Source organism: Xanthomonas sp. NCPPB 3583, from assembly GCF_041475715.2.
Lineage (GTDB): Bacteria > Pseudomonadota > Gammaproteobacteria > Xanthomonadales > Xanthomonadaceae > Xanthomonas > Xanthomonas euvesicatoria.
Genome location: NZ_CM191263.1, coordinates 1365877 through 1423547 on the forward strand (window position 1 = coordinate 1365877; position 57671 = coordinate 1423547).

Below are 57671 nucleotides of genomic sequence, written 5' to 3' on the forward strand. Positions count from 1 at the left end.
GAATTCGCCCTGGTCGATGGCACCCGCTTCGTGCTGCTGGTGGAAAATGCGCACGGTTATCCGCAATTGTGCGCGCTGATCACCACCGCGCGGCGCGCGGCCAGCAAGGGCGCTTATCGCGTGGGGCGGGCCGAGGTGCAAGCGCAGTTTCGCGATGTGGCGCCGGGCGTGTTTGCACTGTGGCTGCCCGGTGCGCAGCCGCAGGCAGAGCAGGGTGCCTGGTTGCAACAGGTCTTCGGCGAGCGGGCGTTTCTGGCAGTGGAATTGCATCGCGAACAGGACGATGTCGCACGCCTGCAGGTCCTGCAAGCGCTGGCGCAGCAGTTGGGCATGACCGCGTTGGCCAGCGGCGATGTACATATGGCGCAGCGTCGCGAGCGCATCGTGCAAGACACCTTGACCGCCATCCGTCACACGCTGCCGCTGGCCGAATGCGGCGCACACCTGTTCCGCAATGGCGAGCGCCATCTGCGCACCCGGCGCGCGTTGGGCAATATCTACCCGGATGGGTTGTTGCAGGCCACGGTGGAGCTGGCGCAACGCTGCACCTTCGACATTTCCAAGCTCCAATACACCTATCCCAGAGAATTGGTGCCGCAGGGGCATACGCCTGCCAGTTATCTGCGTCAGCTCACTGAAGCCGGGATGCGGGAGCGCTGGCCGGATGGGGTGCCGAAGAAAATACGCGACGACATCGAGAACGAATTGGCGTTGATCGCCGAACTGGAATACGAGGCTTTTTTTCTCACGGTACAGGATGTGGTGCGGTTTGCGCGTTCCAAAGACATCCTGTGCCAGGGGCGTGGATCTTCAGCAAATTCGGCAGTCTGCTATGCACTGGGCATCACCTCGGTTGATCCGAGCAAGACGCGATTGTTGATCTCGCGCTTCTTGTCCAAGGCGCGTAACGAGCCGCCGGACATCGACGTGGATTTCGAGCACGAACGCCGCGAGGAGGTGTTGCAATACGTCTACGCCAAATACGGGCGCGAACGCGCAGCGCTGGCGGCGACGGTGATCTGCTATCGCGGCAAGAGCGCGGTGCGCGACGTGGCCAAGGCCTTCGGTCTGCCACCGGACCAGATTGCCTTGCTGGCCAATTGCTATGGCTGGGGCAATGGCGAAACACCGATGGAACAGCGCATCGAAGAAGCCGGCTTCGATCTGGCCAACCCGCTGATCAACAAGATCCTGCTCGTGACAGACCACCTGCGCGATCACCCACGGCATCTGTCGCAGCACGTGGGCGGATTCGTCATCTCCGACGAGCCGTTGTCGTTGCTGGTACCGGTGGAAAATGCCGCGATGGCCGACCGCACCATCATCCAGTGGGACAAGGACGATCTGGAAACCATGAAGCTGCTCAAGGTCGATTGCCTGGCCCTGGGCATGCTGACCTGCATTCGCAAGACGCTGGACCTGGTGCGTGGCCACCGTCATCGCGACTACACTTTGGCGACCTTGCCGGATGAGGATGCGGCGACCTACAAGATGATCCAGCGCGCCGATACGGTCGGCGTGTTCCAGATCGAGTCGCGTGCGCAGATGGCCATGCTGCCAAGGCTCAAACCGGCAGAGTTCTACGACCTGGTCATCGAAGTGGCGATCGTGCGCCCTGGCCCGATCCAGGGCGACATGGTGCATCCGTACCTGCAACGTCGCAAGGACAAGAGCCTGATCAACTATCCCTCCGAAGGCGTAGAGCAAATTCTCGGGCCGACATTGGGGATTCCGCTGTTCCAGGAGCAGGTCATGGAGTTGGTGATCCACGCCGGCTACGACCCTGACGAGGCCGACAAGCTACGCCGTTCGATGGCGGCCTGGCGCCGCGGTGGCGACATGGAATCGCATCGCGTGCGCATTCGCGCATTGATGGAAGGCAAAGGCTACGCCTCCAGCTTCATCGACCAGATTTTCGAACAGATCAAGGGTTTCGGTTCCTACGGTTTTCCGCAGAGCCATGCCGCCTCGTTCGCCAAGCTCGTCTACGCCAGCTGCTGGCTCAAACGCCACGAGCCGGCCGCCTTCGCCTGCGGGCTGCTCAACGCGCAGCCGATGGGTTTCTATTCGGCCAGCCAGATCGTGCAGGATGCGCGCCGCGGCAGCCCCGAGCGCGAGCGTGTGGAGGTGCTGCCGGTGGATGTATTGCACAGCGACTGGGACAACACCCTGGTCGGCGGCCGGCCGTGGCGCAGCGCTGCCGATCCCGGCGAACAACCGGCGATCCGGCTGGGCATGCGGCAGGTCGCCGGACTGTCGCAAGTGGTGGCGCAGCGCATCGTTGCCGCACGCACGCAGCGGGCGTTCGCCGATATCGGCGATCTGTGCCTGCGCGCCGCACTCGACGAAAAAGCACGCCTGGCATTGGCAGAAGCCGGCGCTTTGCACGGCATGGTGGGCAACCGCAACGCCGCGCGCTGGGCAATGGCCGGCGTGGAGGCGCGCCGCCCCCTGTTGCCGGGCAGCCCGGAGGAGCGCCCGGTGGCGTTCGAGGCGCCGCGCGCCGGCGAAGAAATCCTTGCCGATTACCGCTCGGTCGGCCTGAGTCTGCGCCAGCACCCGATGGCGCTGCTGCGCCCGCAGATGCGCCAGCGGCGCATCCTGGGCCTGCGCGAATTGCAGGGCCGCCGCCATGGCAGCGGCGTGCATGTGGCCGGCCTGGTTACCCAGCGCCAGCGCCCGGCCACCGCCAAGGGCACCATCTTCGTCACCCTGGAAGACGAGCAGGGCATGATCAACGTCATCGTCTGGTCGCACCTTGCGCTGCGTCGCCGCCGTGCGCTACTGGAATCGCGCCTGCTCGCCGTGCGCGGTCGCTGGGAACGCGTGGACGGCGTAGAGCATCTCATCGCCGGCGACCTGTACGACCTCAGCAACCTGCTCGGCGACATGCAGCTGCCCTCGCGCGATTTCCATTGACGCTTTTTAGGTGCATGGATTGCTGCTAGATTTCGCCATCGGTTTGCCTACAACACGGAGTCGTACATGCGGAAATGGATCATTCCTGCGGCCTTGGTGCTGCTGATGGCGGCCGGCACTGCCACGGCCCAGGTGGATGTCGGCGCCTATATCAAGAAGGACAAGTTCGCCGACATCAAGCTATCGCCCAGCGGCGCGTATTTCGCCGCGACCGTGCCGATGGAAGACAAGACCGCCCTTGCGATCATGCGGCGTTCGGACAACAGCATCGGCGCCACCTTCGTGCTGGAAAAAAACACCTACGTGAGCGATTTCGCCTGGGTCAGCGACACCCGCGTGTTGATCTCCATTGCACAGAAGTACGGCTTGCTCGACAAGCCGCTGCCGACCGGCGAGCTGTATGCCATCAATGCCGATGGCACCGGAGCCGAGTTGCTGGTGGGTTACCGCGCACGCGGCACCGGCCTTGGCACCAACATCAAGGTCAAGAAGACCGAAGCGGTGGCCGCATTCCTGACCGACCCCTTGCCCGACGACGACCGCAGCGTGATCGTGGCGATCTGGCCGATGTCGGGGCAGGATCCTTATACGCGCGCAGAAAAGCTCGACGTCACCACCGGCCGCCGCCTCCCGCTTGCGCGTGCGCCGATTCAGCGCGCCAGCTTCACCACCGACCATCATGGGCAGGTGCGCTTCGCGCAGGGGGCGGGCTCGGACAACGTCAGCAAGCTGTATTACCGCAAGGGCGCGGGCGACGAATGGGCGCTGATCAATGACGAGCAGGTCAGTGGCCATGTCGAAACACCGCTGGGTTTTTCGCAAGACGAGCGCATTGCGTACTTGCGCGTGCAAAGTGCCGACGGCCCCGATGCGATCGTCGGCTGGGACATCCAGGCCAATCGCCGTGAGCAGGTATTGCGCGACGCGGTGGCCGACCCCCTGGAGATCATCTACCGCAACGGCACCACCATCCCGGTCGGCGCCATTTTCATGGCCGACCGCCCCCGCACCCGCTTTTTCGACGAGCATGGGGCACAGGCGCGGATGTATCACAGCCTGGAGGCGGCCTTTGCCGGCAATGCGGTGCGCGTGACCTCCAGCACCAAAGACGGTCGCTACGTGATGCTTGAAGCCTATTCGGGCAGCAACCCTGGCGATTTCTACGTGTTCGATACGCAACAGAACAAAGCCCAGCATGTGATCAGTCGGCGCGACTGGTTCGACCCCGAGCGCACGGCCACCGTGCAGCCGATTGCACTGCAGGCACGTGACGGGGTGCCACTGCATGGGTATCTCACGCTGCCGCGCAGCGGGGGCGACAAACATCTGCCAATGGTGGTGATGCCCCATGGCGGTCCCTTCGAGATCTTCGACAGCTGGCAGTTCGACGACGATGCGCAACTGCTGGCGCAAGCGGGTTATGCGGTGCTGCAGATCAATTTCCGCGGCTCTGGCAATTATGGGCGCCACTTCCAGCACGCCGGCGCGCGTCAGTGGGGCGGCACCATGCAGGACGATGTGACCGATGCAACGCGTTGGGCGATTGACCAGGGGTATGCGGACGCACGCAAGATCTGCATCTTTGGCGCCAGTTACGGTGCGTACGCAGCCCTGATGGGTGCGGCCAAGGAATCGGGCCTGTATGCGTGCGCGGCCGGGTATGTGGGCGTCTACGACTTGCCGATGATGTTCACCAGCGGCGATATCCAGAAGCGCGGTTCCGGCGAGAACTATCTCAAGCAATGGTTGGGCGATCCGGCCACCCTGGCCGCGCGTTCGCCGGTCAGTCTGGCCAGGCAGATCAAGGTGCCGGTGTTTCTGGCCGCAGGGGGCGAAGACGAGCGCGCGCCCATCCAGCACAGCAAGCGAATGGAAGCAGCGTTGCGCCAGGCCGGCACCCCAGTGGAAACGCTGTACTTCGACACAGAAGGCCACGGCTTCTACACCGAGCCCCATCGACGCGCGTTCTACACCCAGCTGTTGGCGTTTTTATCCAAATCGCTGGGTGGCGCCAAGGCCGACTGAGGGTCACCGAGACGGTCGCCTCGTCGAACTGTCCAGTTCGCTTGCCTCTTCTGTCAGTCGGGCCACGCGGTGAGGCAGTGCGCTGTACAGACCCAGCCAGAAGCCTGAGTGAATCATCCTGCCGTCGGTCATTGGCAGTGAACCGGTCCGTGCTACACCATGCAGGTCCGCGCAGCCGCGCTGGCTTGTCTTTCACCCACGAGGCGATCATGAAGTTGGAGGCGTTGTTCGACCAGTTGCACACCTTGCCCACCGTGCCCAAGGTGGCGCAAGACCTGATCCGTCAATTCGACGATCCGCAGACCGATATCGATACGCTGGCGCATAGTATCGAGCGCGATCCGGTGATTGCCGCCAAAGTGTTGCGGCTGGCCAATTCGGCGCGCTTCCATGGCCTGCGCGATTCCACCAGCGTGGAAGACGCGGCCATGCGGCTGGGCTTCAATACCCTGCGCACCCTGGTGCTGGCGTCGGCGATGACGGGCGCGTTCCGGGCTGGCCCGGGCTTCGACCTCAAGGCCTTCTGGCGGCACAGTTTCGAAGTGGCCGGCATCTGCCGCCTGCTGGCGCGCCAGCAGGGGTTGGACCCGGAGACGGCCTTCACCTGCGGGATGATGCACAACATCGGCGAGCTCTTGATCCAGTCCGGTGCGCCGGAATACGCCAGCCGCATCAATCACGAAACCTCCTCTGCCGGTCATGCGGCCGAAGAAACCCTGCAACTGGGCTTCGGCTACCCGGAAGTCGGGGCCGAGCTGGCACGGCGCTGGCAGCTGCCCGTGGTGATCCAGCACGCCATCGCGTACCAGGTCCGGCCCGCCGCGGCCCCGGACGGGGCACGCATGCCATTGCTGGTGGCCCAGGCGGTACTGGTCTGCGATGCGCTGCATGCACATGGCGGCGCCACCGCGGCGGCATTGGAAGCGATACGCAGCCCGCTGATGGACGGCGTGGATCTGGACGCGTTGTTCGCCGCGCTGCCGGAGGTCATCGAGGCCGATCGCGCCTTTGCCGAGTTGCTGCACTAACCCTCGGCAGGATGCGCTGCTACGTCATTCCCGGCGTAGCGGCGCACGCGCACTCTTCTGCGCCTGGCGTCGCACGCGCGGTGTCGGGCTGTTGCCGTGCAGTGATCGCCGCGCCGGGCGCAGATCCCGGCAGGCGCATTAGCGCAATAACATCCACCCGGCAGCAGCTGACGCCAATTGCACGGCGCGGCGTACCTGTATCGACGCTGGGGTGAGCGTGGTTCGAAACGTGCCCGCGTCCTCAACAGCCAACGCGCCGGATACCGCCGCGATCGGACAGATTGCAACCCAGCCGGCAGCGCGTGCGTCGGGTTGCCCCTGCGACGTCCACCCGCCATCGCACGCACACTGTCACGCCGCGCCGCAGCTGGACTCGCGTGGACGCAGGCGCTAGCGTGGTGCGGATTTTTTGCCTACAGGGGAATGCCCAATGAGCCACGACGCGCAGCCGCGCCAGCTCACCTTCCGTGCCGTCGCGCTGGCCATCGTGCTGGCGGTCGTGCTTTCGGCCGCCAATGCCTACCTCGGCCTGTTCGCCGGCCTGACCATCGCCACCGCCATCCCGGCGGCCGTCGTGTCGATGGGTGTGCTGCGCCTGCTGGGCGGTGGCACCATTCTGGAGAACAACATCGTCCAGACCGGTGCGTCGGCCGGCTCGTCGATCGCGGCCGGGGTGATCTTCACCATCCCCGCGCTGGTGATCATGGGCTACTGGCCGGACTTCAAGTACTGGTGGGTGCTCGGCATCGCCGGCATGGGCGGCCTGCTTGGCGTGTTGTTCTCGGTGCCGTTGCGTCGCTCGATGATCGTCGAAGACCCGCTGCCGTTCCCCGAAGGCAAGGCGGCGGCCGAAGTGCTCAAGGCCGGCGAAAATCCCGGCCCGGGCCTGAAGATCCTGGCCGTCTCCGGCGCCATCGGAGCGCTGGTCAAGCTGGCTGCGGCCAGCGGCCTGCGCGTGATTCCCGACACCTGGGCGCAGGCCACCTACCTGGGCAGCAGCCGGCTGGTGGGCTATATCGGCACCAACCTGTCGCCGGCGCTGCTGGGCGTGGGCTACATCGTCGGGTTGAACGTGGGCATCGTGGTGCTGTCCGGCTCGATCCTGTCCTGGCACATCGCCATCCCGCTGTACCAGCAGTTCTTCATGGGCTCGGACCCGGCCCTGGCGCAGAGCCTGGTCGATGCGTCGGCTGCCGATGCAGCGTTCGGCATCTGGGGCGCGAAGATTCGCTACCTGGGTGTCGGCGCGATGTTGATCGGTGGCGTGTGGACCTTGTTCTCGCTGCGGAAATCGCTGTTTTCCGGCGTCAAGAGCGGCTTTGCCGCTGCGCGCAAGAGTGGCGGCGGCGTGGTTGCAGAGACCGAGCGCGATCTGCCGATGAAGTGGATGCTGGTGGCGCTGGTGTTGTGCACGCTGCCGCTGCTGGGCCTGTATCAGGCCATCGTGCAGCAGTGGCATGTGTCGATCCCGATGACCATCATCATGATCGTGGCCGGCTTCCTGTTCGTGTCCGTTTCGGGCTATCTGGCCGGTTTGATCGGCTCTTCCAACAACCCGGTGTCGGGCATCACCATCTCCACCATCCTGTTCGCCTCGGCGGTGCTGGTGTTGCTGCTCGGCAAGAGCGGCCTGGTGCCTGTGGGTATCGGCGCTGCACCGCTGGGCGCAGTGGCCGCGATCATGATCGGTGCGGTGGTGTGCTGCGCGGCGGCGGTGGGCGGGGACAACCTGCAAGATCTCAAGGCCGGTTATCTGGTCGGTGCCACACCGTGGAAACAGCAGCTGATGCTGGGTATTGGCGCGTTCTCGTGCGCATTGATCATGGCGCCGGTGCTGAACCTGCTGGCTCAAGCCTACGGCATCGGCCCAGCAACGCCACATCATCCCAACTCGCTGGGCGCGCCGCAGGCGACGCTGATGGCCTCGGTCGCCAAGGGCCTGTTCGGCGGCCAGCTGCCGTGGAGCATGATCGCGATCGGTGCCGGCGTGGGCGCGGCCATCATCGCGCTGGACGAATGGTTGAAGGCCACCGGCAAGCGCTTCCGTGTACCGGTGCTGGCCGCGGCCATCGGCATCTATCTGCCGCTGGAACTGATGGTGCCGATCTTCCTCGGCGGCCTGATCGCGCATCTGGTGGAGCGCTTCCACAACATCCGTGCCGACGACGAAGACGGCCGTGACCGCGTGCATCGCCCGGGCGTGCTGTTTGCCGCTGGCCTGATCACCGGCGAGGCGTTGATGGGCATCGCCATTGCGGTGCCGATCGTGCTGTCCAGCCGCGCCGACGTGCTGGCATTGCCGGCCGCGCTGCAGCTCAACCAGTGGGTCGGCCTGGCGATTCTGGCCCTGGTCGGCTGGCTGCTGTATCGCGTTGGCAAGCGCGGCGAACAGGCCGCCTGAGTGTGATGCCAGATGGCGCATGCGCCCCGCATGCGCCATCTGCAAGCGGCGCCTGGTTGTGCGCGCAGCTTGATCCAGCACAGCTGTGAGGGAACGGCAAACAGCTGTCTGGGCCGCCGGGCTTTACCTGGCGAAGACATGCCAGCGCTGCAATGGCGCCAGGTCCTGCGCACGATGGAGCTCGATTCGCCGTTTCGATTGCATCGCTGCCACTGCGTCCTGCACACCGCATGCGAACCGTGCAGCACTGCCGCATGCGGGCATCGCGGCCTGCACAGCCACCCGCTAACCCGCCATCAGATTCAATGTCTTTGCGCCGGCTTTACGCCCTGCGCAACTGCCGTGCATAGCGACTTTATGCCGCTGCTGCTTATCGTGCCGTCTCCCGCACAACGGTGCGCCACGAGTGCTGCATGCTGGACTGATCTGATCCCAACCACCCGGTAGACCGTGGTGCGCTCATGCGCTGTGCATGACGCCGCAACGCCAGGCAAGTGTCTGGCAGTGCAGGCCCGCGCACTTCCCTGCAGTGGGCGTGTGCATCGCATCGCGACCGCACCGACGCCTCCCCGAAAAAACCGCAGTTGCGGCACCGTTGACCAAGCGCAGCGCCGCCATACCGCGCGTCGTAACGCACCATTTCCCACTCTTCAACGCGGCACGGTCATGCGATTCGTGCTGCGCTTTGCCCTGGAATCACCGCAATGCCCACCATCACCTCGCGCTCGTCTTCCCGCAAGACACTGCTCGCCGTCATCGTTACGGCAGCGCTGAGCAGCCTCGCAGTTCAGGCGCAGGCGCAAGACGCCACCGACGCGGCGCTCTGCACCGATCGGCCGACCAAGGCCAATGCCACCTGCACCGTGCCGGCTGGCGACTGGCAGCTGGAAACCGACATCGGCAATTACACGCGCGACAGCCAGCCCGGCACACGCACCGAAACGGCGTACTTCACCAATCCCACGCTCAAGTACGGCGTCAGCGACCGCATCGATCTGCAGCTCAACTGGGCGCCGCAACTGCAGGTCAAGACCACCGACCGCGCCACCGGCGCGCGCAGCAGCCTGAGCGGCGGCGGCGATCTCTATCTGCGCATGAAGGCGCGTGTGTACGAGAGCGACACCGCCAGCGTGGCGCTGCTGCCATTCGTCAAGGCACCCACCGCGCGTACCGGCCTGGGCAACGACACCTGGGAAGGCGGCCTGGCGCTGCCGGTCAACTTCGTGCTGCCCAGCAGCTTCTCGCTGACGTTCGGTCCGGAACTGGATTGGTTGGCCGACAGCGATGGCAGCGGCAAGCATGTGGCCATCGTCAACGTGATCAATCTGGCGCGCCCACTGACACCAAAGTTGTCGATGGCGGTGGAGGTGTGGTCCTCCATCAACCGCGATCCGGCGCAGACCGTGGAGCAGTACTCGGCCGATATCGCGGCGTCGTATCTGCTCAATCCGCTCCTGCAGCTGGACGTAGGCGCCAATTTCGGCCTCAACGACCGCACGCCCGACACCCAGGTCTACGTCGGCTTGTCGCACCGCTTCTAAGAGCAGCGAACAAAACGACTGCGCAGCCGCCAGGCGGGCGCGGCCGGTGCCCGGAATCGGCATGTACCACGCGTCCATGCCGGTTTTGAGTGCACCGTCCGCACCCACCTGACGACTGCTCGCTACGTTGTAAGCCGCTCTAAAGCGCCCAGCCGCCCGTGTCGCGTGCAGCGGCATGGGCGGCGCATGCGTGCGCGGCGCACCACGTCGCGCCGCAGGACCTCTCTGCCTTTGCGCGTGCGCCGCAGCAACGCCTACCATCGACGTTTTGCCGTTGCCGGAGATCTCGATGAAGCTGCGTCACGCCGTACTGCCCCTGTGTTTGCTGGCTGCCCTGCCAAGCCTTGCCGCTGCGCGCGGTTTCGATGTGCGCGACATGGTGGCGCTGGACCGGGTGTCCTCGCCTACGCTCAGCCCGGATGGCAGCGTGGTGCTGTTCGCCAAGCGCCAGGCCAAGACCGCCAATGGCAAGCCGGCCACCAGCCTGTGGGTGCGCAATCTGCGCACGCGCGATCTGGCGCCGCCCAAGCGGCTCACCCCGGAAGGATGGAACGTCAACAGCCCGGCGTTGTCGCCGGACGGCAAGACGGTGTACTTCCTCAGCAGCAAATCCGGTAGCCAGCAGCTCTACGCGCAGCCGATGGCCGGCGGCACGCCGCAGCAACTCACCGCATTTGCGGTGGACGTGGACAGCTACAAGCTCTCGCCGGACGGCAAGCGCATCGCCTTCAGCGCGGGCGTGTTCCAGGACTGCGGCTCGGACCTGGGCTGCACCAAGAAGAAGCTGGGCGAGCTCAAGAACAACAAGGCCAGCGGCGTGGTGTACGACCAGTTGTTCGTCCGTCATTGGGACACCTGGAACGATGGCCGCCGCAACACCCTGTTCGTGGCCGAGTTGCCTGCGGCCGGTGCCAAGGCAGTGGTCGGGGCATCGGCGATCAGCGCCACGTTGGCCGGCGACGCGCCGTCCAAGCCGTTCGGCGGCAACGACGATTACACCTGGTCGCCCGATGGCGCCAGCGTGGTGGCCAGCGTGCGCATTCCGCAGCCGCATGGCCCGGAGGCGAGCAAGAATGCCAAGGCCAGCGGCAAGCCCACCGGCAACGACGAGCCGTGGCAGACCAACTTCGATCTGTACCGCCTGGATGCGACCGGCAAGTCCGCGCCGGTCAACCTGACCGCGGCCAACCCGGCCTGGGATGCCGGCCCGGTGTTCAGCACCGACGGCAAGACGCTGTACTACCGCGCCATGAAGCGCCCGGGCTTCGAGGCCGACCGCTTCGGCCTGATGGCGATGGATGTGGCCAGCGGCAAGACGCGCGAGATCGCGCCGAAGTGGGACCGCTCGGCGGGCGAGATCGTGTTGAGCGAAGACGGTGCCAGCCTCTACACCAGTGCCGACGAACTCGGCGAGCACCCACTGTTCAAGATCGATATCGCCAGCGGCGAGGCAACCAAGCTGGTGGGCGAGGGCAGCGTGCACGCCCCCACGCTGGCCGGCAATACGCTGGCCTTTACCCGCAACTCGCTCAAGAGCGGTGACCAGATCTTCGTCAGCGACACGCAAGGCCAGGGACTGCGCGCGATCAGCCAGAGCGCGGGCGAATTGTTGCCGGACGTGCAGTTCGGCGACTACGAGCAGTTCCAGTTCAAGGGCTGGAACAACGACACCGTGCACGGCTACGTGGTCAAGCCGTACAACTACCAGCAGGGCAAGACTTACCCGGTGGCGTTCCTGATCCACGGCGGCCCGCAGGGCAGCTTCGGCAATGGCTGGAGCAACCGCTGGAATCCGCAGACCTACGCCGGCCAGGGCTACGCGGTGGTGATGATCGATTTCCACGGCTCCACCGGCTACGGCCAGGAATTCACCGACGCCATCAGCCAGCATTGGGGCGACCGCCCGCTGGAAGATCTGCAAAAAGGCTGGGCCGCCGCGCAGAAGCAATACGGCTTCCTCAACGGCGACAAGGCCTGCGCATTGGGCGCCAGCTACGGCGGCTACATGGTCTATTGGATGGCAGGCAACTGGAATCAACCATGGAAGTGCCTGGTCGACCACGACGGCGTCTTCGACAACCGCACCATGGGCTATGCCACCGAGGAACTATGGTTCAGCGAGTGGGAAAATGGCGGCACGCCGTGGCAGAACCCGGCCGGCTACGAGAAGTTCAACCCGGTGCTGCACGTAGACAAGTGGAAGGTGCCGATGCTGGTGATCCACGGCCAGCAGGATTTCCGCATTCCGGTCGAACAGGGCCTGGCTGCCTTCACCGCGCTGCAGCGCAAGGGCATCGATTCCAAGTTCCTGTATTTCCCGGACGAGAACCACTGGGTACTCAAGCCGGACAACAGCATCCTGTGGCATGACACCGTCAATGGCTGGTTGAAGCAGCATATCGGCCAGTGACGGACGACCGACACGCCGCCAGGCGCGGCGTGTCGGTTGCTTGAGCGAATGCTTTCCCTGGGCGATGGGCGTTGTCGAAGTCAGCGTTTTGGCAACCGCATCCTGCCCGTTGCGCCTGGAGTGCTCGCGCACCGCCAGAGCAAGCAGCGGTTATTCCACCTCGCATCTGCCGCGCGTGCACCGCAGTCTTGCCGGCAGTCCATGCCCACCTGACACCTGCGCAGTGCTAGCCGCGTTTGGCCAGCTGGCCTTCCACGATGTCCAGAATTTCCGACACCGCAATCCCGAACGAGCCGGCACGCCCGGCGTCGAACGCGGCCTTCCACTCGGCATACCCGGGCAGATACGCCTGATTGGGCGTGCTGTCGCCGACATGTTCGGCAGCGCTGCGCTCCAGCGTCTGTGCAATCACCGGAATGTGCGGCAGCGTGTCAAGCGTTCCGTTGGGCATTCCCGCATGACGGACCTGGACGTCGCTGATGGTCACGTGCAGGATCTGGCCTCCCTGCGGATGCGTATCGATCTGGTTGATCAGCAGTAGCGGCGTTTCGGCGGCACTGCGCCCGCGGCAGCGCCATAGCTGGCCGACTGCATAGGTTGAAGACGTCGTGGTTGAAGCGTTGGCAATGACCATCGGGAACTCCGCGCGCAAACCGCAATGATGCAGCTTGCTTGCGACGATGGCGACCGGATCGGCGGTGGACGCGCTGATACCGATGAGTCCGCCGGCGGCAATCGTCGATCCGGAGCGTCTGGCCGTTCCACTGACATTCCGCGCGCTGGATGAGTACGCTTGACGTGAACCGCTTGCAACGCCGCTGTGCAGATCACGGGCCAATGCATCCCAAATGCAATTGCCGCAGCGCATCACAGGCATGTCAAACTAGCGCATCTTCCTCTTCCCAGTTCCCTGCCAGGACCGCAAGGACCGTTTGCATGCGCACGTCGTTCCGCCCCGCATTGTGGGTAATCGCTCTGATCTGCAGTCCCGCCCTGGGCGCCGCGTCGCGGCCTGCCGTTGCGCCCGCGCGCGCCCCGGTGGCGGTTGCGTCTTCCGAGCAAGGCGGCGATACGAGCGTGCCATTGCCGGCCGTGCTGAAATCCGGCATGGGGTATCGCGCGTTTGCGCAGGCGGTGATGGAGCAAGGCTGGCAATTGGTGGATCCCCTTGCGGCCGATAGCTGCATGGCCGCGGGCGACTGCGAGATCGAGTTCATCGCGCCCGGCGGCAGCGCGCGGCTGCGCGTGCAGGTGGGCTCACAGGCCGGTGCGGCGGTAGTGCAGAGCTGGCGTGCGCGACAGGTGCCGCTGGATCGCATCGGTAACCCGACCGCTGCGGCGGGAGATGCCAAGCCTGCACCGGCGGCAGTGGACGCAGGCAACACCTCGCGCTGAGTCCTCCGGCCGCAGGCCGATCGCGCATGCGGCGTATCATGGCGCGGCAGGGGCGAATCGTTTCAATCGCGCGCCTGGTTTGATGCGCCTTTCCCGGTCTCGAGCACCTTGCCCTGCATGAACCCTCTCGCATGAAGAGCATCGATCCTGCCGATCTTGAAGCGTTGTTCGATGCCGTGCCGGACGTGTTGTTCTTCGTCAAGGATCGCGAGGGCCGCTACACCCACGTCAACCAGACCATGCTGCGGCGGCTGGGGCTGAAATCGCGCAAGGACCTGATCGGCAAGCGTGTTGCCGAGGTCTATCCCAGTGGCCTGGGCGCCAATTACGCCAATCAGGACGAGCAGGTGCTGGCCGGCGAGGTGATCGACAACCTGCTGGAGCTCCACCTGTTCGCTAACCGTGAGCCTGGCTGGTGCCTGACCTGCAAGCGTCCGTTGCTGGTGAATGGCAAGGTGCAGGGCATCATCGGCATCTCGCGCGATCTGGGCCCGCAGGACGGGCACGAATCGCAGTACGAAAAGCTGCGACTTGCGCTGGCGTATCTCAACGCCAATTACGCGCAGAACGTCCGCATGCAGGCGCTGGTGGAGATCACCGGGTTTTCCATGTCCAAGCTGCAGCGCTCGTTCCGCAAGGTATTCCAGCTCACGCCGCAGCAAGTGTTGGCCAAGCTGCGTCTGCAGATGGCGATGCATCTGCTGCACGGAAACAAGAGCCTTACCGAAATCGGCCACGCTTGCGGCTTCAGCGACCAAAGCGCGTTCGCGCGGCAATTCAAGCAAGCGGTGGGCATGACGCCGCGCGAATATCGTGCGTTGGCGAATGCGCAGCAGTTTTCAGCCGAAACAGTGTAGAGGGCGGGGCGATCTCAACGTGCATGCGCAAGACGTGCGTTGAGCCTGAAAATTCTCTCGAACTGCCTGCTGAGGTTTCCGAACTAGGGCTTGCCATGGATAGGCGTCCACCGGATCTGCAACATTGCGTCGTTTCTTGATTCCTGAGCGTTGTGCCGATGATTCAAAGGCATCGGACATGATGACGGGTCTTGAGAGGTGCCCAAGTTATTGGGAGATGCCTTGACCGCCTCGTCTGGTCATTGAACAACTGCATGCGCAGCCGGCTCGTCTTCGTCTCAGTCACCACGCATTCGCGCCGCATGCAAACCGCGCCGCATTCGGTGGTTTACTAAGGCAGCGATGTCACGCACATCGACATGATGTGGGTCGCGCTTCCTGCGTTGAAACGGCAACACGGTTTTCGCTGCACGTCATCGGCAATTGCATGATGAACAATGCCGGGTCGAGCCAGCAGTGAGTGAGGCAGGCGCTGCAGCATGCAACACGATGAGGCAGGCGGTTCGAGCGCCATGGCACAGGTCACGCGGTGACTGCGCCACGCAGTGGCAACACGCATCGCTGCCGGCTCGCAAGGCCTGGCGTACGGCGCCGCCACGTTCCACGCACATTCCGGGACGGGGAAAACTGGGCGCGGTGTGCGAGCAAATCGAATGGCGATATCGGAGGATGCACCGTGCCTAAAATTGAATCGACCAAGCAGGCCCCACCGGATCCCGCGCAATTGATTCAAACTGCACCGACACCATCGGGCTCGGGATCAGCCGCAAGTAGCTCTGCCGCCAGTGCGGCGCCCTCAGCGCAACTCGGCGGGCTTTCCATCAGGCCGCGACGGCTGGGCCGAGCCTCCAGAGCCAATCTTCCAGCGGCATCGTCCACCAACGCACAGGACGTCATGGCGGCGCTCTTTGCCGCGGCGCCAGTTCCGCAAGGGCCAGATCCTTTCGAAGTATTGAGCAAGGCCTCATCCAGGCTGAAACGCTTCAACGACCTGGCACAAAAACGTGACGCACCAGCGGATATCAGAGCGCTGGAAGCAAGACTCGAATCCGGAAAGTCTGCGATCGAATCCGCTCGACAAGCCTTGCAGGCGCTGGCCGAGCTGAATATCCAAAAACGCATGCCGGTCGACAATGTCGAAAAACACGAGAATTTCCTGGTGCTGCATTTCGCAGTAGCCGCCTCGCTTCACTACGGCGCATGCGAGAAGATGATCGATCAGAAAATGGCCACCGAATTTGGCCATGTGAATACCCAAAGGGTCGAGATGGTGGTGTTGTCCGCTGACGCCATGCGTCTGCAGCAACCGGGACCATGGCTTGCGTTACGCGGGCATCTTCTGAATGCGCTTGCAGCGATGGAGGAGGTTTGCCAGCGTATCAGGTCGCCGATGACGGGTCAGGGGCCACGCGACTCGCTCAAGGACCATCTCCCGGTCGTCAGGGCGATGATGGGATCGTGCCATGAACGGATGCAGACCGTCCGCGGAATGCTCGTCGAAATACATTCAAGGCGACTTGCCGATGAGGCCAGCGAGTGCGGCCTGCCCCAGGTGCTTGACGGACTGAGGGAGCTCGAAGAAATCGACAGCCTTCACCATGCTGAGGTGGGCGAAGCGCTCAAGCATGTGATCCAGGTCCATGTCGAACGCTTTTCCTCAACCGAGCATTCGCTCACCCGGGAGGGGCTGGCCCGGTGCAAAAAGGTACTCGTCGAATACGCCGAAATACGCGGCCGAGCCGGGATGCAGCTGTGTGTGGATGCCGCCGCGCTCATCGAAGCAGGTGAGCATGCCAGAGATCATCTATGGCCAACGATGCTCGATCTTGCACAGGCACTTGCCGACAAACGTCAGGCGATTGTTGACATGTGTGAGTTCGCCGTCCAGGACAGACAGCTGATTGGCGCAGCGGCGGTTTCGCCCGGGCAGGCACCGGCGTCGACAACATCAAGCGTGCCGACAACCACGACAGCAACAGGTAAATCGAGCCGGTCGCGCAAGGCACGCGTGCGCACGCCTGATGCTTCCAGCTCGGCGGCAGCGCCCGCGCGGCGGGCCATGGATGAGCGCAGCGCAGCGCAAAAGCAGGCCGACGAGATACTGAAAGGCGCGCGTCTGGAGTCGTTGCCGGTGGCAGAACTCGGCGGTGATTTCATCGCGCTCGCCAAGCGCCTCGGCAAGGACACCACCGACGTAGAGCGCCTGGTCGGCGACTCCAGATACGACGCGGCGACGGCCTTCGATTCTGCCAGGATCACCATGCAGGGCTGGTTCGGATCCAGTGAGCGTGTGCTGCAGCTCAAAGGCAAACTCCGTGCAGGAGACGCGCGCATCGAACACCTCGACACGCGGCTGCGTCTTCTCCAGAGCATCGAGCACGATTTCAAACGGCGCGAAGCCGATGCGCTCAAGACCGATCCGCAGCCACGGGCGCCGCATCTGGAGCGCCTGTTGGCGATGAATGGACTGGCACGCGTCACGGCGCCGCGCCGCCTTCGCTCGGAGGACGACATTGGCGACCGTGGCAGGCTATTTGAAGTGCGTATCGAGCACACGCCGCAGTCGAATGGAAACATCCCGCGGCCCTGGTTCGTCCACGTACATGCCAAAAGACCGGTCACCCCCGACGGGCTGCGCGCGCTCGACTATAAGGACTTGGCGGCCGTCCACCTGAAGACGGAGAGAGAAGTCAACCTGGGCGCACGCTGGGAGGAGATGATGCGCGCCCTCGGAAACACCGAGGCCAAGGTGCACCGGGCAACCATCGGCTCCAAGCTGCTTGGCCAGCTTTGGGCGCTTGGCTCTGGTGGACAGCAATAGCCACAACGGCCCAGGTGCCGTCGCATACCCAGACCATCAAGTCTCGGATCTGCCGAGAACAGGCGCATCTGGGCGTCCATGCGTGGCAATAGAATGGCAATGTCGGAGGATGCACCGTGCCGAGAGTTCGAGCGACCAATCAAGTCCCAGTGGATCCCGCGCAGTCCGCTCAACCGGCGGCGCCGCCACAGGATGCGTCAACCAACGCGAGCGTGCCTGACGAGGTAGCGGCGCTCTCCACGCAACTCAGCGGGCTTGCCATCAGAGCGCCGCGACCGGCCAGAGCTTCCAGGGCCAGTGCGCCTGCATCATCATCCGCTAACGCCAGGGGCGTCCGCGGATCGCTCTTCACCTCGGCGCCTGTCTCAGCAGGACCAGATCAACTCGAGGTATTGCACACGGCCTCGGCCAGGCTGCAACTGTTCAACCACCTGGTCACAAACGTGGCGCCAAGGGGGGGGGCAGACACAAGATCCCTTGAAGCAAGGCTCAAGTCCGGCGCATCGGCGATCGCATCCGCGCGACAAGGCTTGCAGGCGCTGAGCGAGCTCAAGATTCAACGCCGCATGTCATGCTCCGACATCGAAGCCCATGAGGATCGATTGATTTCGTCTCTCGGGCAAGCCGCAGCGATGAACTATCTGTCATGCGAAAAAATGATCGATCACAAATTGACCCAGGAATTGGGGTCTGTGCTTGCGGAAAGCAGCCAGTTTGCACGGTTTAATGTCCAGGCCATCCGTCTGCAGCAGCCGGAATCATGGCATGCGTTACGCACGCATCTTCTTGATGTCATTGCAGCATTGGAAGAGGTTTTCCGGCGTATCAAGTCGCCGATGACGAATCGGGCGCCGCCCGACGTGCTGAAGGCCCAGCTGCCGATCATCAGGATCACGATGGGATCTTGTCACACGCGGATGCAAACCGTTCGTGGAGTGCTGTACGAAATATATTCAAGAAGGCTTTCCGATCAAGCTAGTCGTTGCGGGTTGCGACAGGTGATGGATCGATTGAGCGCGCTCGAAGAAGTAGACAGATGCATGGAAGCCAAGGTCGGACAAGCGTTTACGGAGCTGACCAAGATCCATCTTGAACGCTTTCTCTCAACCGAGCACTCGCTGACGCCGCAGATGCTGGCCATGTACAAGCAAGTGCTTGTCGAATACGCCGAGCTGCGTGGCCGAGCGGCGACGCAGCTGTGTATGGATGCCGCCGCGCTCATCGAAGCAGGTGAGCATGCCAGAGATCATCTATGGCCGACGATGCTCGATCTTGCACAGGCACTTGCCGACCAACGTCAGGCGATTGTTGACATGTGTGAGTTCGCCGTCCAGGACAGGCAGCTGATTGGCGCGGCAGCGGCCTGGCCCGGGCAGGCACCAGCGTCGATCACGCCGAGCGTGCCGACAACCACGACGACAACAGGCAAATCGAGCCGGTCGCGCAAGGCACGCGTGCGCACGCCTGATGCTTCCAGCTCGGCGGCAGCGCCCGCGCGGCGGGCCATGGATGAGCGCAGCGCAGCGCAAAAGCAGGCCGACGAGATACTGAAAGGCGCGCGTCTGGAGTCGTTGCCGGTGGCAGAACTCGGCGGTGATTTCATCGCGCTCGCCAAGCGCCTCGGCAAGGACACCACCGACGTAGAGCGCCTGGTCGGCGACTCCAGATACGACGCGGCGACGGCCTTCGATTCTGCCAGGATCACCATGCAGGGCTGGTTCGGATCCAGTGAGCGTGTGCTGCAGCTCAAAGGCAAACTCCGTGCAGGAGACGCGCGCATCGAACACCTCGACACGCGGCTGCGTCTTCTCCAGAGCATCGAGCACGATTTCAAACGGCGCGAAGCCGATGCGCTCAAGACCGATCCGCAGCCACGGGCGCCGCATCTGGAGCGCCTGTTGGCGATGAATGGACTGGCACGCGTCACGGCGCCGCGCCGCCTTCGCTCGGAGGACGACATTGGCGATCGTGGCAGGCTATTTGAAGTGCGTATCGAGCACACGCCGCAGTCGAATGGAAACATCCCGCGGCCCTGGTTCGTCCACGTACATGCCAAAAGACCGGTCACCCCCGACGGGCTGCGCGCGCTCGACTATAAGGACTTGGCCGCCGTCCACCTGAAGACGGAGAGAGAAGTCAACCTGGGCGCACGCTGGGAGGAGATGATGCGCGCCCTCGGAAACACCGAGGCCAAGGTGCACCGGGCAACCATCGGCTCCAAGCTGCTTGGCCGGCTTTGGGTGGCTGGCGCTGGTGGGCAGCGCTAATTACGACGCGTCGCCTGTCCTCACCAAGGAAGAGATCCTCGAATACACGGCTCAAAGCTCCACGGATCGCTCAACGTGAGTGGCCAGTTGCAGCGGGCCAGGCAGGATCCTGAAAACGGTAAGCATCTGATAGAGGCAATTCGGCGGGCAGGGAGCTCGGTCTTTTTGCCCGCCAACGCCGTGCGGAATGAAGCCGGTGTCGAACGCCCGAGCCAGTGCACGCGCAGGCATTGGCGCGCGACCAGGCGTGGTTCGCCTGACCGTCGCCGTGGGCGGTACTGGTATCGCGCACGTGCAGCCCGTGGCGCGTACTGGTCGCAGTCGTCATGTCCGGGATTTTTGAATCACATTGCTGAGGAAGGAGGAATTGCGTGCCAACACCTGATTCACCAGCGCGGCATCCGGCATCCAACCCGCGCCAGACATGTCTTTCAATTGATCGCCCAGCGAGTGCAAGGAGGACGTGACGGAGTCCACATCGAGCGCGGCGTACCACTGCTTGACCATTTCCACTTCAGGCGTGGCTTGCCAGGCAAGCGCCTCGCGTATCGCCTCAATCACCATGGCATGTACGCCCTCCAGGCCTTTCGCATAACGGCTGCTCATCACGCTGGCATCAAGCAGCACTTGCAGCGCCCGTGCCGGGTTCTGGACGACGTCTCCCCAACCATACCGAAGCGGCTCTCGTGGATTTGCCGGGGTATCTTTCTCCCGGTCGTAGCGAAAGCCGGTTACGTCAATGCTGACGACCTTGTGGCGTGCATCTTCTCCGGGAATGACCAGCATATTGTCAGGGCCCAGATCAGACGCTTCGCCCAGGGTCAGCCTGGCCAGCAACGAGGCGAACAGCCCGTCCAGACCGCTGTGGCGCAAGGTATCGATCAACGCCTGTTTGCCCGAACGAAGATTGACCGGATCGTTGATCCGCGCAAGCAGCGCGTGGTCTGCGGCGAGTTCATCGGCCTGCGCACCGCTGCCGGCTGCGCTTTTCACACGGGCAGCGGCTTGCTTGGCCTGCGCAAGCGAAACGTCAGGCGGCAAGAACGCCTTGGTCAGGAATGTATCCAGCGGCTCTGCATCATGAATCAGTCGCGAGGCGATGAAGGCGTTGTCGGGCAGTGTCAGCAGCGATGAGTCCGGAATGTGTTGCCGCGGAAGATGGCGTGCCTGTAGCGCGTTGACCAAATCCTGTGCGGCAGCGACGTTGATGATGTCAAACAAGGCCGGGATGCCAAGCGGATTGCGTAGACGAGGATCTGCAGCAACCAGGCTTTCGTGAATCTCGCAGACATCGTCGATGTCCAACGCATCCGTCTTCGCTTTTTCCGTCAATCTCTTACCTTTTTCGGTATCGAGAAAGGCATGGAAGGCCAGTGTCAGCCATTGCTGCGTGGCCTGCTTGTCCATGCTGCCCTCAAGCAGCCTGGCTGCCGAGCCGACGATGTAGCCCAAGCGTTTGTTGGCCTCCGCGCCTTGCCCCTTCGCGCAACATTTCACTGCCTGACCCAGCAGGCTGCGCGAAATTCCGGTTTTGACAAGATGCTCCTGGCCACCGAGCATCCCGACCATGCCCACATCGCTGCCTCCCAATGTCGCCTTGGAGCGCGAGAAGACAACAGCGCTTTCGGACAGGCTTATCGGGTGGCGATGGCCGCCGATGTCGGCCCTGGTGGCTAGAAACGCGATAGGCCGAATGATCGAGAATAGAGGTCTATCCGGGCGATTTACGACGGGAGCCGAGGCAGGCGCGCCGATGCTCCTGCTGCCCGCGGCGTCCGGCATTACGCAATCGAGCGCGGTGGCTGTGCTGGTCCGCGCCGCGCTGCGGCGGGGCGTTAGTCCAGCTAATCGGGCATCAGTGCGGTGGTGCCGATCGTCGTCGGTCGCCGGGCTGCGTGGTAACGCCGCGTCATCGGCTGCAGGAAGCGGCAAGTTTGCTGTGCCAGAGGTCGGGGTGATCCGAGATTCCATACCGTGCTCCAGTGACTAGCGGCACATTCTGCAATGCGGCCAATCCCAAGCAACGCCAGTTGGCGTAATCGTCATCCGGGAAGCGAATAGCGACCGAGCGTCGTCATCGACGCGACCTACATGACCTTGGACGCGAGCGACAGGTAAACCTCGCTCGCGTCAGGGTGCTCCATCGCGGCCTGGTAACGGACATCGCGCAGTGCGCATGCTGGTTGCGCGATCGAAGCTTTGGCCAACGCGAAACAGCTAGCGCTTGCCGTGGAAATGCGCAGTAACCTGCCGCTACCGCGCAAACGCGCGGCAGCGGCAAAAGCCGAGGGGTTTGGGGCCGCCAGCGCGCGGACGTGGCGTGCCTCGGTTTCAAGCCCGGGTACCGGGTCTTCCCGCGGTTACGCCAGCATGCGCACCTTCGGCTCGCGTGCCCACTGGCGGGTTTTTGCTGCGGTAATGAATGCCTTGGTATCGGCGGCCGGAACGACGCCCGCATCCTTGCCGACGTTGCCGGCCTTCAGCAGCAATTGCGCGCCCTCGTCGAAGGCGATCGCCTTCAGGTGCGCCCAGGCAAAGCTCACAAAATCCAGCGCCGCCGATTCGCGTGTCAGCAGCTTGGCCGCTTCCGAGGACAGCAATACCGCCACCGCGTCGAACACCACCGAAGGCGTCCCAGCCAGCTGCCCATCGGCGGCCAACTGCTTGCCGTCGCTAAGCTTGGCGCCGCCGAGCTTGGGCGCAACGATCTTGACCGTCGCACCCGCAGCTTCGGCCGCCTTGCGTACGGCCTTGATCGCCGCGGCATCGGAGCCGTCGTGAATCAGGATGCCCACCGTGCGCCCTTTCAGGGTGTCCTTCATCTTGCCGATGACCTGCAAGGCAGGCGAGAGCGGCATGTCGATCGGCGCCACTGCAGCCGGCGGTGCTGGCGGCAGGGCGGTCATGCCCATGCCATCGGCCACACGTTGCGCCAGCTCCTGGTCGATGTGGCGCAGATGACCCACGATGGCCTCGCGTACGTGGGCGGTTTCCACCTTCGACAGTTCGAACACCAATGCCGAGGCGATATGCGCCTGTTCCGGTGCGGTCTGGCTGCGGAAGAACAGTCGCGCCTGGCTATAATGGTCGGCAAAGCTTTCTGCACGCACCCGGCCCTTGGTGCCTTCTTCGGCCGCAGTTGCATGGCTGGGGAAACCACGCAGCGCTTCACGCGGCGCATCGGCCTGCAGCGAACTGGGCTCATAGGCGACGCGGCCCTTGGGTACGCTCATCTGCATGTGACCGTCGCGCTGGTTGTTGGCGAACGGGCACTTGGGTGCGTTGATCGGAATCTGATGGAAGTTCGGCCCGCCCAGGCGGCTCAGCTGCGTATCCAGATACGAGAACAGGCGGCCTTGCAGCAGCGGGTCGTTGCTGAAGTCGATGCCGGGCACGATGTTGGCCGGGCAGTAGGCAACCTGCTCCGTTTCGGCAAAGAAGTTGTCCGGCCAGCGGTCGAGCACCATGCGGCCGACGATTTGCAACGGCACAAGCTCTTCGGGAATGACCTTGGTCGAATCCAGATGATCGAACGGGAACGTTGCTGCCTGGGCTTCGGTGAACAATTGCACGCCGAGTTCCCACTCGGGGAAATCGCCGTTCTGGATTGCTTCGAACAGGTCGCGGCGGTGGAAATCCTGATCGGCGCCGGCGATCTTGACCGCCTCGTCCCAGATCGTCGATTGCAGGCCCAGCTTGGGCCGCCAATGGAACTTGACGAAGGTGCTTTCGCCCTTGTCATTGAGGAATCGGAAACTGTGGATGCCGAAACCCTCGATCATGCGGAGCGAGCGCGGAATGGTGCGGTCGCTCATCGCCCACATCACCATGTGCATCGATTCGGGTGTCAGCGAAATGAAATCCCAGAACGTGTCATGCGCGCTGGCAGCCTGCGGGAAGCCCCGGTCCGGCTCCATCTTCACCGCATGAATCAGGTCCGGGAACTTCATCGCATCCTGGATGAAGAACACCGGGATGTTGTTGCCGACCAGATCCCAGTTGCCTTCCTTGGTGTAGAACTTCACCGCAAACCCGCGCACATCGCGCGGCGTATCCACCGAGCCGGCGCCGCCTGCGACAGTGGAAAAACGGGTGAATAACGGGGTCTTTTCGCCCACCTCGGTAAAGATCTTGGCGGTGGTGTACTGGCTCAACGACTTGGTGAGCTCGAAATAGCCGTGGGCGGCACTGCCGCGCGCATGCACGATGCGCTCGGGAATGCGTTCGTGATCGAAGTGGGTGATCTTTTCGCGCAGGATGAAATCTTCCAGCAACGTCGGGCCGCGCGGGGTGGCGCGGAGCGAATTCTGGTTGTCACCTACCGGAATGCCCTGGTTGGTGGTCAGCTGCGGGTGCGTGCCGCCTGCCTTCTGGTGCAATTCATCGCCAGTACCGCGCGACCCATCGACGGTGGTGCTGGCAGGGGCGAGGGCAGGGACCTGCGCGGATTTGCTGGGGGACTTGGCCATAGGAACTCCACTCTGGCGGGCTTGGGATGCGGGCTGAGCAATAAAGCCTGGGAGTGGCGCTGTTAATTGCATGTGTCTGCTTGCGAACGAAAACTCACATGTGCAGCAAACATTGCGCGACGTCGCAGTTGCATGTTGCAGCGATCACGAGCACGCACACGCGCAGCCGTGCAGATGCGCAGACAAGCGGGCGCGACTATCGGTGTTTTACAGCAGATCCAGCGGCTGTTTGCGGGTAGGCGGCGCGAAGGCGCGATCGATCTCGGCAAGATCGTCTGCGTGCAATTGCAGCGTGCAGGCCGCGGCATTGGCACGCACATGCGCCGGCGTTCCGGATTCGGGAATGGCGATGACATTGCCGCTGCGGATCGCCCACGCAAGCGCCACCGCGGTGGCTGCAACGCCACGACGCTCGCCGATGGCGTGCAAGACCGGATGATCCAGCAACGCGCGGCTGCCAAGCGGCGAATAGGCCATCACGGCCACCTCGTGCGCGGCGCACCACGGCAACAGGTCGAATTCGATACCGCGGCTGCCAGCGTGGTACAGCACCTGGTTGACCAGGCAACGCGAGCCGCCATCGATTGCCCAGAGCTCCTCCATGTCATCGACATCGAAGTTGGACACGCCCCAATCGCGGATCTTGCCGGCATCGCGTAGTGCTTCGAATGCATCCACCACTTCGGCCAGATCGCTGCCGCCACGCCAGTGCAGCAAATACAGATCCAAGGTGCGCACCCCCAGCCGTTGCAGGCTGGCTTCGCAGGCGCGTGCGATTCCGCGGGCGCTGGCATTGCCGGGCAACACCTTGGACACCACGTAGGGCGGCTGCGCACGGCCGATGGCCTGGCTGATCAGTTGCTCAGAGCGGCCATTGCCGTACATCTCGGCGGTGTCGATCAGCTGCATCCCCAATTGCTGACCGAGTTGCAGCGCCTGAATTTCCTGCTCGGGCGCATGCCGGCCCTGGCCCAGGTTCCAGGAGCCCAGACCTAATGCGGGCACGCGACGCCCGTTGCGCAGGCGCACCTGTGCGCAGGAAGGGGAAGACGATTCGGACATGATGGGTTCCTGTCGCGTTGGAATGAGGGTGGCGGTCGCATCACACCGATCGCCCTGTCACGGCGACGATGGCTGCACCGATGTTGTCGCAGTGTCTGCACGCGCATCCCAGAACGCACAACGATGACGCTGCACGAAGTCGGGCGTTGCGCCGATCCTGTGTGGCGACAGCGTCAGTGGCGTGTCGCCATCAAACAGCGGCCACCGCGGCCGCCCGCCACCGTTGGGATCGCCGGTGCGCGCGAACGCACCCCAATAATCCTGCACCGTGTTGGCAAACGCCTGCTGCGCCGGACTGAACTGCGCCCGGCCACTGAGTACCCACGGGCGCTGAAACAGATACACCAGTTCAGAGGCGTGGAACGCGCCCAATGCAGGCGAAAACGGCAGGCGTAACAGACCGTACGGCGCGTGCGGGTCGTCGAACTCGTAGGCGTACACCGGCGCATGCGTGCGCAATGCCCGCCCCAGCCGGCGTGTGGGGCAGGCGAAGCCGCCATCGGTCACGATGTCGGCGAACGCCTCCCAGCGCGATTGCGCAGCAACGGCTGCGTATTGCGTCAGCACCGGGGCTGGAGAGGCATGCATGCGTTGCACGCGCGCTTCATATCCGCCGCGCAGGTTGAGCTTGCCGATGTAGGACAGCAATTGCGCAAACAAACGCCCTTCATCGCGATTGGTGCCCATCAGTACCGGCACCTGCGCATGCCGACCGCTGGCGATTGCGGCGGCCGGCGGCAGCGGCAACGCCTGGCCGCCGGACATCGGCGCCCACGCATCGCTGCCGGTCAGGCCGCGCCGTTGTGGTACTGCATCGGCCAGCGTTTCGGCCGGCAGTGCGCGCAGGCATGCGGCAACATCGTGCGCGCGCGCGCAACCCAGGCGTTGCGCCATGCGGACGCCGCCACTTTCTGCCTCGCGCTGTGGCACGCTGGAATCGCTCGCCAGGCAACTGCCGCTTTGCAGGATGGCGCGTTGAAACAACCCCGCCGCGCCGGGCGAGGCGAGCTGATAACAGATGCTCCACGCACCGGCCGATTCGCCGAACACGGTGACGTTGTGCGCATCGCCGCCGAACGCGGCGATATTGCGTTGCACCCAGCGCAAGGCCGCTTGCTGGTCGAGCAATGCATAGGCGCCTTCGCCTTCGCCACGCAGGCCTGGATGCGCGAAGAAACCGAACACGCCCAGCCGATAGTTGGGTGCCACCACAATGACATCCTGGCGCGCAGCCAACGCGCTCAGGTCGTAGTCGACATTGCTGCCCAATTCCAGCGCACCGCCATAGATCCACACCATCACCGCGCGTGGATGCGCTGCTGCCGGGCCGGGCGGTGCGTAGACATTGAGCGTGAGGCAATCTTCGGACACATGCTTCTGCCCGAAGCGATAGCGCGGCAGGCAGGCCGGGCCGGCCTGGGTGGCATCGCGGACCTGCGTCCATGCGGCTGGCGGTTGCGGTGCGCGAAAGCGCAGTGCACCCACCGGCGGCGCCGCGAACGGCACCCCCAGGAATGCCCGACCCTGTGCACTGGCCACACCGCGCACCGGGCCGGCCGTTGTCTGCACCACTTCGGTACGCGCATCGGGCGCGTGCACCAGCGCCGGCACCTCGCCGGGACGGCGCGGTGCGCAGCCAATCAGCAGGCAGGCTGCCACCAGAACGGCACCAAGAAAGTTCAGTTCACGCATGCGCCAGGGTCTGCTGTGGGATGAAAGCGTCCGTCATCATCCTGGTGGCACGTGTAGGCCAGGAAAACGGCTGGCAGCGCGCTGGGGCGTGTATGGCATCCGGGCATTCACACGCAGCGCAATAAAAAACCCAGCCGTCTCACCGGCTGGGTTTTGTTGGCCATCGCGGGTGCGGCGATCAGGCCTCGACGTCTTCCTTGTATGCATCCACCGGGATGCAGGCGCACATCACGTTCTTGTCGCCGTAGACGTTGTCCACGCGCGCCACCGGCGGCCAGTACTTCTGCTGCTTGAGGCTGGGCAGCGGGAAGGCGGCCAGTTCGCGCGGGTAGGCATGCGTCCACTCGCTGGCCGACACCTGCGTTGCGGTATGTGGCGCGTGCTTGAGCGGGTTGTCCTCGCGGTCCAGGCGGCCGTCTTCGATGGCGCGGATCTCTTCGCGGATCTGGATCATCGCGTCGATGAAGCGGTCCAGTTCATGCTGCGATTCGCTTTCGGTCGGCTCCACCATCAGCGTGCCGGCGACCGGGAAGCTCAAGGTCGGCGCATGGAAGCCGAAGTCGATCAGCCGCTTGGCGATGTCCTCGGCGCCGATGCCGCTGGTCTTCTCCAGCGGGCGCACGTCGAGGATGCACTCGTGCGCCACCAGCCCGTTGCGGCCGGTATACAGCGTCTTGTAGTGCGGCGCCAGGCGCTTGGCGATGTAGTTGGCGTTGAGCAATGCCACTTGCGTGGCCTTGCGCAGACCGGCGCTGCCCATCATGGTCACGTACATCCAGCTGATCGGCAGGATCGAGGCCGAGCCGTAACTTGCTGCGCTCACCATACCGACATCGCCTTCGCCGCCCAGCGTCTTCGGCAAATACGGGGCCAGGTGGGACTTCACCGCACACGGGCCCACGCCCGGGCCGCCGCCGCCGTGCGGAATGCAGAAGGTTTTATGCAGGTTGAGGTGCGAGACGTCCGAGCCCCATTTACCGGGCTTGGCCACGCCGACCAGCGCGTTCATGTTGGCCCCGTCGGTGTAGACCTGACCGCCATGCGCATGCACCGCTTCGCAGATCGCCACCACATCTTCTTCGAACACGCCGTGGGTGGACGGGTAGGTGATCATCAGCGCCGCCAGGCGGTCGGAATACTTTTCCGCCTTGGCGCGGATGTCATCCACGTCCACATTGCCGTTGGCATCGCACTTGGTCACCACCACGGTCATGCCGCACATCTGCGCCGAGGCCGGATTGGTGCCATGCGCGGATTCGGGAATCAGGCAGATGTCGCGGTGCGCTTCGCCGCGCGAACGGTGATACGCGCGGATCGCCAGCAGGCCGGCGTATTCGCCCTGCGCGCCGGAATTGGGTTGCAGGCTGACCGCATCGTAGCCGGTGCACTCGACCAGCATCGCTTCCAGCTCGTCGATCAGCTGCGCATAGCCGGCCGATTGTTCTGCCGGAGCGAGCGGATGGATGGCGCCGAACTCCGGCCAGGTCACCGGAATCATTTCGGCGGTGGCGTTGAGCTTCATGGTGCAGCTGCCCAGCGGGATCATGGTGCGATCCATCGCCAGGTCCTTGTCGGCCAGCGAACGCATGTAGCGCAGCAGTTCGTGCTCGCTATGGTGGGTGTTGAATACCGGGTGGGTCAGGAACGGGGTGGTGCGCAGCAGGCCTTGCGGCAATGCGTCGGCGGTGGCGGCATCGAGCGCGTCCACATCCGCCTGCGCACCGAACAACGCAGCCAGTGCGACCACATCGGCGCGCGTGCTGGTTTCATCCAGGCTGATGCCCACCGCTTCGCTGTCGATCGCGCGCAGGTTGATGCCGGCCGCACGCGCACGCGCGTGGATGGCATTGGCATCGATCGCCTTGACGTGCAAGGTGTCGAAGAAGCGCTCGCCGACGGTAACGCCGGCGCTGCGCAGTGCCGCCGCCAGGATCGCGGCCAGGCGATGGGTGCGTCGCGCAATGCGGGTCAGGCCGTCGGGGCCGTGGTAGACCGCATACATCGACGCCATCACCGCCAGCAGCACCTGCGCGGTGCAGATGTTGGACGTGGCTTTTTCGCGGCGGATATGTTGCTCGCGGGTCTGCAAGGTCAGGCGATACGCCGGGTTGCCGGCGGCATCGATCGACACGCCGATCAAACGGCCCGGCATCGAGCGCTTGTAGGCATCGCGGCAGGCCATGAACGCGGCATGCGGGCCGCCGAAACCGAACGGCACGCCGAAGCGCTGCGAGTTGCCGACCACGATGTCGGCGCCCCATTCCCCCGGGGCGGCGATCAGCGTCAGTGCAAGCAGATCGGTGGCCACCGCGACCAGGCCGCCTTGCGCGTGCACGGCGTCTGCCAGTGCAGCGTGATCGCCGATATGACCGAAGCTGTCCGGGTACTGCAGCAGCACGCCGAAGCACTCGGCCTGCAGCGCTTCTTCCGGCGTGCCGACGCGCAGCACGATGTCCAGCGGCTCGGCGCGTGTGCGCAGCAGTTCCAGCGTCTGCGGATGCACTGCGTCATGCACGAAGAACGTGTTGGACCTGGACTTGGCCGAACGCTTGGCCAGCGTCATCGCCTCGGCCGCGGCGGTGGCTTCGTCCAGCAGCGAGGCGTTGGCGATCTGCATGCCGGTGAGGTCGGCGCACAGGGTCTGGAAGTTGATCAGCGCTTCCATGCGGCCTTGCGAAATTTCCGCCTGGTACGGCGTGTAGGCGGTGTACCAGGCCGGGTTTTCCAGGATGTTGCGCAGGATGACCTTCGGCGTGTGGGTACCGTAGTAGCCCTGGCCGATGAAGTTGCGGAACGCGGTGTTCTTGTCGGCGATGGCGCGGATCTTGGCCAGCGCTTCTTCTTCGGTGATCGCCTCGGGCAGCGCCAGCGGCGCCGGCGACTTGATGTTGCCCGGCACGATGGCATCGGTCAGCGCATCCAGGCAGGCGTGGCCGACCACGTCCAGCATCTGGGCGATTTCCGCGTCGTTGGGGCCGATATGGCGCTCGACGAACGCGCTGTGGTGTTCGAGGTCGCGCAGGGAAGACGGGGTCTGGGACATGGCGGGCATCCGGAGTAGGGGCAGACGAATGGTCGACCCGCATCACGGCCGGTATGACGCGCATGCGCGCACCACGACCCGCCGCAGCAGCGGTCTTCCTCGCGCCCCTCTGTCCTTTTGCCTGAGAGTTTAAAAACGCGGCCTGGCCCGCGGCCTGCCTGCGTTTCGTGCCCCTTCGGCGCCGGCATCGGCCGGTCTCTCCAGAGTTGTACTGCGGATGGTATCGGGCCTGAGCGATTACGGGCTGTTGCGCCTTCGGCAGCGGCAGTGCCGCTTCTCCCACCGTGTTGCCTGGCTAGTATAGCCAGCGCCCAGCCGCTTGGCGAAACGCTTTTCGGCGCCATGAAATGCCAAAGGCCGGGCGAGTCGCCTCGTCCGGCCTCCGGGGTTTGAGCGGCTGCTGTTCTCCGCTACCGGGTGGTCCGGCAACGGCAGCGCCCGCTCGCGACTGCCCGCGCAGGCGGATCAGTGGTGCCCGTTCTTGGGCGGCGGATCGTGCTTGGTATTGGCGCCCGGCGGGGGATAGTCCCCACCGCCGACATGCTTCCACAGACGCTGGTCCAGGGGCTCCAGCTGGCCCTTGGCCCCGGCGGGCCGCTGCAGCGCTTGCGCACCATTGGTTGGCGATTTTTTCGACAGATTCATGTTGACGTCCTCACGGGTTTTCCCTTCGTACGCAGCGTCACGCCGCCCGAAGGGACGACTGCGTGACCGCCTCGGCCATCTGCCCGTTGGCCGGTGAGGCGACAGTGGTCGCTGGACCGCAGAGCCGGGGACAGCACCATGCGATCCAGCGTGCGCGGGTGCCGTTGCGACCCAGGGCCGGCGCACGACGCTGTGTGCGCGGTAACGAACGTCGCATCCGCCAGGTCCGTGCCGGCACGTGCCGATGTGATGCCGGTCACGGCAAGCGCTCCCGACCGCCCGGTCGGATCGCTGGCATTCGCAAAGCGCAGCGCCTTTGCGCAGCGTGTCCGCGTGTGCAGTGGCACGCGATGCAGGCTTGGCTGGCGATGCGTCTGGCCGGCATGCCGCCGCCGACCAGCATCGGACAGGGGGAGGCGCGAGGTGAACTACCATTTCATTTCCGGGCTGCCGCGGGCGGGCTCGTCATTGCTGGCCGCGTTGCTGCGACAGAACCCGCATGTGCACGCCGATGTCACCTCGCCGGTGGCGCGACTGTACGCGGCGATGCTGATGGGCATGAGCGAGGAACATCCCTCCAACGTGCAGATCGACGACGCACAGCGGGTGCGGCTGCTGCGTTCGGTCTTCGACGCCTATTACCAGGATCGCCAGGGTCTGGGCACGGTGTTCGACACCAATCGCGCCTGGTGCAGCCGCCTGACAGGGCTGGCGACGCTGTTCCCGCACAGCCGTGTCATCTGTTGCGTTCGCGATGTTGGCTGGGTCGTCGATAGCTTCGAGCGCCTGGCGCAGACCCAGCCGCTGCGCTTGTCGGCGGTGTTCGGCTACGACCCGGAAGACTCGGTCTCGATGCGCGCGGACCTGCTGACCGCACCGCGCGGCGTGGTGGGCTATGCACTGGACGGGCTGCGCCAGGCGTTCTACGGCGAACATGCCGATCGACTGCTGCTGTTGCGCTACGAAACGCTGGCGCAGCGGCCGGCGCAGGCGATGGAGCAGGTCTACGCCTTCCTGCAACTGCCGGCGTTCGCGCACGACTATGCTGGTGTCCAGGCCGAGGCCGAACGCTTCGATGCCGCGTTGCAGATGCCGGGCCTGCATCGCGTCCGTCGCGGGGTGCAGTATGTCCCCCGGCGCAGCGTGTTGCCGCCGGCGCTGTTCGAGCGGTTGCAGGAGCTGGCCTTCTGGGAACGCGGGCCCTCGCATGGAGCCCTGCTGGTATGAGCAGGCGCGTGGCGTGGCAGCGCACGGCGACGCGGCGGCACTGCCGAGCAGGCGGCCAGCACGGGCCGGCGTCGGCGGCCGCCGGCGGATGACGACCCTGTTTCGACGCGAGGCGGTGGACTACCGGCAGCGCAGTCGGCTCGGGCCGGTGGTGCTGCGCCAGCATGGCGCGCTACGTTGGTGCGTAGGCCTGCTGATGACGACCGTGATCCTGCTGCTGGTCGGATTCTTCCGCCTGGGCTTCGCGCGCAGCGAGACCTTGTATGGCACGGTCGTCCCGGCGGGCGGACTGATCTCCGTCACCACACCGCAGTCGGGCGTGGTGGTGCAGGTCGGCGCCGTGCAGGGCCAGCGCGTCGCTGCGGGCCAGCTGCTGTTCGTGTTGTCGGCCGAACATCGCGACGATCGCGGGCGGCCGACCCAGCGCGCTGCTGTGGTGCTGGCCGAACAGCAGCGCCTGGCCGTCGAGGCGATGGCGCAGTTGCGTGCCCAGGGGCGCGTGCAGCAGCAGGCGGCTGCGCGGGCGCTGGCCGGCCTGCGCGACCGCTTGCAGCAGATCGACGCCGAGCTGGACTTGCTGCGCCATCGGCAGCAACTGACCCAATCGATCGAGCAACGTTACCGTACCGCGTTGACGCGCGGCCTGGTCAGCCAGCAATTCGTCGATGAGAAACAGGCCGACGTGCTCGACCAACGCGCGCATACCCTGGAGCTGCAGCGCGAGCGCATGGCCTTGGCCGATGCGCTTGCGCAGGCCAAGGCCGAGGTGCAGCAGTTACCGTCGAACTTGCGCCAACAATTGGCGATGGCCGGTGCCGGCCTGCAGGAGGACCGGCGTGCGGCGATCGAGCAGGCGGCCGCGTCGCGTTGGGAAGTGCGCGCGCCGCGTGCCGGGCGTGTGGCGCTGCGACCGCTGCAGCGCGGGCAGGCGGTCGCGCAGGGGCAACGCCTGGCCGATCTGCTGCCGACGTCGATGGCGACCGAGGTCGTGTTGTATGCGCCCTCCAGGGCCGCCGGGCTGATCGGCCCCGGCATGCCGGTGCAACTGCGCTTCGATGCCTTGCCCTACCAGCACTACGGTCAGTTCGCCGGGCAGGTGGTCGAGATCGCCGTCGCGCCCGAACCGCCGCGTGTCGACTCGGTCTCGGTAAGCGAGCCGTTGTACCGCGTGCGGGTGCACCTGGCCGGGGATGCCGCGCTGCGTGCAGGACGCACGGCGGTCCTGCGACCGGGTATGCGCGTGCAGGGCACGCTGGCATTGGAATGGCGGCGCTTCTCGCAGTGGGCATTCGAGCCGCTGTCCAGTTTGCACGGCACGCTGCGATGAGCCGCTGGTGGGCGCAGTTGCGCCGAGCGTCCGGCGTGCGTGGATTGCCGATGATCCTGCAGGGGCAAGTCGGCGAATGCGGATTGGCGGCCATGGCCATGATCGCCCACTATCACGGTTGCCACATCGGCCTGGCCGAACTGCGCCGCCGCTTCCTGCTATCGCGACAGGGCACCAACCTGGCCAATCTGGTCGCGATCGCGCAGGCGCTCGGTCTGCAGGCGCGCGCGTTGCGGCTGGAAATGGACGCGCTGCCGGAGTTGCAGCTGCCCTGCGTCGTGCATTGGGATCTCAATCATTTCGTCGTGCTCAAGCGGGTGGGCACCCGTCGTCTGCAGATCCACGATCCGGCCAGCGGGCCGCGGAGCCTGACGCCGGGCGAATTCTCCCGGCATTTCTCCGGGATCGCGCTGGAACTCAGCCCGGCCGCCGACTTCCGTCCGCAAGCTGCGGCGCCGGCAGTGGCGTTGTCCTCGTTGATCGGTCGTGTCCACGGGCTTGGACGGGCGGTCTGGCAGGTGCTTGCGTTGGCATTCGCGCTCGAGGTACTCAGCCTGGGAATGCCGTTCCAACTGCAGTGGATCGTCGATCAGGCGGTGCCGTCGGCCGACATCGGGTTGATCCATGTCCTTGGCGCCGGGTTCCTGTTGCTGGTGGTCCTGCAATCCTGCATCGCCCTGCTGCGCGGATGGCTGATCGCCAGCGTGTCGGCACAGCTGGGTTTTCAATGGATGGGGCAGGTGTTTGCGCACCTGCTCGCGCTCCCGTTGGCGTATTTCGAGAAGCGTCACCTCGGCGGAATCCAGTCGCGATTCGCCTCGATCGTGCAGGTGCAACGCACCTTGACGACCGGATTCACCCAGACCCTGGTCGATGGCGTGCTGGTGATCGGCACCCTCGGCCTGATGCTGGTCTACAGCGTCGGCCTCAGCGCGATCACGCTGCTGGCGGTAACGCTGTACGCGGCGACACGCTGGCTGTGGCTGCGGAGGATGCGCGAAGCTGCCGCCGAGCAGTTGTTGTGGGACGCGCGCCAGCACACCCACCTGCTGGAGAGCGTGCGCGGCATCCAGGGCGTGCGGCTGTTCGGGCGCCAGCAGGTGCGGCGCATGGACTGGACCCATCTGCTGGCCGAACAGACCAATGCACAACTGCGCCTGGCGCAGGGCGAGGTCTGGCAGTCGTCACTCAAGCGCCTGCTGTTCGGATGCGAGCGGGTGCTGGTGATCTGGCTCGCCGCGTTCGCGATCCTGCGCGCAGAGCTTTCGCTGGGCATGCTGTTGGCATTCATGGCCTATCGCGAGCAGTTCGCCATGCGCTTGTCAGAGCTGATCGATCGGCTGGTGGAGTTCCGCCTGTTGCGCGTCCATCTGGAGCGGGTGGCCGACATCGTCCACCAGCCGCGCGAGGAGGCCGCCGATCAGCGCATCGATGCGCCTGCCTGGAACGACACCACCATCGAACTGTGCGGCATCGGCTTCCGCTATGCCGACGATACCCCGGCCGTGCTCGAAGACGTCAGCGTGCGCATCGCCAGCGGGGAATGCGTGGCCATCACCGGCGCGTCAGGGTGCGGCAAGACCACCTTGGTCAAAGTGATCCTCGGGCTGCTGAAACCCAGCGCCGGACACGTAAAGATCGGCGGGCGCCCGCTGAGCGAGACGGCGCTGACGCCCTATCGCGCCATCGTCGGCACGGTGATGCAGGACGATCTGCTGTTCACTGGATCGGTCAGCGAAAACATCAGTTTCTTCGACCCGGAGCCGAATCAGGCGCAGGTCGAACGTTGCGCGCGCATCGCCGGCGTGCACCAGGAGGTGGAGCAGATGCCGCTAGGCTACGCCTCGTTGTTGAGCGAGGCGGGTACCGGGTTGTCGGGCGGGCAGCGGCAACGCGTCTTGCTGGCACGCGCGCTGTACAGGTCGCCACGCATCCTGGTGCTGGACGAGGCGACCAGCCATCTGGACGTCATGAACGAGCGGCGCGTCAATCGCGCCATCCAGGCAATGCAGGTCACCCGGATCATCGTGGCGCATCGGTGCGAAACCGTGGCCATGGCCGCGCGCGTCATTACCCTGCAGCAGGGCCGAGTGGTGAGCGATCAGCCGATCGCCGATTGGCAGCGGCTGCAGGAGCGCTCCGCCGCAGCCGACTGATCGCTGCCGTTGGCCGCTGGCGCCGAGCACTGCCGGCGCCGTCATTGGCGGGTGCGCAGCCGCTCGGCTGGGCAGGATGACGATGCCGTGCTAGGACGAAGCGGACGCGGCTGCGATTTATGTGCCTGCGTGCCGCGCATGCGCTCCATCGCTGGCCGCATGCGGTGGCAGTTGGCGTAAAGTGTCGGCTTCTTTGCCCCATGCCTGCCGCTGCGCTCGTTGGCCTGACCACCGCTGCCGGTGCCTGCGCGTGGGGAGTCCTCCGGGTACCGTTGCGCATGACTTCTGCTGTTCCCTCCACCCGTCGCATGGCGCTGCTGCTGGCCGGGCTGGCGATGTTCGGCCCGTTTTCGATCGACACCATCTTCCCGGCGTTCTCGCAGCTTGGCCGCAGCCTGGCGGTGGACCAGGTGGCGATCCAGCAGACCATCAGCGTCTATCTGCTGGCGTATGGCCTGATGAGCATCGCGCACGGGCCGTTGTCCGATGCCTGGGGCCGCAAGCGGGTGATCCTGGGCGGGCTGGCCTTGTTTGTCGCCGGCTCGATCGGCTGTGCGCTGTCGCAAGACTTGCCCACACTGCTGGCATTCCGCGCGCTGCAGGGCCTGTCGGCCGGCGTGGGCATGATCGTCGGGCGGGCGGTGATCCGCGACCTGTTCCATGGCCCGGACGCACAACGGCTGATGAGCCAGGTGTCGATGATCTTCGGGATTGCGCCGGCCATCGCGCCGATCATCGGCGGCTGGATCCTGCTCAGTGGCGCCGGCTGGCCGTTGATCTTCTGGTTCCTGGTGGTGTTCGGCCTGGTGCTGCTCATCGCAACCCTGACCTGGCTTCACGAGACCCACCCCGTGGAGGCGCGCACGCCGCTGCAGTTCAAACGCCTGTTGCAGGATTACGTGCGCATCGGCTTCAACCCGCGCTTCCAGCGCCTGGCCGCGGCCGGTTCGTTCAACTTCGCCGGCATCTTCCTGTACATCGCGTCGGCGCCGGTGTTGATCATGCAGCACCTGAAGCTGGGCGAAGGCGATTTCGCCTGGCTGTTCATTCCCACCATCGGCGGCATGACGCTGGGCTCGTTCCTGTCCGGGCGCATGGCCGGGCGCATGCAGCCGGTGCGGCAGATCCGCATCGGCTTCATCTGCTGCGGGGCGGCGGCGCTGGCCAATCTGGCCTACACCTTTGCGGTGGCGCAGATCGCGCTGCCGTGGGCGGTGCTGCCGATCTTCCTGGCCGGCGTGGGCATGGCGCTGATCTTCCCGATCCTGGCGCTGGCGGTGCTGGACATGTACCCGCAGCAGCGCGGCCTGGCCTCTTCGCTGCAGGCCTTCACGCAGTTGATGACCAATACGGTGGTGGCCGGGGTGCTGTCGCCGCTGCTGAGTGAGCATCCGCGGCATCTGGCGATCGGCATGACCGGCTTTTTCTTGCTGGGCTGGCTATTCTGGCGCTGGGAGCGCCGCAGCGGCCGCCGTCTACGGCACCGCCAGGCCACCGAGGCAGTGCCTCTGGAGCCGGCCGACCACCTCTGACCTCACAGGAGCCTGCATGTCCACCGATTCCAAGTTGCGCCGTGATGCCCGCAAGCGCGCCGCCGAGCGCCAGCGCAACCAGGCCGCCGCCAATCCCGCGCCGGTGTCCCCGATCGAACCGCATGCCGAACTCCGCGACCAGCAACGCACCCTGTTGGCCGGCATCGTCCGCCGCGACGGTGAATGGGTGCTGGGCATGGATGGCCGCATCGCCGGCGAAAGCACCAGCGCCGCCCAGGTGCTGGCGCTGATCATGCGCGCGGCCGAGTTGCACGAACGCCAGGGCACCCCCGTGCGGCTGACCTACTCGGACGCCCTCAAGGACGCCGCGCACGCCGAAGCCCGTGCCGACGGCATGGAGTTCGAGCAGTTCAAGACCAGGTTGAGCGAACGGTTGCAGGGCGGCACCAAGCTCAACTGATCCTGCTGGAACAAGCGCTGCTAGACGCACTGCCTGACACGTCTGCTGTCCACGACAGCGTTGGGTGTCAGTCAGGGCGTGTCACTGGACGCGCAACAGCGGGTGGACGATGCCGAAGTAGATGGTGCAGCAGCCTGCCGCAGGTCGCCAAAGCGATGAGCATGCTCATCGCGATCACGGTTTGATCAGTGGCAGGATGCCACCGCGCCATGCAGGCGGGAAACGCTGGCAGCTGCGCGCTGTGTTGCGAGCCGATCAATCCCGGCCACTGCCAGCAATAAGCAATCGTCAGGTGCCACGCCAGCGACAACAGCACCGCCAACGCTGCGATGCACCCACCTGCCGTCATACTGACCAGCAACCACCGCGTGCAACGCTGACCGATCATCGACGCAACACCTCGCTGTCAGAGAGCGCTGCGCCTGAGCAATCTGCCGAAGCGACGGTTGGCCGGTGGTCGACGCTTTCCTTTGCCATGCGTCATCAGCGCGCCGTCGCAGGCGCAGTCGTCGTGGTTGCCGGAGCGGCGGCCGTTGCCTGCCACCCGCACATCTGCCCTTGATTCTGCTGCTTGAGCCATTCGCTCATCGGCGCGAAGTATTCCAGCATCGGGCCGGCATCGAGTTTGTCGTTGCCGGTGAGTTCCTTGAGTGTGGTCTGCCAGGGTTGGCTGGAACCACGCTGCAGCATCGACCAGAACTTCTGCCCGGCGTCCTTGTTGCCGTAGAAGCTGCATTCGTACAGCGGCCCCTGATGGCCGGCAGCCTGGCACAGGCCTTTGTAGAATTGGAATTGCAGGATATGCGCCAGGAAATAGCGCGTGTACGGCGTGTTGCCCGGCACGTGGTACTTGGCGCCAGGGTCGAAGAATTCTTCGCCGCGCGTGCCGACCGGCGCCACGCCCTGGTACTTGGCTTTCAGTTCCCACCAGGCCTGGTTGTAATGCTCGGGCGTGATGGAGCCGTCGAACACGCCCCAGCGCCAGCGGTCGATCATCAAACCGAACGGCAGGAACGCCACCTTGCTCAGGGCCATGCGCATCTGCGAATTGATCAACGACTCGCGGCCGGTCTGTTGCTCGCCCACCATGCCGATCGACTGCAGGTACTTGGGCGTCATCGCCAGCACGATGGTGTCGCCGATCGCTTCGTGGAAGCCATCGTTGGCGCCGTTCTGAAACAGCGGCGGCAACGGGTTATAAGCCAGGTCGTAATAGATGTGGCCCAGCTCGTGGTAGATGGTGGTGAAGTCTTCTTCGGTCGGCTTGATGCACATCTTGGTGCGCACGTCCGCGCCGATGTTCTGGTTCGGCTCGCCGCCCATGTTCATGTCCCAGGCGCTGGCGTGGCACACCACATCGCGGTCCAGCGGCTTGATGAACTGCGAGCGCTGCCAATACGTGTCCGGCAGCTTGGGCATGCCCAGCGATGTGTAGAACTCCTGCGCGCGTTCGGTCATCTGCTTGGCGGTACGCAGCTGCGCCTCGCGTTCGGCGTTGAAGCGTGCGGCCGCGCCACCATCGCCGCCGGTGTTGCGCGCCAGCACTGCGCTGAGGTTGCCTTGGTACTGCTTTTCCAGCGCGGAGGTGATGTCCAGATCACCGGCGCCAGGGTAGGGCTGCAGCAGATCCCACAGGTTGCTCCAGTCCTGCTGCCACATATTGCCCATCAGGTGTGCCGGCAACAGGCCGCCGGCGACCTCGCCCTTGTCCTTGCCGTATTGCGTATCGAGTTTGCCGCGCGCATAGCACTGCAGCTGCGCATACAACGGTTTGACCTGTTCCCACAGACGGTCGGTTTCGCTGGCCAGTTGCGCCGGCGGCATGTCGTAGCCGCTGCGCCATAGCACCCCGACGTCGGCGAAACCCAGCCCGCGTGCGCCCTCGTTGGCCAGTTCGACGAAGCGTTGGTAGTCCTTGCGCATGGGCTGCGCAGTGCTGTGCCAGCCCTGCCAGGCGTCGAGTTGTTCGTTGTAGTCGCGGCTGCTGGCCAGCACTTGCTCCAACTCGCCGAGCTGGCGGCAGCGGCGCTGCTCGCCTTCGCCCACGCAGTAGCTGCCCGCGCCGTAATCGCCTTCCATCTTGGCGGCGATGCGGGTGAGTTCGGCCAGCTTGGCCGGGTCGCGCGGTGCGGGCAGGGCACTCATCAATTTCAGCAATTGCAGCGCACGCGCACTGTCGGCCGACATCGGTGTGCCGGCGTACTGCTTGGATTGTTCGATCCACCGGTCCAGCTGCGCCAGCGAGCGTTCGTTGGCCTTGGCCGCCAGCAACTGCGAATCGCCGTTGATGTAGGTCGACGACAGCCACTGCGCCGCAGTGATTTCCGGATAGGCCGCCTTGTATTCGGCGCTGATGCGCGCAACGAACTGGTCGGCGCTTTCGGCCAGCGCGGTCTTGCTCGCCACAGGTGTGTCCGGTGGTGCCGCATCCCGGCGGCAGGCCGACAAGCTCAGGGTGCCGGCAGCCACAGCCAACGCCAGCAACAGCAAACGAGGATTCACGGGTGGTCCTTGCAGTGAAGTCCGGCGAAGGCTAGAGCGCGCCGGGGTTCAGGGCAAGGGGCAACGCACGCCACGCATGCGATGTGCGGCGCGGGCAGACGCAGGCGTTGGCGATCAGCGCAGCGTGGTGCCGGTGCACTTGGCGAACAGGTCGCGCTCGGGCGCATAGACGCTGGTCTTGACCTGCATCAACCCAAGCACGGACGGGAACAGCGCATCCTGATCGGTATATTGCCCTGCACGGTGGCGCAGGCAGGCTTCATCCAGGCCGCGATCGCGCGCGAACTCCGGCGAGAACCACATCACCATCGGCACATGGGTCTGCTCCTTGGGCGCGATGGCATACGGAACGCCATGCAGGTACAGGCCTTTTTCGCCAAGCGATTCGCCGTGATCGGAGAGATAGATCATCGCCGTGTCGTAGTCCGGCAGGCCACGCAGCGCGTGGATGGCCTGATTGAGGAAATGGTCGGTGTACAGGATCGAATTATCGTAGGCGTTGACGATGTCCTGGCGGCCGCAGCTGCCCAGATCCGCGGTCTTGCACACCGGCTTGAAGCGTTCGAACTGCGCCGGGTACCGTTCGAAGTAGCTCGGGCCATGGCTGCCCAGTTGGTGCAGCACCACCACGCGGTCGCCAGGCTTTGCGCGCACCTGCGCAGCCAGGTCGCTCAACAGGATCTCGTCCATGCAGCGGCCATCGGCGCACAGGCCCGGTGTGGTGGCATCGTCCAGCTTCTGGATCTCCAACCCGTCGCACACGCCCTTGCAGCCGGACTGATTGTCGCGCCACAGCGTCGAAATGCCGGCATGTTCCAGCACATGCAGGAACGACTGATGGCCACGAATCATGTCTTCGTTGTAGTCGCGACGCCCGTAGGGCGAGAACATGCAGGGCACCGAGACTTCGGTGCTGGTCCCGCACGAATGCATGTCGGGGAAGTTGATCACCCCTGCCTGTGCCAGCTCCGGCGTGGTCTGTCTGGCATAGCCGTTGAGTCCCCAGTTCTGCGCGCGTGCGGTTTCCCCCAGCACCACCAGCAACAAGCGCGGGCGGCTGCCCGGCGCGCGCGGCGTGGCCATGGCGTCGTGTTCGATCGGCTGTTTGGGAGCACGCTTGATCGGCGATTCGGATTTGAGGTTTTGCCGCAATGCCACGATGTAATTGATCGGCGTGGCCAAATAACGCACTTCGCGGTGATTGCGCATCAGTGCGGAAATATCCTGCGACGAGAGCATGGCGCCAGCAGCGCCCACCACCGCCACCACCAGCAGGAAGCCCGATCGCACCAGCACCGCCTTGCCCGCACTGCGTGCGCGCAAACGTGTGCGCCACAGCAATGCAGTCGGAATCAGGAAGTAGCACACCAGCGGCAGGATCAGGCCCGGCGTGAGCAACTCGCGCGATTCCTTGTGATCGGTATGCAGCACGTTGCGCAGCATGTCCGCATCCAGATAGACGTTGTAGCTGTCCATGTAGTGCGCGGCCAGCGCGGTGGTGAACAGCAAGAGCGTCAGCAGCGGCTTTGCATTCCAGCGCCAGACCAGGATGCCCAGGAGCAGCGCATGCACAGCCACCAACAGCGCCATCAACGAGATCGCAAACCCGATGCTGCCCGGATGCGTGGCCATGGCCGTGCGCCAGAACAACTGATTGCACACCAACGCAAAAAACAGGCTCGACAGCAGCACCAACGCTTCGGTCGACACCGTCGGCCGCGTACTCCACGTCAGCGCGCGCAGGCCACCACGCCTGCGCGGTTCCGGCAACCAGGTACTCATGCTGCATCCCCCGAGAGCAACACCAATCCAAGCGCGCGACGCGGCCGTTGCAGCATCACGCAGTACAGCGCCAGTGCGCTCACCCAGCACACCGCCAGCGACCACAGGTCATGCGAGAGAAAATGCGCGCCGCGCAATTGTTGCGCAACACCGAAAATGAGACCTGCTGCCAAGCCTATGAACAAACCTGCAAACCGCCATGCAGGACGGAGCGCCAGCGCACAAAAATACAGTGCCACCCACGCATAACCGGCACTGGCATGGCCGGCAGGAAAACACCCGGACGCGGCGATGCCGTGGCGCGATTCGAATAGCCCGATCATCGCTTGCGTACCGCCATAGCGGCTCAGATCCCATGGGCAATCCATCGCCGTCCACGACTTGAGCAGCGACACCAGCGAGGTCGACAGCGCGACGGAAGCGGCCAGGTAGGTCAGCGGCCAGCGCAACACCTTCAGGCGCGGCCTGCACCACGCAACGATGGCCAGCACCAGCACGCCGACTCCGGCTGCCGTGCTCAACCATTTACCCACGCGGTGGATCACGCCGCTGGTGAACCAGTGGTCCTTGAGTAACCAGTGGCCGCCTTCCAACCGATACAGCGCATCGGCGATCCATTGGTCGCCACCGGCGCCCATCAGCAGCGCGCTCGCCAACAGGACGCAGGCCAGGGGCAGCCACAGATGGCGCACGAGGAAGTGCGTCTCCACGCCGCTGGCGGTATGCGCCACGGTCGGCGCACGGATGGGAAGCGTTGTCATCGAGATGGCGGCCTGTGTCAATGCCCGACATCTTCGAAACCCGGATGTCGGAAAGCGGTCGGACCGGGGTTGCCCGGCCGTTAACCCGACACCAAGCGTTCAGTCTGCATCGCCTTCGCTACCGGTTTGTTCGGCGTCGGACGCAGCGGTGATGCAACCGGCATGCCACGCCGTGCCGGGCAGCAACTGCCATTGATTGCGATTGGACTCGCCGATATCGATGCGTTGCGCCGGATCGATACATGCCGGCACCGCCTGCTTGAGCACGAACAGCCAGCGAGTGTGCGGCGCTTGCGCAAGCCACGGGCCGGCCTTGGCCCATTGGTCCTGCCAGCTCGCCTTGAAGCCGAAATCGGTCACCGGGCGATCGGCCTGCAGCAGGTTCTGCTCGCGCCAGGCCAGCATGCCCAGCTGCGCGTCCGGGCCGATGCGCTGGCCCACGCGCTGCATCAGACGTGAGGACGAACTATAAGGATCCAGCGCCGGCATCAACCCCAGGCCGAACACCGTCCACAGCGCGGCGGTCATCACCACCAACGCGGTGCCCGCGCGTTTACCGCGCGACCATGCACTCGCCGCCAGGCCGACCACGCCCAGGCCGATCAACCAGAAACCCACCGGCTGCAGCGAGGCAAGCTCCATGCCGCGCTTGACTGCGGTGTTCTCGGCCCAGTGCAGATGCAACGCAATGCCGCCGCCCAGCGCCAGGCCGGCGACGGCAAGCAGCAGCACATACCCGGTCAGCAGCGCCCGCACGCCGCGCCGGCGCAACAACCCCGCCAGCAACGGCGCCGCGGCAATGCACAGTGCCGGCAGCATCGGGAAGATATAGACCTCGCGTTTGCCCGGGCTGGCGCTGAAGAACAGCAGCACCAGCACGCTCCAGGCCAGCAGCAGCACATAGCGCGGGTCGCCGCGGCGCAGTCGCCGCCACCAGGCCGGCAGCAGCCACGGCAACAACAGGCATCCGGGCAGCCACAAGGTGGCGATCACCTGCAGGTAGTACCAGAACGGTTTGACGTGATGCCAGGCGTGCGCGTAGCGCGTGCCGGTCTGCTTGAACAACAGCTCGTGCGCATAGGCATGCAGCTGCGGGTCGTCGCTGTGCCACAGCGCGATGCCCAGCGGCCCCAGCCACACCGCCGTACCGGCCACGAACGCCGGCAGCACCAGTGCCCAGCTGCGTCCTGCCAGCGCGCGCGCCGGCAATACGCGCCAATGCGTACGCCGCAGCGCCATCCACGGCAGCAAAACCAGCAGCGGCAGAAAACCGACGCCCTTGGTCACCGTGCCGACGCCGGCAGCAAACAGGCCCAGCGTCCAGGCGCGCCAGTCCGGCCCGCGCAGCAGGTGCCGCAGCAGTCCCCACAACGACAGGGTGGTCAGCGCCACCAGCACCATATCGATCTGCGCACGCTTGGCCATCAGGCCGAACTGCAGCACCGTGAACAAGGCCAGCACCGCGTGGGCCGCCACGCGCCGCGTCCAGAGCCGGCGCGCGATATCCCAGGTCAGCCACAACGTGGCCAGCGCGGCCAGCAGCGACGGCAGCACGAAGGCCACCGGCCAGTGCGGTACCAGTTCGTAGGTGGCCGCCTGCAGCCACATGAAGACCGGCGGTTTTTCTGCATACAACTCGCTGCCACGGTGCGGCAGCAGCCACTGGCCGGTCTCGACCATGGTGCGCGCGGCCAGCACGAAGCGCGGCTCGTCCGGCGGATTGGGTTGGCGCATGCCCAGCCCGGCCAGCAAGCTGACGACGATCAACAGCAGCGCGGCCAGCAGTGCACGCTGGCGGGATAAGGAGGCAGCGATGGCAGGCGACACGCGCACGCCCTGAGTAAATGCGGGCAGACACTATCTGGCAAGTGGGTCGGAAATTTGTCGGAGCCGAGCCTGCGTGATCGCGCATCGCAGCGCAGGCATCGCCATGCGCGGCTGCCGAAGCGCAACCGGTTGGAAGGCCGTACCGGCGATAGCGGTCGCGTTTGGCCGGCCTCGGTTAGGATGCGCACACTGTGCCTGCCGGGCCGTCCTGGAACCCCGCTCATGCGGCTGCTGGTCATTGAAGACAACCGCAATATGGTTGCCAACCTGTTCGACTATTTCGAAGCGCGCGGGCATACCCTGGACGCCGCGCCCGATGGCGTCACCGGCCTGCATCTGGCGACCACCCAGCATTACGACGCATTGATCCTGGACTGGATGATGCCGCGCATGGATGGACCGGAAGTGCTGCGTCGGCTGCGCGAGCAGCACCAGTCCGAATTGCCGGTGATCATGCTCACCGCACGCGACGAACTGCCGGACAAGATCGCCGGCTTCCGCGCCGGCGCCGACGACTACCTGACCAAACCCTTCGCACTGCCCGAGCTGGAGGTGCGCATCGAAGCCTTGCTGGCGCGTGCGCACGGCCGTCGCCGCGGCAAACTGCTGCAAGTGGCCGACCTGCGCCTGGACCTGGCCACGCTGGAAGCGACGCGCGCCGGCCAGGTGCTGCATCTGTATCCGGCCTGCCGCAAGTTGCTGGAGGTGCTCATGCAGGCCAGCCCAGCTGCGGTGACGCGGCAACGCCTGGAGCAATCGTTGTGGGGCGACGATCCGCCCGACGGCGACATGCTGCGCTCGCATATCTATGAGTTGCGTCGCAGCGTGGACGGCCCGTTCGCGCAAAAACTGATCCATACCTTGCCGCGGCTCGGCTACCGGCTGGCGCAGCTGGATGCGGCCGATGCACCTGGCGCTGGCGACTGCAGCGATGTCTAAACAGCGCCCGTTGGGTCGCCGCGTGCTGGTGTGGTTGTTCGGCTACACGCTGCTGATGACCCTGGCGGTGTTCGGCACCGCGCAGTACCTGCACGAACGCGCCGAACACGGCGTGTGGCGCTCGCTGCTCAATTCCGAACTGGACAGCATTCTCGAGCGCAGCGTGCAGAATCCGGAGTATCACTGGCAGGACTCGGACACCTTGCGGCTGTACCGCGTCGACGATGTCGCGCGCACGCCGCCGGTCTTGCGCACCCTGCATCCCGGCCTGCATGACGGTCTGGAGATCGCCGGCCGCCAGAGTGCCGTGATGGTGCGCGACACCGCGCATGCCGGCCGCCTGGCCCTGGTGCTGGACATCACCGATTTCGAAGCGCTGGAAAAATTCCTGACCCGCTGGATGCTGGCCGCTGGCATCGCGCTGATCGGCATCACCTTGCTGATGGGTACGTATGCGATGGCCCGGCTGGTGCGCCCTTTGGTGGAACTTGCGCGCGACATCGGGGCGTTGCGTCCAGGGCAGCGTGCGCAGCAGATTGCGGTCGGGCCACAGGGCAGCGCCGAACTGTACGTAATTGCCGATGCGCTCAACGATTATCTGGAACGCAATAGCCAGTTCGTCGACCGAGAGCGGGCCTTCATCGACAGCGCCAGCCACGAATTGCGCACGCCCATCGCGGTGATCGGCAATGCGGTGGAGCTGGCGCTGGAGCAACCCGGCACGCCGCCGGCGGTACGCCACCAGCTGCAGCGCATTGCCCAGACCAGCGCCTCGGTCGAGCAGTTGATCACCTTGCTGCTGGTGCTGGCCAAGGACCCAGGCCGGCTGGTGCGCAGCAGCGATGCGTTGCGGCTGGATCAGTTGCTGCCGGACATCGTGGCCGACCACACGCACCTGTGCGCCGACAAGGATCTGCAACTGGTCGTGGACCCGTTGCCGCCGTGCAGGCTGGTCGCCCCGGTCGCCATCGTGCAGACGGCCATCGGCAACCTGTTGCGCAACGCCATCGAAAACAGCGACCGCGGCATCATTCGCATCTCGCTGTCGGCGCCCGGCGTGGTCCGCATTGCCGACCCCGGCCATGGCATGACGCCCGAAGAGATCAGCGCCATCTATACGCGCCTGGCGCGCGGCAACGCACGCCAGGGGAGTGGCATCGGGCTGGAGCTGATCGGACGGTTGTGCGAGCACCTGGGCTGGCATCTGCAGCTGGATTCCAATGCAGGGCAGGGCACGGTGGCCACGCTGGATCTCTCCGGCGCCACGGCAACGGGATCCTGAGGCCGATCATTCGATCGACTGCGCTCAGCCCAGACGGCGCGTCCGCTATTCGGTACTGCAGGTGCCACACGTTCGCCGCTGCTGCTGCGAACGCCGCACTGCCCTGATGCCCGTCGCTGCTGACCACTGCTCGCTGCGGTTGGGCAGCCACTTGAACGCGCCGCGCAAGCTCAGGCAGGCAACAGGCCGCGTGCGTCCAGCCAGCTGCGCGCGTTCTCCGCGTCCTGCTCGAACCAGGCACGGGTGGAGCCCAGCCGATACGTATAGCCCCAGCTGTCCATGTCCGCCATCAGGCGCGCGCTGCCCACGCCGGGCAGTTGCTCGGCCAGCAGGATCTGCAGGTAACAGGTGGCGTCTTCTTCCTCCACCGAATCGGTGGCGTCGGTATGCACGGCGGCGCGTTTTTCCGCAGGCAGCACGATCAGATGTCCGGCTTCGTGCAGGAGCGAATGCACCGGGGTGTCGTCGCGCACGTAAACGTCGCAGCCGATGATGCCGGCCTCCGGTTCGCCCCAGAAACTGCCTGGAATCGCTGCACCACTGTCCACGCGATGCAGGCGCAAGCCATAGCGCGCGAGCAGGGCGGCAGGTGCGTCCAGGCCGATATCGGCCACGCACAGAACATCGGCAGCGGTGGGTGTGGCAGTGGGGGCGGTGGTCACGCGCAATGGCTCGCGGTCGGGTCACATGCAACAACGGCACCGTGCGAACGCGGTGCCGTTGTCGGCGCTTACTTGTCGCCGTCTTCCGGCAGGGCGACCGAGATGTCCAGCACGTCGTGTTCGCCGTCCTTGACCAGATCCACGCGCACGGCATCGGCATCGATGTTGACGTACTTCTTGATCACTTCCAGCAGTTCGCGCTGCATCAGCGGCAGGTAATCCGGCCCGCCGCGGTGGTTGCGCTCCTGCGCAATGATGATCTGCAGGCGGTTCTTGGCCGTCTCGGCGGTGTTCTTCTTGCTCTTGAGAAAATCGAGCAGGCCCATGCTTACCCTCCGAACAGCTTGCTGAAGAAGCCTTTCTTCTCCACGGATGTGAATCGCATCGGGCGCTCCTCGCCCATGATGCGGGCGACTGCGTCGTCATACGCCTGGCCGGCCGGGGACTCGGCATCCAGGATCACCGGCTCGCCCTTGTTGGAGGCGTTGAGCACGTCGCCGGATTCGGGAATCACGCCGATCGCCTTCAGGCCCAGCACTTCTTCCACGTCAGTGATGCTGAGCATCTCGCCGCCTTCCACGCGGCCCGGGCTGTAGCGGGTCAGCAGCAGGAACGCCGGCACGGCCTTGCCTTCTTCGGCCTTGCGGGTCTTGGAATCGAGCAGGCCGATGATGCGGTCCGAGTCGCGCACCGAAGAGACTTCCGGATTGACCACCACCACCGCGCGGTCGGCGAAATACATCGCCAGGAACGCGCCTTTTTCGATGCCGGCCGGCGAATCGCAGACGATGTAGTCGAAGCCGTCGGCGGCCAGGTCCTTGAGCACCTTTTCCACGCCTTCCTGGGTCAGCGCGTCCTTGTCGCGGGTCTGCGAGGCGGCCAGGACGTAAAGGTTCTCGAACCGTTTGTCCTTGATCAGCGACTGCTTGAGCGTTGCTTCGCCGTGCACGACGTTGACGAAGTCGTACACCACGCGCCGCTCGCAGCCCATGATCAGGTCCAGGTTGCGCAGGCCGACGTCGAAGTCGATGACCGCTACTTTCTTGCCGCGCTTGGCCAGCCCGCAGGCCAGGCTCGCGCTGGTAGTGGTCTTGCCGACGCCGCCCTTGCCGGAGGTGACTACGATGATTTCAGCCAAAGGATTTCTCCGAATATTTCTGTGGTTGGGCCGCGTCAATCAAGCGCAGCGATCTTGATCTGATCCTGCTCCAGCCAGACCTGGACGGCCTTGCCACGCAGGTCCATGGGAACATCGTCCAGCACCTTGTAGTGGCCAGCGATGGCAACCAGTTCGGCGTGGAAGTCGCGGCAGAAGATGCGCGCGTCGGGATTGCCCTGCGCGCCGGCCAGAGCGCGGCCACGCAGGGTACCGTAGATATGGATGCTTCCGTCGGCGATGACCTCGGCCCCGGCACCGACCGTACTGAGTACGGTCAGGTCGCAGTTCTCCGCGTACAGCTGCTGACCCGAACGCACCGCGGTGCGCTGCATCCGGCCCGGCGCCGGTCGCGCGGCCGGCGGTGCCGGCTCGGCACGTGCGGGCGGCGGCGGTGGCGGTGGCGGACTGACCGCGGTCGGCTCGTACTGCGCGCGAAATTTGGCCAGCAGCGGCACGCCCAACTGCTGGGACAGCAGGTCGATCTCGCTGGTGCCGTAGGCCAGCGCCACCGGCAGCACGCCGGCATCGCGCAGGCCGTCCAGCAGCGCCTTGGCCGTAGCCAGGTCCGGCACCTGCGACAGCCCGCCGAAATCCAGGATCACCGCCGCACGGCCGAACAACTTGGGCGCGCGGCTCACGCGCTCGCGCATTTCCTGCACCAGCCGCGGCACATCCAGCGTCCGCACACGCAGGTTGGCGATGCCCACCTGGCCGATCTTCAGTTCGCCGGCCTGTTCAAAATCCACATTCACACTTGCCACAACTCAGCTCCCCGTCGATGGGCTAGCGGTGGTGGCGGCATGACGCGGCCGGCCCACCCACGGCAAGTGGTCGGGCAACTTGCCGCCATAGGTCTCCTTGACCCACCGATAGCTGCACATGTCTTTCATCAGCATGCTGGCGCGCACTTCCACATCGGGCATGGTGTTCTGGCCAACCTCGCGGAAGCCGAAGCTGCCATGGAACAGCAAGGCCGCATCTGCGCCATGGTCCAGGAACACCTCGCACGCCAGCTGCGGGTAACGCAGCTCGGTATAGCTCTGCACATCGGCATAGAACGCCCGCCCGACGCCACCGCCGCGGCGGCGGCTGGCGACCACGATGCGGTCGATATAGAAGAATTCCGGGTGACGGTCCCGGAACCAGGCGAAATTGCTGCTGTCGTGCGCACTGCCGCTTCCGAAACCGACCAGAAACCCGGCCAGGTTGCCGTCGCGCTCGGCGACGCGGAAATACTCGGCCTGCTCGTAGAAACGTTGCAGCCTGGTTGAATCCAGCGGCAGGATCGCCAGTCCGGCATTGTTGTTCAGGGCCAGGACGGAATCGAGCTCGTGCTCGCGCACGTCGCGGATGACGATCGACATTGGGACTCCGTGGGGTAACGCGTCGACCCGAAATCGGATCTGCGTCGGATTATTACATGCGGGGCCTGAAGCGGCGACCCAGCGCATGCGATCGGCCGGCGCGCGGCAGGTGCCGGCGTGCAACGGCGCGTCAGCACAGGCGCTGCGCGGGCCCGACATCCGCCACCCGTGCACCTGCCGGCATGCATGACTTCCGGCAAGAGGGCAGCGCGGTCGCTTACACCTAAGATGCGGGCATGTTGGGATACCTCAGTCACACGCGCGTCCTGCGCTTTGCCGGCCTGTTCACCTGGGCGATGATCGTCATGCCCTTGGTGTACACCTACTGGCCGCCGGCCGAAGAAGGCGACCACCGCAGCGTGGCCGAGGCGGTGATGATGTCGGCATTCTTCATCGGCTTCGGCGCCAGCTACTTCTGGTTGACCCGCGGCTTGAACAGCGGCGGCCACGCGCACTGGTACGACCGGTTGATCCTGTTGCTGCTCACCATCTGCGCGCTGGCGGTGAGCTATCTGAGCGGAACCGGGCTCGGCAGCATCCTGATGATGGTGGCGGCCGGGGTGATCCCGTGGCTGCTGCCGCTACGCGTGGGCGTGCTATGGCTGGTGCTGAGCCAGCTGGCGGTGCTGCCGGTGTTCTACTACCTGCGCCCGGACTTCACCCTGTTCGCGGCGCTGATGCAGTCGCTGTTGTACGGCGGCTTTTCGATGTTCATCTTCGTCACCAGCCTGGTGGCCCGCCAGCAGACCGATGCGCGCGAAGAGCAGCGCCGGCTCAACGCCGAACTGCGCGCCACCCGCGCGTTGCTGGCCGAGAGTGCGCGCATCAACGAGCGCACCCGCATCTCGCGCGAGCTGCACGACCTGCTCGGCCACCACCTCACCGCGCTCAGCCTCAACCTGGAAGTGGCCGGCCACATCACCGAGGGCCAGGCCCAGGAGCACGTGCGCCAGGCGCACACGCTGGCCAAATTGTTGCTCACCGATGTGCGCGAGGCGGTCAGCCATCTGCGCGACAGCGGCGCGATCGACCTGGAAGCGGCGCTGCGCCCGCTGGTCACCCAGGTGCCGTCGCTGGATATCCACCTGGACATCGCCCAGCCGCTGACCCTGGACGACCCCGAGCGCGCCCACGTGCTGCTGCGCTGTACCCAGGAAATCATCACCAATGCGGTGCGCCATGCCGGCGCGCGCAACCTGTGGATCCAGGTGCGCCGCGATGCCGATACGGTGCTGATCGACGCCCGCGACGACGGCCACGGCGCCGATGCGGTCGCGCCCGGCAACGGGCTGCGCGGCATGCGTGAGCGGCTGAACCAGTATGGTGGGAAGCTCGAAATTCAAACCCGGCGGGGTGAGGGCTTTGGCCTGCGCATCGCTGTTCCAGGCGCGCCGGCACTGATGCCTGCGGCCGTGACCCAAGGAGTGTTGTGATGATCCGTGTGTGCCTGGTCGACGATCAAACCCTGGTGCGCCAGGGGATCCGCTCGCTGTTGGCGCTGGACGACGGCATCGAGGTGGTGGCCGAGGCCTCCGACGGCAAGCAGGCAGTGGAGCAGATTCCGCAGATCCAGCCGGACGTGGTGCTGATGGACATGCGCATGCCGGTGATGTCCGGGCTGGAAGCGCTGCAGATGCTCTCGCGCAACGGCACCCTGCCGCCGACGATCATCCTGACCACCTTCGACGACGACCAATTGGTGCTGGCCGGGCTCAAGGCCGGCGCCAAGGGCTATCTGCTCAAGGACGTCTCGCTGGAACAACTGGTTGGCGCCATCCGCACCGTCGCCGAAGGCGGCTCGCTGGTGCAGCCGGCGGTGACCCAGCGCCTGCTGTCGGGTCTGGAGCACATGCGTAACGAGTTCGTCAGCCTGGACCGCCCCGATCCGCTCACCGACCGCGAAACCGAGATCCTGCGGCTGATGGCGAGTGGGTTTTCCAACAAGGAAATCGCCAACTCGCTGGGTGTGGCCGAAGGCACCATCAAGAATCACGTCTCCAACATCCTCTCCAAGCTCGGCGTACGCGACCGCACCCGCGCGGTGCTGAAAGCATTCGAACTGCAGCTGGTGTGAGCTCGGCCCTGCGCCGGCGAGCTCGACGCCAAGCCGGCCTGCAGCAGGCACCGGACTCGCATTCAGGACGCTGCGGCGCCGGTCGGACTGCGAAACGGGCGGGCCGGTGCCGCCTGGCCACTGCAACATCACACGCACGCAGCACGTGATGTGCATGATAGCGGCGCGCAATCGCCCAAACCCTTGTGCAGGTTGGGATTGCGCATCCCCCACGCGCTGTGTTGCGCGGTGAATGACACCGCAAGACCGCGCTACCCGTCGCACAACTGAACATCTTTCTCGAAGCCTGCTAGGATGGTGGCTTCGCTTCACTCAACCCGGCCGTGGGATCGGCCCCGGAGACCTCCTGAATGACCCGTATTATCGAGTTCCTGATCGCCTTGGGGATCGTGGCTGGCTTGTTTGTCGTGGTGGGCTTGGTGTTGCCCTCGGAGCGGCAGATGTCCGAGAGTGTTGAGACCAACCGCAGGATGACGATTGTTTACGACACCGTGAACAGCTTCCGTCGTTTCAAGGATTGGAACCCGCTTGTGCTGCGTGACCCGAAGATCCAGCTGAAGCTGGCCGGCCCGGAAGAGGGCAAGGGTGCACGCGTCGAATACAGCTCCACCGAGGGCTATATCGGCAACGGCAGCTGGGAGATCACCAACAGCGTCAAGAACGAGCGTGTTGAGATCGCAATCGAAGATCCCACCAAGGGCTACGACAAGGTCACCAATTTCACCCTGGTGCCGACCGGCAAGAACAACAAGAACGTCAAGATCACCCAGGATTACAGCGTCAAGTACGGCTGGAACCTGTTTGGTCGCTATGCCGGCCTGTACGTCAGCCGCCACGTGGGCGACGACCTGAAGCTGGGTCTGTCGCGTCTGGCGACTGCGCTGGCCACCGTGCCGAACTTCGACTACCGCGCCGAGCTTGACGGCAAGCCGGTGTTGAGCGACCTCAAGATCGTCGATGTGCCGGCCGAGGACCTGTTGGTCGTCACCGCGGGCAACATCGATCGTGACAACGAGACGATCAAGAAGTCGATCAAGGACAACCAGGAGTGGATCAAGCGCGTGATGGATTCCAACGGCCTTGAGGCGGTTGGTCCGGTGCGCATCGTGACCACCGACTTCGCTTCGGACAAGTACGCCTTCGACGTGGTGCAGCCGGTGCGCAAGCGCGCTGGTGGTGCTCCGAAGGCCGACGCCAAGGCCGACGCCAAGAAGGACGACGCGACTGCCGCGGCACCCGCCGATGCAACCCCGGTGGCTGCAACGGGCGACGAGTTGAAGCTCAATATTCCGTCCGAAGCACCGGTGAAGTACCAGCGGGTTCCGGCGCACCGTTCGGCCTTTGCGACCTACGCAGGCCACATGGCCGGTCTGGACGCAGTGCGTAACTCGCTGCGCGCCTGGGCTGCCACCAGCGGCATGGACGTGACCGATCGTCCGTACGAAGCGTGGAAGGGTGGCGTGGACAAGTCGTTCACCCAGGACGGCACCTACGACGTCTACTGGGCCATCAAGTAATCGTCTCACCACGATGAGCTGATCCAGACGAAAACGCGCCGCAGTCTTGCGGCGCGTTTTTTTTGCGCTGCGGCGCTGCCATGGAAGTTGCCTGCATGTCTTTGCTTGATCGTCGCAAGAAACACCCCTCGCTGCTGGCTTGCTGCGGCGGCCTGCTGGCGGCCACTGCCGTCGGTCTATCGGCCTATGCCTCGCACGGCGTTGCCGATGCGATGGTGCAGTCGCGGCTGCAGCTGGCGTCGTTGTACGCATTCGGCCATGGCGCGGTCCTCACCGTGCTGGGCGCCACCGAAACGCGTGCGCTGGGCCGGGTGGGCTTGTACCTGCTGTTGCTCGGCACGTTGCTGTTTGCCGGCAGCCTGGTCGGGGGCGCGTTGCTGCAGTGGCCGACCACCCTGGCGCCGGTCGGCGGAGTGGGCCTGATGCTGGGCTGGGTGGTGCTGGCCATTGGTGCGTTGAGGCGCTGAGCATGCCGCGCCATGCCCGCGGATTCGATGTGGAGGCTGCGTTCGCGCATGTGTCCCGGCGCGATCGCGCGCTGGGTGCGTGGATGAAGCGCATCGGCCCGATCGCCCCGCAACCGGGCTGGCACAAACCCTTCGACCCGGTCGATGCGCTGGCACGCGCCATCCTGTTCCAGCAACTCAGCGGCAAGGCGGCGTCGACCATCGTGGCGCGGGTGGAAGTGGCGATCGGTGCGCAGCGGCTGCATGCGGACACCCTCGGTCGTATCGACGATGCAGCGCTGCGTGCCTGCGGCGTTTCCGGCAACAAGGCGTTGGCGTTGCGCGATCTGGCACGGCGCGAACGCGAAGGCGAGATTCCCTCGCTGCGCAGGCTCGCTTTCATGGACGAGGACGCCATCGTGCAGGCGCTGGTGCCGGTGCGCGGCATCGGCCGCTGGACGGTGGAAATGATGCTGATGTTCCGCTTGGGCCGCCCGGATCTGCTGCCCATCGACGACCTGGGCGTACGCAAAGGGGCGCAGCGCGTGGACAAGCAGGAGCAGATGCCCACCCCCAGGGAACTGGCCGCACGCGGCGAACGCTGGGGCCCGTACCGCACCTATGCCGCGTTCTATCTGTGGAAGATTGCCGACTTCAGTGTGGGGACCAAGGTGCCGACACCGCGTTCGCAGGAGTAGGGCGAACGCACGCGGGGCAGACGCGACGGGCCGTCCTGTCCAGCCGCGCTGCGTGGCGCATGACGTGCGACCGGCTCATCCCGCCGACCAACGCCAATGCCACGGTTCGTAGACGATGCCATGCGGGTTGTCGCGTGGATAACTCAGGCGGTAGCCGAATGCGTGCGCGTTGCTGCACAACCAGGCGAATGCGGGCGTGGCTTCGAAGGACTCTTCGGCCGGCGGCTCGCCCGGTGTGCCCAGATCCAGTGCGTCGCCGCTGTGATGTTCGCTGAAACCCGGCGCTGCGTTGACCGTCAGGATCTGCTCCAGGGTGAGCCCGCGCGCGAACTTGCGCTCGAAGATGCCCAGTTGGTAGTCGTGGCTGCGATAGCCGGAAATCGCATCGATCACGATGTCTGCGCGCAGCGCAGCCGCACGCATCTGTCGCCATGCGCGTGCAGCGCCGGCACTGAGCCATAGCGGGCGGCCGAAGCGATCGCGTCCGGCAAACTGCAGTGCGGCCGGTTCGGCAATCAACTGCAGGCCGGTCCGTTGCACATAGTCGTCGGCGGCGAGCCCGAGCTGGCTCAGCCGGCACTGCAATCCGTCGATCGCCAGCGTGTCGTCGCGTACCTGGCCGATGCGGCCGGTTGCGGTCTGCAGACGGTCCAATGCTTCGTCCAGGCCATGCTCGCGTGCCAGCCGCGGGATCAGCGGCATCAGACCCTGCGGAAGATGTGCAGCCAGATAGCGTCCATCGCGTTTGCGCCGCAGTAGCCAGTCGGCCTGTGCCAGCACACGCGCATCCGCATTGCCGCGCGCGCGCAGCAGATCGGCCGGCCACAGCTCGATCGCGCTGGTATTGAGGAGTACACGTTGAAGATGATGCATCTACGCAGCTTAGCGGTTGCCTGGTGAGCGCTGCCAGTCCGGCCAGGCGCTGTGACCCGCACCGACCCAGATGGGCGAACCGCTACACCGGTGCGCAGTCGCGTCTGGATGATCGACGGCGCGTGATCAATTTTCGGATTGTTCTTTTTCGCCCTGCGGTTTCGGTAGCCGGCCAGCCTTGCGTAACGCATCGCGCAGCACGTATTCGATCTGCGCATTGAGGCTGCGCAATTCGTCGTCGGCCCAGCGCTGCACGGCGGCCAACACATCGGCGTTGATACGCAGCGGGTAGGCTTTTTTTTCGCTCATTTGCCGTCTCTGCGGCCGCCGTGACGGCGCAGGTGCATCACCATCGACACGATCAACGCGTTGACGCCGATGAGCATGCCGATCACCACGGCATAGATGCCGGCGCGATTGTCGCCAGCCCAGTACAGGCATGCGGCGCCGACCAGGATCACCAGGCTGATCAATGCCCAGCGCAGGCCCAGCCCGCGTGCACGGTCGTCATCGTCGGCGCCGATGGACGCGGCGATGGCAAGCGCGGGCAAGCCGGAAAGCGCAACCACCAGGGGCACCATGATATTCATCAGATCGATCTCGGAGTGGCTGACGCAACGGAAGCGAGCGCTCGCCAGGTGGCGTGGAGGGCGCGCCCACAAGCGCAGTGTACGAGTGGCGCATGCCGATGCCGAACCGCGGCTGCGCCCGGGCGGCAGTGAGCGCAGGTGTTTTATCGGCAGCCCTCAATACAGCGAGCCGGCGTTGACCACCGGTTGGGTCCCGCGATCGGAACACAACACGGTAAGCAGGTTGCTGACCATATGCGCCTTGCGCTCTTCGTCCAGCTGCACCACGCCATTCTTGTGCAGCTCCGACAGCGCCATTTCGACCATCCCCACTGCGCCGGCGACGATGCGCGAGCGTGCGGCAATCACCGCATTGGCCTGCTGGCGCTGCAGCATGGCCTGGGCGATTTCCGGCGCGTAGGCCAGGTGGCTGATGCGCGCCTCGATCACGTCCACGCCGGCCTGGGTCAGGCGCTCGTCCAGATGCCGCTTGAGTTGCTCGCTGATTTCGGCCGGATGGCTGCGCAGCGAGATCTGGCCGTCTTCGTGCTGGTCGTACGGATAGCTGGTCGCCATCGCACGCAGCGCCGCTTCGGACTGGATATGCACGAAGCTTTCGTAGTCGTCGACGTTGTAGACCGCTTCGGAGGCATCGAGCACCTGCCATACGATCACCGCAGCGATTTCGATCGGACTGCCATCCAGCTCGTTGACCTTGAGTCGCCCGCTTTCGAAATTGCGTACGCGCTGGCTGACGCGACGCTTGGCGTAGAACGGCACATTCCAGCGCAGGCCGGCGTCCTTGACGGTGCCGACGTACTTGCCGAACAGGCTCAGTACCGCGGCCTGGTTGGGCTCCAGCGTGTACAGCCCGGCCAGCATGAAAATGCACGCCGCCGCGACCAGTACCGCGGCGATGAATGCGCCCAGCGTGACGCTGTTGTCGGCCATCATCGTCAATACAACCCAAGACGTACCGACAAGGCCGGCGCCTGCGACGAGAACGACGGGAATGCCGGGTAACGAACCGATCGGCTTCTCTTTCATGAGCGCGAGTCCTTGTGGAATGGTAAAAAGATATCAATGTGATATCAGTTAAACAATAGCCGTTCGTCGGCGTGGCAGTGGGCAACCGTTAGAATGGCGGCCCCTCTCGCTTTGGACCGCGCTCATGACCACTTTCGGCACGCCGTTATCGCCTTCCGCCACCCGCGTGTTGTTGCTGGGCTCGGGCGAACTGGGCAAGGAAGTGGCGATCGAGCTGCAGCGTTTCGGTGTGGAAGTGATCGCAGCCGACCGCTATGCCAATGCACCGGCGATGCAAGTGGCGCACCGCTCGCATGTGCTGGACATGCTCGACCCCGCAGCATTGCGCGCGCTGATCGCCAGCGAGCAGCCGCATCTGATCGTGCCGGAGATCGAAGCGATCCATACCGAAACCCTGGTGGCGCTGGAACGCGAGCAAGGCCAGAAGGTCATCCCGACGGCGCGTGCCGCGCGCCTGACCATGGACCGCGAAGGCATTCGCCGCCTGGCAGCCGAAACGCTGGGCCTGCCGACCTCGCCGTATCGCTTTGTCGATACCGTCGAGGAATATCGCGATGCAATCGCCGCGGTGGGGGTGCCATGCGTGGTCAAGCCGGTGATGTCGTCCTCGGGCAAGGGCCAGAGCACCCTGCGTAGCGAGGCCGATATCGATGCGGCGTGGGCGTATGCGCAGACCGGTGGGCGTGCCGGTGCCGGTCGCTGCATCGTCGAAGGCTTCATCGATTTCGATTACGAAATTACCTTGCTTACCGTGCGGCATGCCGGTGGCACCTCGTACTGCGACCCCATCGGGCACTGGCAGCAGGACGGCGACTACCGCGAAAGCTGGCAGCCGCAACCGATGTCGGCCGCTGCGTTGCGCCGCTCGCAGGAAATCGCCAAGGCCATCACCGACGAGCTCGGCGGCTGGGGCCTGTTTGGCGTGGAGTTG

42 protein-coding genes, 1 other RNA gene, 1 pseudogene and 1 riboswitch (2 of these 45 only partly in view) are annotated in these 57671 nt (G+C 65.0%); of the genes and pseudogenes, 24 read left to right on the top strand and 20 right to left on the bottom strand.

Annotation, left to right across the window (positions count from 1 at the left end):
• The 7 genes from ACCQ07_RS06180 to ACCQ07_RS06210 all read left to right on the top strand — a co-directional run.
• Positions 1-2919, top strand: the 3' portion of a protein-coding gene (locus tag ACCQ07_RS06180; RefSeq protein ID WP_372363904.1) for an error-prone DNA polymerase. Its footprint begins 330 nt before the window's first position; the window shows 2919 of its 3249 coding nt (coding positions 331-3249); its start codon lies beyond the left edge, outside the window; it ends in the stop codon at positions 2917-2919.
• 432 nt (positions 2920-3351) lie between these two features.
• A complete protein-coding gene (locus ACCQ07_RS06185) occupies positions 3352-4944 on the top strand; it encodes an alpha/beta hydrolase family protein (RefSeq protein WP_041470025.1) in 1593 nt (530 codons plus the stop codon).
• A 209-nt stretch (positions 4945-5153) separates the two neighbouring features.
• Complete coding sequence (locus ACCQ07_RS06190; RefSeq protein WP_033478574.1) at positions 5154-5972, top strand: HDOD domain-containing protein; 819 nt, start codon at positions 5154-5156, stop codon at positions 5970-5972.
• 430 nt (positions 5973-6402) lie between these two features.
• Positions 6403-8373, top strand: coding sequence for an OPT family oligopeptide transporter (locus ACCQ07_RS06195; RefSeq protein WP_372363905.1), 1971 nt, complete (start codon positions 6403-6405; stop codon positions 8371-8373).
• A 704-nt stretch (positions 8374-9077) separates the two neighbouring features.
• Positions 9078-9914 carry a transporter gene (locus ACCQ07_RS06200; protein WP_029818882.1) on the top strand — a complete coding sequence of 279 codons (837 nt, stop codon included), beginning with the start codon at positions 9078-9080 and terminating at the stop codon, positions 9912-9914.
• A gap of 61 nt (positions 9915-9975) precedes the next feature.
• Positions 9976-10050: non-coding RNA, sX9 sRNA (locus ACCQ07_RS06205), on the top strand.
• Positions 10051-10203: 153 nt separating this feature from the next.
• Positions 10204-12324 (top strand): alpha/beta hydrolase family protein, encoded by a 2121-nt coding sequence (locus ACCQ07_RS06210; protein ID WP_014089605.1) that lies wholly within the window; start codon positions 10204-10206, stop codon positions 12322-12324.
• A 226-nt stretch (positions 12325-12550) separates the two neighbouring features.
• Here ACCQ07_RS06210 and ACCQ07_RS06215 read toward each other — a convergent pair whose 3' ends face one another.
• Positions 12551-12976 (bottom strand): hypothetical protein, encoded by a 426-nt coding sequence (locus tag ACCQ07_RS06215; protein ID WP_372163051.1) that lies wholly within the window; start codon positions 12974-12976, stop codon positions 12551-12553.
• Positions 12977-13260: 284 nt separating this feature from the next.
• On the opposite strand from ACCQ07_RS06215, the gene ACCQ07_RS06220 reads away from it, so the two are divergent.
• The 4 genes from ACCQ07_RS06220 to xopP (ACCQ07_RS06235) all read left to right on the top strand — a co-directional run bounded on the left by ACCQ07_RS06220 (position 13261) and on the right by xopP (ACCQ07_RS06235) (position 19664).
• Positions 13261-13719 carry a hypothetical protein gene (locus ACCQ07_RS06220; protein WP_011346711.1) on the top strand — a complete coding sequence of 153 codons (459 nt, stop codon included), beginning with the start codon at positions 13261-13263 and terminating at the stop codon, positions 13717-13719.
• Positions 13720-13850: 131 nt separating this feature from the next.
• Complete coding sequence (locus ACCQ07_RS06225; RefSeq protein ID WP_008578160.1) at positions 13851-14576, top strand: AraC family transcriptional regulator; 726 nt, start codon at positions 13851-13853, stop codon at positions 14574-14576.
• A 676-nt stretch (positions 14577-15252) separates the two neighbouring features.
• Entirely contained in the window at positions 15253-17397 is a 2145-nt protein-coding gene (gene xopP / locus ACCQ07_RS06230) for a type III secretion system effector XopP (protein ID WP_372363906.1), read from the top strand.
• Positions 17398-17513: 116 nt separating this feature from the next.
• On the top strand, positions 17514-19664 hold the full coding sequence (gene xopP / locus ACCQ07_RS06235; protein ID WP_372165525.1) for a type III secretion system effector XopP: 2151 nt from the start codon (positions 17514-17516) through the stop codon (positions 19662-19664).
• A gap of 324 nt (positions 19665-19988) precedes the next feature.
• On the opposite strand, the gene ACCQ07_RS06240 is transcribed toward xopP (ACCQ07_RS06235), so the two are convergent.
• From ACCQ07_RS06240 to raxX, 6 genes are all read right to left on the bottom strand, one after another.
• Complete coding sequence (locus ACCQ07_RS06240; RefSeq protein ID WP_372364124.1) at positions 19989-21224, bottom strand: type III secretion system effector protein; 1236 nt, start codon at positions 21222-21224, stop codon at positions 19989-19991.
• 800 nt (positions 21225-22024) lie between these two features.
• Positions 22025-24133: a catalase gene (locus ACCQ07_RS06245; protein WP_209260887.1), complete on the bottom strand. Its 2109-nt coding sequence runs from the start codon at positions 24131-24133 to the stop codon at positions 22025-22027.
• 207 nt (positions 24134-24340) lie between these two features.
• Positions 24341-25195, bottom strand: coding sequence for an aldo/keto reductase (locus tag ACCQ07_RS06250; protein WP_011346718.1), 855 nt, complete (start codon positions 25193-25195; stop codon positions 24341-24343).
• Positions 25196-25252: 57 nt separating this feature from the next.
• Positions 25253-26887, bottom strand: a complete 1635-nt coding sequence (locus ACCQ07_RS06255; protein ID WP_372363908.1) for a carboxylesterase/lipase family protein — start codon at positions 26885-26887, stop codon at positions 25253-25255.
• 178 nt (positions 26888-27065) lie between these two features.
• Positions 27066-29939: an aminomethyl-transferring glycine dehydrogenase gene (gcvP, locus tag ACCQ07_RS06260; RefSeq protein ID WP_372363909.1), complete on the bottom strand. Its 2874-nt coding sequence runs from the start codon at positions 29937-29939 to the stop codon at positions 27066-27068.
• Positions 29940-30029: 90 nt separating this feature from the next.
• Positions 30030-30144, bottom strand: a riboswitch (glycine riboswitch).
• Positions 30145-30395: 251 nt separating this feature from the next.
• Entirely contained in the window at positions 30396-30575 is a 180-nt protein-coding gene (raxX, locus tag ACCQ07_RS06265) for a RaxX family RiPP (RefSeq protein ID WP_014089614.1), read from the bottom strand.
• Positions 30576-30998: 423 nt separating this feature from the next.
• Here raxX and raxST point away from each other — a divergent pair, with 423 nt between their 5' ends.
• The 5 genes from raxST to ACCQ07_RS06290 all read left to right on the top strand — a co-directional run bounded on the left by raxST (position 30999) and on the right by ACCQ07_RS06290 (position 37238).
• Positions 30999-31802 (top strand): RiPP modification sulfotransferase RaxST, encoded by an 804-nt coding sequence (gene raxST, locus ACCQ07_RS06270; protein ID WP_136733060.1) that lies wholly within the window; start codon positions 30999-31001, stop codon positions 31800-31802.
• A complete protein-coding gene (locus ACCQ07_RS06275; protein ID WP_372363910.1) occupies positions 31783-33129 on the top strand; it encodes an HlyD family secretion protein in 1347 nt (448 codons plus the stop codon). Before raxST ends, ACCQ07_RS06275 begins: the two co-directional genes overlap by 20 nt.
• Positions 33126-35285 carry a peptidase domain-containing ABC transporter RaxB gene (gene raxB, locus ACCQ07_RS06280; RefSeq protein ID WP_071118098.1) on the top strand — a complete coding sequence of 720 codons (2160 nt, stop codon included), beginning with the start codon at positions 33126-33128 and terminating at the stop codon, positions 35283-35285. The genes ACCQ07_RS06275 and raxB overlap by 4 nt, the downstream gene beginning before the upstream one ends.
• 278 nt (positions 35286-35563) lie before the next feature.
• On the top strand, positions 35564-36817 hold the full coding sequence (locus tag ACCQ07_RS06285) for a multidrug effflux MFS transporter (RefSeq protein WP_372363911.1): 1254 nt from the start codon (positions 35564-35566) through the stop codon (positions 36815-36817).
• Between the two features lie 16 nt (positions 36818-36833).
• Positions 36834-37238 (top strand): hypothetical protein, encoded by a 405-nt coding sequence (locus ACCQ07_RS06290; protein WP_003484384.1) that lies wholly within the window; start codon positions 36834-36836, stop codon positions 37236-37238.
• A 483-nt stretch (positions 37239-37721) separates the two neighbouring features.
• Here the strand turns inward: ACCQ07_RS06290 and ACCQ07_RS06295 are convergent, their stop codons facing one another.
• The 4 genes from ACCQ07_RS06295 to ACCQ07_RS06310 all read right to left on the bottom strand — a co-directional run bounded on the left by ACCQ07_RS06295 (position 37722) and on the right by ACCQ07_RS06310 (position 44116).
• Entirely contained in the window at positions 37722-39740 is a 2019-nt protein-coding gene (locus ACCQ07_RS06295) for a M2 family metallopeptidase (protein ID WP_122272207.1), read from the bottom strand.
• A gap of 114 nt (positions 39741-39854) precedes the next feature.
• Positions 39855-41522, bottom strand: a complete 1668-nt coding sequence (locus tag ACCQ07_RS06300) for a phosphoethanolamine transferase (RefSeq protein ID WP_014089619.1) — start codon at positions 41520-41522, stop codon at positions 39855-39857.
• Positions 41519-42283, bottom strand: coding sequence for a phosphatase PAP2 family protein (locus tag ACCQ07_RS06305; RefSeq protein ID WP_029818899.1), 765 nt, complete (start codon positions 42281-42283; stop codon positions 41519-41521). The genes ACCQ07_RS06300 and ACCQ07_RS06305 overlap by 4 nt, the downstream gene beginning before the upstream one ends.
• Positions 42284-42382: 99 nt before the next feature.
• Entirely contained in the window at positions 42383-44116 is a 1734-nt protein-coding gene (locus ACCQ07_RS06310) for an ArnT family glycosyltransferase (protein WP_218505344.1), read from the bottom strand.
• Between the two features lie 216 nt (positions 44117-44332).
• Here ACCQ07_RS06310 and ACCQ07_RS06315 point away from each other — a divergent pair, with 216 nt between their 5' ends.
• Both ACCQ07_RS06315 and ACCQ07_RS06320 read left to right on the top strand, forming a co-directional pair.
• A complete protein-coding gene (locus ACCQ07_RS06315; protein WP_003484375.1) occupies positions 44333-45049 on the top strand; it encodes a response regulator transcription factor in 717 nt (238 codons plus the stop codon).
• A complete protein-coding gene (locus ACCQ07_RS06320; RefSeq protein ID WP_209260894.1) occupies positions 45015-46331 on the top strand; it encodes a sensor histidine kinase in 1317 nt (438 codons plus the stop codon). The genes ACCQ07_RS06315 and ACCQ07_RS06320 overlap by 35 nt, the downstream gene beginning before the upstream one ends.
• 170 nt (positions 46332-46501) lie before the next feature.
• On the opposite strand, the gene ACCQ07_RS06325 is transcribed toward ACCQ07_RS06320, so the two are convergent.
• From ACCQ07_RS06325 to ACCQ07_RS06345, 5 genes are all read right to left on the bottom strand, one after another.
• Positions 46502-46993, bottom strand: coding sequence for a hypothetical protein (locus ACCQ07_RS06325; RefSeq protein WP_014089622.1), 492 nt, complete (start codon positions 46991-46993; stop codon positions 46502-46504).
• Between the two features lie 68 nt (positions 46994-47061).
• Positions 47062-47319: a cell division topological specificity factor MinE gene (gene minE / locus ACCQ07_RS06330; RefSeq protein WP_003484370.1), complete on the bottom strand. Its 258-nt coding sequence runs from the start codon at positions 47317-47319 to the stop codon at positions 47062-47064.
• A 2-nt stretch (positions 47320-47321) separates the two neighbouring features.
• The gene (gene minD / locus ACCQ07_RS06335) at positions 47322-48131 is read right to left on the bottom strand and encodes a septum site-determining protein MinD (protein ID WP_005930297.1); all 810 of its coding nucleotides are present in this window, start codon (positions 48129-48131) and stop codon (positions 47322-47324) included.
• A gap of 35 nt (positions 48132-48166) precedes the next feature.
• Complete coding sequence (gene minC, locus ACCQ07_RS06340) at positions 48167-48913, bottom strand: septum site-determining protein MinC (protein ID WP_011346732.1); 747 nt, start codon at positions 48911-48913, stop codon at positions 48167-48169.
• A gap of 3 nt (positions 48914-48916) precedes the next feature.
• The gene (locus ACCQ07_RS06345) at positions 48917-49516 is read right to left on the bottom strand and encodes a GNAT family N-acetyltransferase (protein WP_008574695.1); all 600 of its coding nucleotides are present in this window, start codon (positions 49514-49516) and stop codon (positions 48917-48919) included.
• 236 nt (positions 49517-49752) lie between these two features.
• Here ACCQ07_RS06345 and ACCQ07_RS06350 point away from each other — a divergent pair, with 236 nt between their 5' ends.
• The 5 genes from ACCQ07_RS06350 to ACCQ07_RS06370 all read left to right on the top strand — a co-directional run bounded on the left by ACCQ07_RS06350 (position 49753) and on the right by ACCQ07_RS06370 (position 54251).
• Positions 49753-50949 carry a sensor histidine kinase gene (locus tag ACCQ07_RS06350; RefSeq protein WP_008574698.1) on the top strand — a complete coding sequence of 399 codons (1197 nt, stop codon included), beginning with the start codon at positions 49753-49755 and terminating at the stop codon, positions 50947-50949.
• Positions 50949-51590: a response regulator gene (locus ACCQ07_RS06355; protein ID WP_008574699.1), complete on the top strand. Its 642-nt coding sequence runs from the start codon at positions 50949-50951 to the stop codon at positions 51588-51590. Before ACCQ07_RS06350 ends, ACCQ07_RS06355 begins: the two co-directional genes overlap by 1 nt.
• Before the next feature lie 350 nt (positions 51591-51940).
• The gene (locus ACCQ07_RS06360; protein WP_057680971.1) at positions 51941-53107 is read left to right on the top strand and encodes a polyketide cyclase; all 1167 of its coding nucleotides are present in this window, start codon (positions 51941-51943) and stop codon (positions 53105-53107) included.
• Between the two features lie 80 nt (positions 53108-53187).
• Entirely contained in the window at positions 53188-53574 is a 387-nt protein-coding gene (locus ACCQ07_RS06365; RefSeq protein ID WP_181388215.1) for a DUF423 domain-containing protein, read from the top strand.
• A gap of 2 nt (positions 53575-53576) precedes the next feature.
• Positions 53577-54251, top strand: a complete 675-nt coding sequence (locus ACCQ07_RS06370) for a DNA-3-methyladenine glycosylase family protein (RefSeq protein WP_209260895.1) — start codon at positions 53577-53579, stop codon at positions 54249-54251.
• Positions 54252-54326: 75 nt separating this feature from the next.
• On the opposite strand, the gene ACCQ07_RS06375 is transcribed toward ACCQ07_RS06370, so the two are convergent.
• From ACCQ07_RS06375 to ACCQ07_RS06390, 4 genes and pseudogenes are all read right to left on the bottom strand, one after another.
• Positions 54327-55124: a M15 family metallopeptidase gene (locus tag ACCQ07_RS06375; protein WP_372363912.1), complete on the bottom strand. Its 798-nt coding sequence runs from the start codon at positions 55122-55124 to the stop codon at positions 54327-54329.
• A 126-nt stretch (positions 55125-55250) separates the two neighbouring features.
• On the bottom strand, positions 55251-55433 hold the full coding sequence (locus ACCQ07_RS06380) for a type II toxin-antitoxin system antitoxin (protein ID WP_008574708.1): 183 nt from the start codon (positions 55431-55433) through the stop codon (positions 55251-55253).
• A complete protein-coding gene (locus ACCQ07_RS06385; RefSeq protein WP_008574709.1) occupies positions 55430-55714 on the bottom strand; it encodes a hypothetical protein in 285 nt (94 codons plus the stop codon). The genes ACCQ07_RS06380 and ACCQ07_RS06385 overlap by 4 nt, the downstream gene beginning before the upstream one ends.
• A gap of 156 nt (positions 55715-55870) precedes the next feature.
• A pseudogene (locus ACCQ07_RS06390) lies at positions 55871-56581 on the bottom strand (SPFH domain-containing protein); the annotation flags it as partial.
• Positions 56582-56864: 283 nt separating this feature from the next.
• On the opposite strand from ACCQ07_RS06390, the gene purT reads away from it, so the two are divergent.
• Positions 56865-57671, top strand: partial view of a formate-dependent phosphoribosylglycinamide formyltransferase gene (gene purT / locus ACCQ07_RS06395; RefSeq protein ID WP_071117299.1) — the 5' portion only. It continues 396 nt past the right edge of the window; the window shows 807 of its 1203 coding nt (coding positions 1-807); it begins with the start codon at positions 56865-56867; its stop codon lies beyond the right edge, outside the window.

Excerpts from the sequence above, each read along its gene's own strand:
- ACCQ07_RS06385 (WP_008574709.1), bottom strand. The coding sequence starts at position 55,714 with ATGAATATCATGGTGCCCCTGGTGGTTGCGCTTTCCGGCTTGCCCGCG.
- ACCQ07_RS06375 (WP_372363912.1), bottom strand. The coding sequence starts at position 55,124 with ATGCATCATCTTCAACGTGTACTCCTCAATACCAGCGCGATCGAGCTG.
- raxB (WP_071118098.1), top strand. The coding sequence starts at position 33,126 with ATGAGCCGCTGGTGGGCGCAGTTGCGCCGAGCGTCCGGCGTGCGTGGA.
- ACCQ07_RS06355 (WP_008574699.1), top strand. The coding sequence starts at position 50,949 with ATGATCCGTGTGTGCCTGGTCGACGATCAAACCCTGGTGCGCCAGGGG.
- minE (WP_003484370.1), bottom strand. The coding sequence starts at position 47,319 with ATGGGCCTGCTCGATTTTCTCAAGAGCAAGAAGAACACCGCCGAGACG.
- ACCQ07_RS06370 (WP_209260895.1), top strand. The coding sequence starts at position 53,577 with ATGCCGCGCCATGCCCGCGGATTCGATGTGGAGGCTGCGTTCGCGCAT.
- gcvP (WP_372363909.1), bottom strand. The coding sequence starts at position 29,939 with ATGCCCGCCATGTCCCAGACCCCGTCTTCCCTGCGCGACCTCGAACAC.
- ACCQ07_RS06300 (WP_014089619.1), bottom strand. The coding sequence starts at position 41,522 with ATGAGTACCTGGTTGCCGGAACCGCGCAGGCGTGGTGGCCTGCGCGCG.
- ACCQ07_RS06320 (WP_209260894.1), top strand. The coding sequence starts at position 45,015 with ATGCACCTGGCGCTGGCGACTGCAGCGATGTCTAAACAGCGCCCGTTG.
- ACCQ07_RS06365 (WP_181388215.1), top strand. The coding sequence starts at position 53,188 with ATGGAAGTTGCCTGCATGTCTTTGCTTGATCGTCGCAAGAAACACCCC.
- ACCQ07_RS06240 (WP_372364124.1), bottom strand. The coding sequence starts at position 21,224 with ATGCTCGGTGGCCAGGAGCATCTTGTCAAAACCGGAATTTCGCGCAGC.
- ACCQ07_RS06190 (WP_033478574.1), top strand. The coding sequence starts at position 5,154 with ATGAAGTTGGAGGCGTTGTTCGACCAGTTGCACACCTTGCCCACCGTG.
- ACCQ07_RS06380 (WP_008574708.1), bottom strand. The coding sequence starts at position 55,433 with ATGAGCGAAAAAAAAGCCTACCCGCTGCGTATCAACGCCGATGTGTTG.
- ACCQ07_RS06290 (WP_003484384.1), top strand. The coding sequence starts at position 36,834 with ATGTCCACCGATTCCAAGTTGCGCCGTGATGCCCGCAAGCGCGCCGCC.
- ACCQ07_RS06250 (WP_011346718.1), bottom strand. The coding sequence starts at position 25,195 with ATGTCCGAATCGTCTTCCCCTTCCTGCGCACAGGTGCGCCTGCGCAAC.
- ACCQ07_RS06350 (WP_008574698.1), top strand. The coding sequence starts at position 49,753 with ATGTTGGGATACCTCAGTCACACGCGCGTCCTGCGCTTTGCCGGCCTG.
- ACCQ07_RS06360 (WP_057680971.1), top strand. The coding sequence starts at position 51,941 with ATGACCCGTATTATCGAGTTCCTGATCGCCTTGGGGATCGTGGCTGGC.
- ACCQ07_RS06210 (WP_014089605.1), top strand. The coding sequence starts at position 10,204 with ATGAAGCTGCGTCACGCCGTACTGCCCCTGTGTTTGCTGGCTGCCCTG.
- ACCQ07_RS06255 (WP_372363908.1), bottom strand. The coding sequence starts at position 26,887 with ATGCGTGAACTGAACTTTCTTGGTGCCGTTCTGGTGGCAGCCTGCCTG.
- ACCQ07_RS06275 (WP_372363910.1), top strand. The coding sequence starts at position 31,783 with ATGGAGCCCTGCTGGTATGAGCAGGCGCGTGGCGTGGCAGCGCACGGC.
- ACCQ07_RS06245 (WP_209260887.1), bottom strand. The coding sequence starts at position 24,133 with ATGGCCAAGTCCCCCAGCAAATCCGCGCAGGTCCCTGCCCTCGCCCCT.
- ACCQ07_RS06225 (WP_008578160.1), top strand. The coding sequence starts at position 13,851 with ATGAAGAGCATCGATCCTGCCGATCTTGAAGCGTTGTTCGATGCCGTG.
- ACCQ07_RS06315 (WP_003484375.1), top strand. The coding sequence starts at position 44,333 with ATGCGGCTGCTGGTCATTGAAGACAACCGCAATATGGTTGCCAACCTG.
- raxX (WP_014089614.1), bottom strand. The coding sequence starts at position 30,575 with ATGAATCTGTCGAAAAAATCGCCAACCAATGGTGCGCAAGCGCTGCAG.
- ACCQ07_RS06200 (WP_029818882.1), top strand. The coding sequence starts at position 9,078 with ATGCCCACCATCACCTCGCGCTCGTCTTCCCGCAAGACACTGCTCGCC.
- ACCQ07_RS06285 (WP_372363911.1), top strand. The coding sequence starts at position 35,564 with ATGACTTCTGCTGTTCCCTCCACCCGTCGCATGGCGCTGCTGCTGGCC.
- ACCQ07_RS06220 (WP_011346711.1), top strand. The coding sequence starts at position 13,261 with ATGCGCACGTCGTTCCGCCCCGCATTGTGGGTAATCGCTCTGATCTGC.
- ACCQ07_RS06345 (WP_008574695.1), bottom strand. The coding sequence starts at position 49,516 with ATGTCGATCGTCATCCGCGACGTGCGCGAGCACGAGCTCGATTCCGTC.
- ACCQ07_RS06305 (WP_029818899.1), bottom strand. The coding sequence starts at position 42,283 with ATGACAACGCTTCCCATCCGTGCGCCGACCGTGGCGCATACCGCCAGC.
- ACCQ07_RS06195 (WP_372363905.1), top strand. The coding sequence starts at position 6,403 with ATGAGCCACGACGCGCAGCCGCGCCAGCTCACCTTCCGTGCCGTCGCG.